The organism is Gemmatimonadota bacterium, assembly GCA_040882465.1.
In the GTDB taxonomy this organism is placed as follows: Bacteria; Gemmatimonadota; Gemmatimonadetes; order Longimicrobiales; family Gaopeijiaceae; genus JBBEBG01.
On record JBBEBG010000026.1, the window covers coordinates 46,518 to 102,491 of the forward strand.

60 protein-coding genes (1 of these 60 cut by a window edge) are annotated in these 55,974 nt (G+C 66.0%); 24 read left to right on the top strand and 36 right to left on the bottom strand.

The genetic code is table 11. From position 1 onward, the window contains the following. On the bottom strand, positions 1–237 hold a 237-nt coding region (gene aspA / locus WEG36_08125; protein ID MEX1257568.1), incomplete at its 3' end, for an aspartate ammonia-lyase. A 128-nt stretch (positions 238–365) separates the two neighbouring features. Between aspA and WEG36_08130 the strand changes: the two genes are divergently transcribed. Continuing rightward, the gene (locus WEG36_08130) at positions 366–1,088 is read left to right on the top strand and encodes an SDR family oxidoreductase (protein MEX1257569.1); all 723 of its coding nucleotides are present in this window, start codon (positions 366–368) and stop codon (positions 1,086–1,088) included. 3 nt (positions 1,089–1,091) lie between these two features. Here WEG36_08130 and trxB read toward each other — a convergent pair whose 3' ends face one another. The 7 genes from trxB to WEG36_08165 all read right to left on the bottom strand — a co-directional run bounded on the left by trxB (position 1,092) and on the right by WEG36_08165 (position 6,732). Then, positions 1,092–2,099, bottom strand: a complete 1,008-nt coding sequence (trxB, locus tag WEG36_08135) for a thioredoxin-disulfide reductase (GenBank protein ID MEX1257570.1) — start codon at positions 2,097–2,099, stop codon at positions 1,092–1,094. Then, complete coding sequence (locus tag WEG36_08140) at positions 2,099–3,109, bottom strand: NAD(P)/FAD-dependent oxidoreductase (protein MEX1257571.1); 1,011 nt, start codon at positions 3,107–3,109, stop codon at positions 2,099–2,101. Before WEG36_08140 ends, trxB begins: the two co-directional genes overlap by 1 nt. Further along, complete coding sequence (locus WEG36_08145; GenBank protein MEX1257572.1) at positions 3,106–3,576, bottom strand: NUDIX domain-containing protein; 471 nt, start codon at positions 3,574–3,576, stop codon at positions 3,106–3,108. Before WEG36_08145 ends, WEG36_08140 begins: the two co-directional genes overlap by 4 nt. A 110-nt stretch (positions 3,577–3,686) precedes the next feature. After that, positions 3,687–4,676, bottom strand: a complete 990-nt coding sequence (locus tag WEG36_08150; GenBank protein MEX1257573.1) for an MlaD family protein — start codon at positions 4,674–4,676, stop codon at positions 3,687–3,689. Continuing rightward, entirely contained in the window at positions 4,673–5,422 is a 750-nt protein-coding gene (locus WEG36_08155) for an ATP-binding cassette domain-containing protein (protein ID MEX1257574.1), read from the bottom strand. Before WEG36_08155 ends, WEG36_08150 begins: the two co-directional genes overlap by 4 nt. Before the next feature lie 19 nt (positions 5,423–5,441). Continuing rightward, positions 5,442–6,224 (bottom strand): ABC transporter permease, encoded by a 783-nt coding sequence (locus tag WEG36_08160; protein MEX1257575.1) that lies wholly within the window; start codon positions 6,222–6,224, stop codon positions 5,442–5,444. Positions 6,225–6,348: 124 nt separating this feature from the next. Next, complete coding sequence (locus WEG36_08165) at positions 6,349–6,732, bottom strand: hypothetical protein (GenBank protein MEX1257576.1); 384 nt, start codon at positions 6,730–6,732, stop codon at positions 6,349–6,351. Between the two features lie 450 nt (positions 6,733–7,182). Between WEG36_08165 and rho the strand changes: the two genes are divergently transcribed. Next, positions 7,183–8,445 (top strand): transcription termination factor Rho, encoded by a 1,263-nt coding sequence (gene rho, locus WEG36_08170; GenBank protein ID MEX1257577.1) that lies wholly within the window; start codon positions 7,183–7,185, stop codon positions 8,443–8,445. 64 nt (positions 8,446–8,509) lie between these two features. Continuing rightward, complete coding sequence (hemG, locus tag WEG36_08175) at positions 8,510–9,784, top strand: protoporphyrinogen oxidase (GenBank protein MEX1257578.1); 1,275 nt, start codon at positions 8,510–8,512, stop codon at positions 9,782–9,784. Here hemG and WEG36_08180 read toward each other — a convergent pair. Continuing rightward, positions 9,774–10,316 carry a phosphoribosyltransferase family protein gene (locus tag WEG36_08180; GenBank protein MEX1257579.1) on the bottom strand — a complete coding sequence of 181 codons (543 nt, stop codon included), beginning with the start codon at positions 10,314–10,316 and terminating at the stop codon, positions 9,774–9,776. The two genes, hemG and WEG36_08180, sit on opposite strands and share 11 nt — an antisense overlap. A 203-nt stretch (positions 10,317–10,519) precedes the next feature. Here WEG36_08180 and WEG36_08185 point away from each other — a divergent pair, with 203 nt between their 5' ends. Both WEG36_08185 and WEG36_08190 read left to right on the top strand, forming a co-directional pair. Further along, positions 10,520–10,999 carry a hypothetical protein gene (locus WEG36_08185; GenBank protein ID MEX1257580.1) on the top strand — a complete coding sequence of 160 codons (480 nt, stop codon included), beginning with the start codon at positions 10,520–10,522 and terminating at the stop codon, positions 10,997–10,999. Then, positions 10,996–11,283 (top strand): hypothetical protein, encoded by a 288-nt coding sequence (locus WEG36_08190; protein ID MEX1257581.1) that lies wholly within the window; start codon positions 10,996–10,998, stop codon positions 11,281–11,283. The genes WEG36_08185 and WEG36_08190 overlap by 4 nt, the downstream gene beginning before the upstream one ends. Before the next feature lie 17 nt (positions 11,284–11,300). Here WEG36_08190 and WEG36_08195 read toward each other — a convergent pair whose 3' ends face one another. The 10 genes from WEG36_08195 to thyX form a co-directional block, all read right to left on the bottom strand. Next, positions 11,301–12,134 carry a metallophosphoesterase family protein gene (locus WEG36_08195; protein ID MEX1257582.1) on the bottom strand — a complete coding sequence of 278 codons (834 nt, stop codon included), beginning with the start codon at positions 12,132–12,134 and terminating at the stop codon, positions 11,301–11,303. Continuing rightward, the gene (locus tag WEG36_08200) at positions 12,131–13,075 is read right to left on the bottom strand and encodes a radical SAM protein (protein MEX1257583.1); all 945 of its coding nucleotides are present in this window, start codon (positions 13,073–13,075) and stop codon (positions 12,131–12,133) included. Before WEG36_08200 ends, WEG36_08195 begins: the two co-directional genes overlap by 4 nt. Before the next feature lie 8 nt (positions 13,076–13,083). Continuing rightward, positions 13,084–13,785, bottom strand: coding sequence for a carbonic anhydrase (locus WEG36_08205; protein MEX1257584.1), 702 nt, complete (start codon positions 13,783–13,785; stop codon positions 13,084–13,086). 39 nt (positions 13,786–13,824) lie between these two features. After that, positions 13,825–15,216 (bottom strand): pitrilysin family protein, encoded by a 1,392-nt coding sequence (locus tag WEG36_08210; protein ID MEX1257585.1) that lies wholly within the window; start codon positions 15,214–15,216, stop codon positions 13,825–13,827. Beyond that, on the bottom strand, positions 15,213–16,646 hold the full coding sequence (locus WEG36_08215) for a pitrilysin family protein (GenBank protein MEX1257586.1): 1,434 nt from the start codon (positions 16,644–16,646) through the stop codon (positions 15,213–15,215). Before WEG36_08215 ends, WEG36_08210 begins: the two co-directional genes overlap by 4 nt. 171 nt (positions 16,647–16,817) lie before the next feature. Continuing rightward, positions 16,818–17,471 (bottom strand): methyltransferase domain-containing protein, encoded by a 654-nt coding sequence (locus WEG36_08220; protein MEX1257587.1) that lies wholly within the window; start codon positions 17,469–17,471, stop codon positions 16,818–16,820. A gap of 45 nt (positions 17,472–17,516) precedes the next feature. Further along, positions 17,517–18,482 carry a cysteine synthase A gene (gene cysK / locus WEG36_08225; protein MEX1257588.1) on the bottom strand — a complete coding sequence of 322 codons (966 nt, stop codon included), beginning with the start codon at positions 18,480–18,482 and terminating at the stop codon, positions 17,517–17,519. Between the two features lie 108 nt (positions 18,483–18,590). Next, on the bottom strand, positions 18,591–19,244 hold the full coding sequence (locus WEG36_08230; GenBank protein ID MEX1257589.1) for a response regulator transcription factor: 654 nt from the start codon (positions 19,242–19,244) through the stop codon (positions 18,591–18,593). Further along, positions 19,237–20,262 (bottom strand): PAS domain S-box protein, encoded by a 1,026-nt coding sequence (locus WEG36_08235; GenBank protein ID MEX1257590.1) that lies wholly within the window; start codon positions 20,260–20,262, stop codon positions 19,237–19,239. The genes WEG36_08230 and WEG36_08235 overlap by 8 nt, the downstream gene beginning before the upstream one ends. A gap of 32 nt (positions 20,263–20,294) precedes the next feature. Next, positions 20,295–21,350 (bottom strand): FAD-dependent thymidylate synthase, encoded by a 1,056-nt coding sequence (gene thyX, locus WEG36_08240; protein MEX1257591.1) that lies wholly within the window; start codon positions 21,348–21,350, stop codon positions 20,295–20,297. A gap of 90 nt (positions 21,351–21,440) precedes the next feature. Between thyX and hemE the strand changes: the two genes are divergently transcribed. The 9 genes from hemE (at position 21,441) to WEG36_08285 (ending at position 30,662) form a co-directional block, all read left to right on the top strand. Further along, complete coding sequence (gene hemE / locus WEG36_08245; GenBank protein ID MEX1257592.1) at positions 21,441–22,511, top strand: uroporphyrinogen decarboxylase; 1,071 nt, start codon at positions 21,441–21,443, stop codon at positions 22,509–22,511. Next, a complete protein-coding gene (hemH, locus tag WEG36_08250; protein ID MEX1257593.1) occupies positions 22,508–23,563 on the top strand; it encodes a ferrochelatase in 1,056 nt (351 codons plus the stop codon). Before hemE ends, hemH begins: the two co-directional genes overlap by 4 nt. A 102-nt stretch (positions 23,564–23,665) precedes the next feature. Further along, the gene (locus tag WEG36_08255; GenBank protein ID MEX1257594.1) at positions 23,666–25,318 is read left to right on the top strand and encodes an ABC transporter substrate-binding protein; all 1,653 of its coding nucleotides are present in this window, start codon (positions 23,666–23,668) and stop codon (positions 25,316–25,318) included. Positions 25,319–25,339: 21 nt separating this feature from the next. Then, positions 25,340–26,323, top strand: a complete 984-nt coding sequence (locus WEG36_08260) for an ABC transporter permease (protein MEX1257595.1) — start codon at positions 25,340–25,342, stop codon at positions 26,321–26,323. Between the two features lies 1 nt (position 26,324). Then, positions 26,325–27,455: an ABC transporter permease gene (locus WEG36_08265; GenBank protein MEX1257596.1), complete on the top strand. Its 1,131-nt coding sequence runs from the start codon at positions 26,325–26,327 to the stop codon at positions 27,453–27,455. Between the two features lie 12 nt (positions 27,456–27,467). After that, entirely contained in the window at positions 27,468–27,869 is a 402-nt protein-coding gene (locus tag WEG36_08270) for a hypothetical protein (protein ID MEX1257597.1), read from the top strand. Further along, a complete protein-coding gene (locus WEG36_08275; GenBank protein MEX1257598.1) occupies positions 27,862–29,691 on the top strand; it encodes a M1 family metallopeptidase in 1,830 nt (609 codons plus the stop codon). The genes WEG36_08270 and WEG36_08275 overlap by 8 nt, the downstream gene beginning before the upstream one ends. Before the next feature lie 162 nt (positions 29,692–29,853). Beyond that, positions 29,854–30,222, top strand: coding sequence for a metalloregulator ArsR/SmtB family transcription factor (locus WEG36_08280; GenBank protein ID MEX1257599.1), 369 nt, complete (start codon positions 29,854–29,856; stop codon positions 30,220–30,222). Next, entirely contained in the window at positions 30,219–30,662 is a 444-nt protein-coding gene (locus WEG36_08285) for an SRPBCC domain-containing protein (GenBank protein ID MEX1257600.1), read from the top strand. The genes WEG36_08280 and WEG36_08285 overlap by 4 nt, the downstream gene beginning before the upstream one ends. Before the next feature lie 17 nt (positions 30,663–30,679). On the opposite strand, the gene WEG36_08290 is transcribed toward WEG36_08285, so the two are convergent. Both WEG36_08290 and WEG36_08295 read right to left on the bottom strand, forming a co-directional pair. Further along, positions 30,680–31,876, bottom strand: coding sequence for a DUF3810 domain-containing protein (locus WEG36_08290; GenBank protein ID MEX1257601.1), 1,197 nt, complete (start codon positions 31,874–31,876; stop codon positions 30,680–30,682). Next, entirely contained in the window at positions 31,855–33,327 is a 1,473-nt protein-coding gene (locus tag WEG36_08295) for an aminopeptidase P family protein (GenBank protein MEX1257602.1), read from the bottom strand. The genes WEG36_08290 and WEG36_08295 overlap by 22 nt, the downstream gene beginning before the upstream one ends. A gap of 145 nt (positions 33,328–33,472) precedes the next feature. On the opposite strand from WEG36_08295, the gene WEG36_08300 reads away from it, so the two are divergent. Beyond that, the gene (locus WEG36_08300) at positions 33,473–34,516 is read left to right on the top strand and encodes a M28 family peptidase (GenBank protein ID MEX1257603.1); all 1,044 of its coding nucleotides are present in this window, start codon (positions 33,473–33,475) and stop codon (positions 34,514–34,516) included. Between the two features lie 70 nt (positions 34,517–34,586). Here the strand turns inward: WEG36_08300 and WEG36_08305 are convergent, their stop codons facing one another. Beyond that, positions 34,587–35,330: an enoyl-CoA hydratase gene (locus WEG36_08305; GenBank protein ID MEX1257604.1), complete on the bottom strand. Its 744-nt coding sequence runs from the start codon at positions 35,328–35,330 to the stop codon at positions 34,587–34,589. Between the two features lie 110 nt (positions 35,331–35,440). Between WEG36_08305 and WEG36_08310 the strand changes: the two genes are divergently transcribed. Continuing rightward, positions 35,441–36,718 (top strand): hypothetical protein, encoded by a 1,278-nt coding sequence (locus WEG36_08310; protein MEX1257605.1) that lies wholly within the window; start codon positions 35,441–35,443, stop codon positions 36,716–36,718. 31 nt (positions 36,719–36,749) lie between these two features. Here the strand turns inward: WEG36_08310 and gyrB are convergent, their stop codons facing one another. The 3 genes from gyrB to recF form a co-directional block, all read right to left on the bottom strand. Further along, complete coding sequence (gene gyrB, locus WEG36_08315; GenBank protein MEX1257606.1) at positions 36,750–38,696, bottom strand: DNA topoisomerase (ATP-hydrolyzing) subunit B; 1,947 nt, start codon at positions 38,694–38,696, stop codon at positions 36,750–36,752. Positions 38,697–38,864: 168 nt separating this feature from the next. Next, a complete protein-coding gene (locus tag WEG36_08320) occupies positions 38,865–39,248 on the bottom strand; it encodes a DUF721 domain-containing protein (GenBank protein ID MEX1257607.1) in 384 nt (127 codons plus the stop codon). Continuing rightward, positions 39,245–40,411, bottom strand: a complete 1,167-nt coding sequence (gene recF, locus WEG36_08325; GenBank protein ID MEX1257608.1) for a DNA replication and repair protein RecF — start codon at positions 40,409–40,411, stop codon at positions 39,245–39,247. Before recF ends, WEG36_08320 begins: the two co-directional genes overlap by 4 nt. Before the next feature lie 189 nt (positions 40,412–40,600). Between recF and ssb the strand changes: the two genes are divergently transcribed. Further along, entirely contained in the window at positions 40,601–41,041 is a 441-nt protein-coding gene (gene ssb / locus WEG36_08330) for a single-stranded DNA-binding protein (protein MEX1257609.1), read from the top strand. A 31-nt stretch (positions 41,042–41,072) separates the two neighbouring features. On the opposite strand, the gene WEG36_08335 is transcribed toward ssb, so the two are convergent. From WEG36_08335 to WEG36_08350, 4 genes are all read right to left on the bottom strand, one after another. Continuing rightward, positions 41,073–41,369 carry a hypothetical protein gene (locus WEG36_08335; GenBank protein ID MEX1257610.1) on the bottom strand — a complete coding sequence of 99 codons (297 nt, stop codon included), beginning with the start codon at positions 41,367–41,369 and terminating at the stop codon, positions 41,073–41,075. A 157-nt stretch (positions 41,370–41,526) separates the two neighbouring features. Then, positions 41,527–41,730 (bottom strand): hypothetical protein, encoded by a 204-nt coding sequence (locus tag WEG36_08340; GenBank protein MEX1257611.1) that lies wholly within the window; start codon positions 41,728–41,730, stop codon positions 41,527–41,529. Between the two features lie 401 nt (positions 41,731–42,131). Further along, on the bottom strand, positions 42,132–42,764 hold the full coding sequence (locus WEG36_08345) for a hypothetical protein (protein MEX1257612.1): 633 nt from the start codon (positions 42,762–42,764) through the stop codon (positions 42,132–42,134). Then, on the bottom strand, positions 42,764–43,663 hold the full coding sequence (locus WEG36_08350; GenBank protein MEX1257613.1) for a hypothetical protein: 900 nt from the start codon (positions 43,661–43,663) through the stop codon (positions 42,764–42,766). Before WEG36_08350 ends, WEG36_08345 begins: the two co-directional genes overlap by 1 nt. 352 nt (positions 43,664–44,015) lie before the next feature. Between WEG36_08350 and WEG36_08355 the strand changes: the two genes are divergently transcribed. From WEG36_08355 to rpsU, 5 genes are all read left to right on the top strand, one after another. Then, positions 44,016–44,696, top strand: a complete 681-nt coding sequence (locus WEG36_08355) for a hypothetical protein (GenBank protein MEX1257614.1) — start codon at positions 44,016–44,018, stop codon at positions 44,694–44,696. Between the two features lie 344 nt (positions 44,697–45,040). Continuing rightward, a complete protein-coding gene (locus WEG36_08360; GenBank protein MEX1257615.1) occupies positions 45,041–46,753 on the top strand; it encodes a hypothetical protein in 1,713 nt (570 codons plus the stop codon). A gap of 33 nt (positions 46,754–46,786) precedes the next feature. Further along, positions 46,787–47,731 carry a glycosyltransferase family 2 protein gene (locus tag WEG36_08365; GenBank protein ID MEX1257616.1) on the top strand — a complete coding sequence of 315 codons (945 nt, stop codon included), beginning with the start codon at positions 46,787–46,789 and terminating at the stop codon, positions 47,729–47,731. After that, on the top strand, positions 47,728–48,621 hold the full coding sequence (locus tag WEG36_08370) for a class I SAM-dependent methyltransferase (protein ID MEX1257617.1): 894 nt from the start codon (positions 47,728–47,730) through the stop codon (positions 48,619–48,621). Before WEG36_08365 ends, WEG36_08370 begins: the two co-directional genes overlap by 4 nt. A gap of 127 nt (positions 48,622–48,748) precedes the next feature. Further along, the gene (gene rpsU, locus WEG36_08375; GenBank protein ID MEX1257618.1) at positions 48,749–48,952 is read left to right on the top strand and encodes a 30S ribosomal protein S21; all 204 of its coding nucleotides are present in this window, start codon (positions 48,749–48,751) and stop codon (positions 48,950–48,952) included. Positions 48,953–48,962: 10 nt separating this feature from the next. Here the strand turns inward: rpsU and WEG36_08380 are convergent, their stop codons facing one another. The 4 genes from WEG36_08380 to WEG36_08395 form a co-directional block, all read right to left on the bottom strand. Further along, the gene (locus tag WEG36_08380; GenBank protein MEX1257619.1) at positions 48,963–49,247 is read right to left on the bottom strand and encodes a hypothetical protein; all 285 of its coding nucleotides are present in this window, start codon (positions 49,245–49,247) and stop codon (positions 48,963–48,965) included. A gap of 181 nt (positions 49,248–49,428) precedes the next feature. Beyond that, the gene (locus WEG36_08385; GenBank protein ID MEX1257620.1) at positions 49,429–50,106 is read right to left on the bottom strand and encodes a zinc ribbon domain-containing protein; all 678 of its coding nucleotides are present in this window, start codon (positions 50,104–50,106) and stop codon (positions 49,429–49,431) included. Positions 50,107–50,172: 66 nt separating this feature from the next. Beyond that, the gene (locus tag WEG36_08390) at positions 50,173–51,318 is read right to left on the bottom strand and encodes a tetratricopeptide repeat protein (GenBank protein ID MEX1257621.1); all 1,146 of its coding nucleotides are present in this window, start codon (positions 51,316–51,318) and stop codon (positions 50,173–50,175) included. A 134-nt stretch (positions 51,319–51,452) separates the two neighbouring features. Next, positions 51,453–51,746, bottom strand: a complete 294-nt coding sequence (locus WEG36_08395; GenBank protein ID MEX1257622.1) for a hypothetical protein — start codon at positions 51,744–51,746, stop codon at positions 51,453–51,455. A gap of 139 nt (positions 51,747–51,885) precedes the next feature. Between WEG36_08395 and WEG36_08400 the strand changes: the two genes are divergently transcribed. Both WEG36_08400 and WEG36_08405 read left to right on the top strand, forming a co-directional pair. After that, positions 51,886–53,484, top strand: a complete 1,599-nt coding sequence (locus tag WEG36_08400) for a hydantoinase B/oxoprolinase family protein (protein ID MEX1257623.1) — start codon at positions 51,886–51,888, stop codon at positions 53,482–53,484. Between the two features lie 21 nt (positions 53,485–53,505). Continuing rightward, the gene (locus WEG36_08405; GenBank protein ID MEX1257624.1) at positions 53,506–53,907 is read left to right on the top strand and encodes a hypothetical protein; all 402 of its coding nucleotides are present in this window, start codon (positions 53,506–53,508) and stop codon (positions 53,905–53,907) included. Here the strand turns inward: WEG36_08405 and WEG36_08410 are convergent. The 3 genes in view from WEG36_08410 to WEG36_08420 are tightly spaced (each overlapping or abutting the next) and all read right to left on the bottom strand, a layout consistent with a single transcriptional unit that may run on beyond the window. Further along, on the bottom strand, positions 53,885–54,646 hold the full coding sequence (locus WEG36_08410; GenBank protein ID MEX1257625.1) for a glycosyltransferase: 762 nt from the start codon (positions 54,644–54,646) through the stop codon (positions 53,885–53,887). The two genes, WEG36_08405 and WEG36_08410, sit on opposite strands and share 23 nt — an antisense overlap. Next, positions 54,643–55,635: a lysophospholipid acyltransferase family protein gene (locus tag WEG36_08415; GenBank protein MEX1257626.1), complete on the bottom strand. Its 993-nt coding sequence runs from the start codon at positions 55,633–55,635 to the stop codon at positions 54,643–54,645. Before WEG36_08415 ends, WEG36_08410 begins: the two co-directional genes overlap by 4 nt. Further along, positions 55,632–55,974 carry the 3' end of an ABC transporter ATP-binding protein gene (locus WEG36_08420; protein ID MEX1257627.1) on the bottom strand. 1,511 nt of this gene lie beyond the right edge of the window, so 343 of the gene's 1,854 nt are visible here — the last part of the coding sequence; its start codon lies beyond the right edge, outside the window — the gene reads right to left on this strand; the stop codon is at positions 55,632–55,634. Before WEG36_08420 ends, WEG36_08415 begins: the two co-directional genes overlap by 4 nt.

Here is a 55,974-nt window from a genome sequence, read left to right on the forward strand (position 1 = left end):
GGGGGGGGGGCCCCCCCCCCCCGCGACCGGCCCATCGAGGCTCCCCATCTCGCCGTTGGTTTCCGCCGCGGCCCACTTCACGATCCCGAGAGCCTCGATCATCCGCCTCCCGAACCTCTGTCCGCTGATGGGGAAGTTTTCCACAGCCCTCTGGGTCTGGGCTCCGTACAATGCGCGCTCCGGCACCTGCACTTCGCCGAGCGAATCTTTCTCGATCCGAAAGCCTTCCGGCGTCATTTCGATCTCCGTCATCGGTTCCGGGAGGACCACCCCATGGCCCCCGCCCTCCCATCACGAAGAGGGCACAAGTAACTTCCACCCTCCCGCGCGTTTCGCCAGTTCCCCGTCACGCCGAGCCGATCCTTTTGACCCCAGTCGCTTTGATCACGGGCGGAGCCGTCCGCGTGGGGCGGGCGATCACCCTCGGATTGGCCGAGGCCGGATACGACGTCGTGATCAACTATCACGCGTCCGAATCCGAAGCGAAGGTGGTGGCACGCAAGGTGGAGGAGGAGGGCCGCCGAGCCACCATCGCCGGGGGAGACGTATCGAACCCCCAGGAGGTGGAGATCATTGCGGCGCACGTCCGCGAAGAGCACGGACGGCTCGATCTCCTCGTGAACAGCGCCTCCCTCTTCAAAAGCACGCCCCTGCTCGAGATCGATGCGGGAGAGTGGGACCGGGTCATGGCGGTCAATCTCAAGGGCCCCTTCCTCATGGTGAAGGCGACGGCGGAGCTCCTCAGGGAATCGCGAGGACGGGTGGTGAATCTCGTAGACCTCTCGGCCTTCCAACCCTGGATCGAGCACCCGCACCACGCGGTCTCCAAGGCGGGGCTCCTCCACCTGACCCGGGTGATGGCCAAGGCCCTGGCACCGCACATCCGGGTGAACGCGATCGCTCCGGGAGCGGTCCTTCTTCCTGAAGGTTACGGGGAGGAGGAGCGAGAGAAGTCGAGAGAGCGGGCCGTGCTTGGGAAGCTCGGATCGCCGGAGGACGTCGTCCGCACCGTCCTCTTTCTCGAACGCTCTCCCTTCATCACCGGGGAGGTCATCGTCGTTGACGGAGGAAGATTGATCGGGGGATGAGCCTCAGGCGGTCTTGCCCACCGGGTGCGCCGGAAGGGGCAACTCCTCGCTCCCGTGTGCGAGCCAGCGCTCCGCTTCCAGGGCCGCCATGCACCCCGTTCCCGCCGCGGTGACGGCCTGACGGTAATACGGGTCCATCGCGTCGCCCGCCGCGAAGATCCCAGGCACGCTCGTCTCCGTCCTCCACCCCTTCGGCGTGACGACGTACCCGGCGGCGTCAAGCTCGACCACCCCTTTCAGGAAGACAGTGTTCGGCGTGTGCCCGATGGAGACGAAGAGCCCCCCCACGGGAAACTCGCGCTCCTCCCCACTCTCCGTGTTCCGGATGCGAATCCCCGTGATGAAGTCATCGCCCAGGACATCGGTCACGACGGAGTTCCACTCGACCCGGATCTTTTTATCGGCCAGCGCGCGCTCCGCCATGATCGGGGAAGCCCGGAAGGCGTCTCGCCGGTGCACGATCACCACCTCACGCGCGAATTTCGTGAGGTAGAGCGCCTCTTCCATCGCGGTGTCCCCCCCGCCCACGACCGCGAGCACCTGGTCCCGAAAGGCCGGAAGTGCACCGTCGCAGACCGCACAGGCCGAAACACCGCCGCCGAGCTGGGCCAGCCGCGTCTCGTTCGGGAGGCCGAGCCAATTCGCCCGCGCACCCGTCGCCACGATGACCGTCCGGGCGCGAACCTCCTCCCCTTCCGCGGAACGAAGGCGGAACGGACGCTCCTCAGTCTCGATGGCGACGACGTCATCCGTGACCAGGCGGGTACCGAACCGGATCGCCTGAGCCTTCATCTCCCCCATGAAGGTCTGCCCGTCGATTCCCTCCCTGAATCCGGGATAGTTCTCGATGTCGGTGGTGAACATGAGCTGCCCCCCGGGAATCATCTCGCGGGACGGGGCCCCCTCGAAGACGAGAGGTTCGAGCCGGGCGCGGGCGGCGTAAATCGCCGCGGTCCAAGCGGCGGGGCCCGATCCGACGATCACGACCTCTTCGACACGGTCCCCGGCCATCACTTGTCCTGGAAGATCTTAAGGCTGGTCGAGTGCCCGGGGTTCACCCGGGCGGAGGGATCCACGCGGTGCACGGCGTTGTTCACGGCAATCGCGGCCTCCCCAAATCCGGTGGCGATCAGATCGAGCTTTCCTTCGTAGTCCACGATGTCGCCGGCCGCATAAATTCCCGGCCGATTGGTCTCCATGAGCGTGTTCACGAGGATGCGGTTCTTCTTCAGCTCGAGTCCCCACCCCTGGATCGGACCCAGATCCGGCTTGAATCCAAGAAAAGTGAGGACGGCGTCACACTCCATCGTGAACTTCTCTTGCGTACGGTTGTCGTACAGCACCGCGGCTTCCACGCGCCCGTTCCCCCGGATCTCGGCGACTTCGTGGAAGAGCCGGAGCTCGATCTCTCCGCCCCGCTCCGCTTCCATCAGCTTCGTCACCGAGGCCTCGTGCGCCCGGAATGAGTCTCTCCGGTGCGCGACGACGAGGCGGGAGGTCTTTTCCTTGAGGATGAGCGCCCAGTCGAGAGCGGAGTCTCCGCCCCCCACGACGAGGACCTTCTTCCCCCGGTACATCTCAGGATCCTTGACCGCGTAATGGACTCCATGGCCGAGGAGATGTTCGTACCCGGGGCATTCGAGCCCTCGAGGTTCGAATGCGCCTTTCCCGCCGGCCACGATGAGCGTTCGCGTCAGGTAGGAACGCTCGCCACAATCCAACCGCAGAAGCCCTTCTCCCTCCTCGAGGACGGCGTGGACCTCCTCGTCGAGGCAGAGCTCGGGCTCGAACTGTATCGCCTGGGCGATGAGGTCGAGGGCGAGATCCTTCGCAAGGACTTTCGGAAATCCTCCCACGTCGAAAATGTACTTCTCCGGATAGAGGGCTGTGAGCTGCCCGCCGAGCTCCGGAAGGGAGTCCACGATGCGGGTCGAAGCGCCGCGCATTCCGGCATAAAAGGCGGCGAAGAGCCCGGTCGGTCCGCCCCCCACGATGGTGATGTCCCTCACTTCGGATGTCATTCGCTTGCCCCTCCACCCGCGGGAGCCCCTTCACCCCCACTCGAGATGCCGAGCTGCACGGCCGCCCGCTCGAGGATCACGCGGGCGTTTTCGTACGCCACGGTGCGCGCCGCCTCCGCCAGGGACAGCCACCGGCACTCCGTGATCCCCTCGGATTGCTCGGGGCGCGCTTCGCCGACCTGCGACGTCATCAGGTAGAAGCGGCAGAACTTATGGACCAGCCGGCGCTCCCTGCGGAAAGTCCAATCAATCTCCCCCAGGTCCACCCCGAGCTCCAGGTCTTCCAGCCCCGTTTCCTCGTTGACCTCTCGGAGCGCTGCCTCTTCCGTCCCCTCTCCCTCCTCGAGGTGGCCCTTCGGGAGCCCCCACTTTCCATAGGGGTCACGGATCAGGAGAACGCGCGGCTCGCCGTCCGTCGTGCGGACGACGACGCCTCCGGCGCTCTTCTCCTCGACACGCTTGGGCATGGACAACGGTCCCTCCATCCCCAGGCGCGCGGGCCGTGGTGCGGTTCTGCGGGGTTCCAAAGAACGGGCTCCGTATGCTGTCTCTGGCCTCGAGAGGCCCTGAAAGGTCGCTAAAATATAGAAAGACGCACGTACCGCCGAGGGTTCTCGCGAATGTCCACGAGGAGGGCCCTCAGGTCTCCCATCAACGCCTCCAACTCGTTCGACATCGCCGGATCCTGGAGGAGCCGGCCGAGCGAACCTTCGCCCGCGGCCGTCCGGTCCACGATCTCCTCGACCCGAACGAAGGTGGAATCCACCCGCGAGGCCACGCTCCGCACGCTCGCGTTCGTCCCCTGAAGCTCTCCCGAAAGCTCGCGAAGGTTTTCCGCGATGACCCCCAGGTCTTCGAGTGTGGAGGCGAGGTCACCGGTGGCCAGGGCTTCGTCGGCCCGGACGAAAGTGAGCCGTGCCTGCTCCGCCGCGGACCCGATCTCCTCCGCGGCCCGCTGGACCCCGTCCGTCACCTCGGTGAAGGATACGGCTTGCTGGGACACCATATCGGAGAGCCGCTGAGTCACTCCCTCCACGTTGTCGATCAGGGACGCGATGTTTTCGGCTGTCTCCTCGGAAAATGCGATCCCCACGCGCTCCGTCAGCATCGCGAGGTTTCCCGCGATCTGATCGGCCATATGCGTGAGCTGGGAGATATCCGGCAGCGCGTGCCCCGGGAGCACGTCCTCCCGGGTCGGTTCCGCGTATCCCACATCCGGATACCGCGTGCGGGGATGGATTTCCGCCTGCCAATCACCAAAAAGCGACTCGGGCGAAAGGATCACCACAGGATCGGGCGGGAGGACGATCCCTTCGTCGATCCGGAACCTGACTCTCACCGTATTTCCCGTCGAGTCCACCACGATTTCCCGAACGCTACCCACCTGAACGCCCCGCAGCTTCAAGTCGTTCCCGGCCCGGATGAGGCCCACCTCGAAAAACACCGCCTCGATGTCCCGCTGGTCCCGGCCGAAGGAAGCCCCCTGGAGCCAGAGCATCCCGATCACCGTGACAACGATGCTCGCGACGATCACGACGCCCACTAGTGCCTCGCGTGACTTGCTCACGATTCGCCCTCCAATAGTTCGGGTTCTCCCTCGACGAATCCTCTGACCACGGGATCGTCCGAAGCCCGAAGCTCCTCGGGAGTCCCCAGAAAGCGGCACTGGCCTTCATATAGCATGGCGATTCGGTCTCCGACCCGGTAGGCGCTCTCGAGATCGTGGGTCACGACCACCCCGGTGGCGCCGAGCTCCTCCTTCGTTCGCAGGATGAGACGGTCGATGACCGTTTTCGTAATCGGGTCGAGCCCCGTCGTCGGTTCGTCGTAGAGGATGTATTTCGGGCGTGCGGCGATCGCGCGTGCGATTCCAGCGCGCTTCTTCTGGCCTCCCGAAAGCTCCGAGGGAAACTTCTCCGCCACCCCTTCGAGACCCACGAGTCCCAGGCACTCCGCGACCCGGTCCTGGATCTCGGAAACGGACATTTCCCCGATCCGGCGCAGCCCCAGCCCCACGTTTTCCCCGATGCTCATGGAGTCGAAGAGCGCCGCGAACTGGAAGACGAATCCCACTTTCCGCCGGAGGGCGAAGAGCTCTTTGGTAGGAAGCTCGGAAACGACCTGCTCGTCCACGCGAACCACGCCTTCGTCCGGGGCGAGGAGTCCCACGATAAGCTTGAGGGCAACCGACTTCCCCGATCCGGACTGCCCCATCACCACGAGGGTCTCGCCCTCCCGAGCATCGACGGAAAACCCGCGAAGCACGCGGTTCGGGCCGAATGCCTTGTGGACGCCATCGAGCACGATGCTCATGAGGTCGGTCGCGCCGGCGTCAGAGGAGCACGAGCGCCCAGAAGGCGTCGAGGACGAGGATTACCATCGAGCTGGCCACGACCGCCCTCGTCGTCCCATTCCCCACTCCTTCTGCCCCTCCGGTCGTGTAATATCCGAAGAAACATCCCAGTGAGGTGACGACGAACCCGAAGCTCGTCGCTTTGATGATCGAATATGTGACGTCGAAGGGGAGGAAAAAGAGGGTGAGCCCCCGCACGAACTCCGCCGTGGACATATCGAGGAGTTGAAGGGAGGTGAGCCAGCCGAAGGTGATCCCGACCGCCGTCGCAAGCAAGGTGACCAGGGGGAACATGATGATCCCGGCGAGGACGCGCGGGAACACCAGGTAGGCGACCGGCGGGTAGGCCATCGTCTCGAGGGCGTCGATCTGTTCGGTCACCCTCATCGTCCCGATCTCCGCCGCGATGTTCGCTCCGACGCGCCCGGAAAGCGCGAGGCCGGTGAGCACGGGGCCGAGCTCGAGCATCATCGTTTTACCGACGAGGACGCCGACGAAATACATCGGGACCGCCCCCGTGAAGGTGTACGACGCCTGCAGGGCCAGGACGATCCCGGTGAAGGTGGCGATGAAGAGCGCGATGGGAACCGAATCCACCCCCACCCGGGCCATCTGCTGCAGTAAGAGACGCCCCCAGACGTCCACGTATCTCGCGGACTGTGCAGTTCGCGCCGTCAGGATCCCCCAGCGGCCGATCCCGGCCGCAAGTGCGGTCGCGCCTCTCCCCAGGGCGGCGAATGGAGCGAGAAGCCGTTCGGTCATGGAGGTGGGCTCGATCCGCCGGAGAGCACCCGGTCTCGGTCAGAATGGGAGGGGCGGCACGTGGCAGCCGGTGCGCGCGGTCCTGCTCGTGAACCGCTTCCCTGGCACCGCCGACGCGCGGATCTCAGCGACGCCTGGATCTCGCCGGCTTGCGGGGAGCGGGCCGAAGCCCGTTTTCGAAGGTGAAGGTCACCTGTTCCGTTTTTTTTCCGTCGCCGGCGGCGACGTCGCAGGTCACACTCACTCGACGCACCCCGTCCTGGTCCCCCCGCACCATGACTTCGACATCCACTCCCTGTTCGGGGCAGATGATCCGGGTGCGCACCTGATCACCGGGAAATTCGTCCCGATAGTCCGCGGGATTTCGGAAGAGCGTCATGGTGGACTGGCGTCCCGAGTGGAGGGAGCGAGAGATCTTCACGTGCCTGAGCCAGTCCGGCTGGTAGCTCACCTCGTAAGCGAAGCCAAGCTGGTCGCATCCCGTCCCCTCGCGATTGTGCCGTGCCACCCATTCCCCCAAGTCGAGTTCCGTCGCGCCCGGAATACGCTCCGGGTCGTCGCGTTCCGCGAATGTCCCGGGGCGGATCCCACGCTGTCAAGTCGTCCACCTCCGCCGTGCGGAGCCGCCGGTTCGCAGGGAGGTCCGGAGGCGGCGAGCATTCCACCGCGAGCCCTTGACCACTTCGCGGAGCCGGATTACTATGCCGAAAATTCCGCAGACGTGATGCCGGGACCGGACGAGATTCGTCTACGCCCCGCGCCGGCCCCTAGCGTTGACCCCGCCAAAACCTTCCGGCCTCCGGCCGTTACCCGACACAAAAAGTTGAGCCCCGGGCCTTTGCCCACCCGCCTTCGCCTCGAGCAAAGATGACCGCGCCAAAGTTGGACATGCCGCCGCCGGCGAAGCGCGGGCTGCCGCGGCGCTGAGCCCTCCCCACCCCCGCCGGACCAGTCCGAACTGGAGACCCCCGTGGACATCGCCGAGCTCAAGAAAAAAAACGTCCAGGAGCTGCACGATCTGGCCGAAGAGCTGAAGATTCAGAACTATTCCGGCCTCCGGAAGCAGGATCTCATCTTCCGCATCGAGCAGAACCTTCTCGACACCGAAGTCGTCCTGAGGGGCGAAGGCGTCCTGGAAGTCCTCCCCGAGGGTTACGGTTTCCTGCGCTCGCCCGACTGGAACTACCTCTACGGGCCCGACGACATCTACGTATCCCCTTCTCAGATAAAGCGCTTCGACCTCCGCACCGGTGACACGGTCCTGGGACAGGTTCGCCCACCGAAGGACGGCGAGCGCTACCTCGCACTCCTGAAGGTCGAGGAGGTCAATCTCGGAGACCCCGAGGGGGCGAAGCATCGAATCGCTTTCGACAATCTCCGCCCGCGTTATCCCGAAACGCGGATCCGGCTCGAAAACGAGTCGGGCGAAATCTCGATGCGCGTCATGGACCTGATCGCGCCGATCGGGATGGGGCAGCGCGGTCTCATCGTGTCTCCCCCGAAAGCCGGAAAGACGATCCTCCTCCAGAAGGTCGCGAACTCGATCCGCGAGAACTACAAGGATATCTACCTCATCGTCCTCCTGATTGACGAGCGCCCCGAAGAAGTGACGGACATGGAGGAGCACGTGGACGCCGAGGTGGTCTCCTCCACCTTCGATGAACCCGCGGAGCGGCACACGCAGGTTGCCGAGATGGTTTTGGAGAAGGCGAAGCGCCTGGTCGAGCACGGGAAGGACGTGGTGATCCTCCTCGACTCCATCACCCGTCTCGCGCGCGCGTACAACGTCACCGTTCCTCACTCCGGGAAGATCCTTTCGGGCGGCGTGGACGCCAACGCCCTCCACAAGCCGAAGCGCTTCTTCGGCGCCGCGCGAAACATTGACCAGGGAGGCTCGCTCACGATCATCGCCACGGCGCTGGTCGAAACCGGAAGCCGCATGGACGAGGTGATCTTCGAGGAGTTCAAGGGGACCGGAAACATGGAGCTCATCCTCGACCGCCACATCGCGGACAAGCGGATCTTTCCGGCCATCGACATCAATCGGTCCGGAACTCGGAAGGAAGAGCTCCTCCTGAGCGAGACGGAGCTGAACCGCGTCTACCTCCTCCGGAACTTCCTCTCCGACATGCCGTCCGCCGAAGCGATCGAGTTCCTCATGGACCGGATGAAGCGGACCGCCACGAACCAGGAGTTCCTCGACTCCATGCAGGCGAGCTGACCTCCAGGCGCCCACTCCTTTTCCACCCAGTCAGGCCGAACCCGCCCGCCCCGGTGCGACGCCCATGATCGGCATCGTCGGTGGCGGAATCTCGGGACTCTTCCTCCTCCATCTCCTGACGAAGCAGGGGGTCGAGGCGCTCCTCTTCGAAGCCGACGGCGAACCCGGCGGGGTCATTCGGAGCCGCCGGCTCACCGGTCCATCGGGAGAGGTGACCGCCGACCTCGGCCCCCAACGCGTGCGACTGACCCCGGGACTCGGCACGATCGTGGACGACCTCGGGCTCAGGCCGTCGCTCCTGCGGGCGCCTACCGGCGTCCCCTTCACCGTTTATTACCGGGGACACCTCCACCCGGCACCCCTCGGCGTGCGCGACGCCCTGCGGAGCAGCCTCATCTCCTGGGGCGGAAAGCTTCGAGCCCTTGGTGACCTCGTCACCGGTCCCCCTGCACCCGAGGAGTCGGTCGCCCACGCACTCCGGCGGAAGCTGGGTCCCGAGATCTTCGAGCGCCTCGCCGGGCCGATCCTCGGGGGGCTTTACGGCTCACATCCCGAAGAGATGGAGGCCCGCCATACGCTCCTTCCGATTCTGCGACGAACGGGCGGGGGAAGGAGCCTCCTCCTCGCACTCCTCCGCGCGTCGCGGGCCGCGGACCTCCCCGTCGTTTCCTTCGAGGAAGGGATGGGGGCGCTCCCCTGGGCGCTCGCGGAGCGATACCGCGACCGGGTTCGGCCAGCGACTCCAGTGCGCGAGATCCGGAGCGCCGGCGGAGGCTTCCACGAGATCGCCACGGACGGCGACACGATCCGGGTGCGCGACGTCGTCCTCGCGGTCCCGGCCCCTGAAGCCGGGCGCATTCTCGCGACGGCCGCCCCGGAGGCGGCCTCCCTCGTCGGCTCTCTCCGGTACAACCCGCTCGCAGTCGTTCCACTCGTCGCCTCCGATCTCGACCGCCTGCCGCCGGTCGGCACGGGATTCAAGATGACGCTGGATAGCCCGATGGCGACGCGGGGCGTCACCGCACACGGGACGTTATTCGGAAGGACCGGCCTTTTCTCGGCATTCCTGGGCGGGATGGGGGGAGAGGCGCTGATGGATCGGCCGGACGCGGAGATTCTCGCGATCGCCCAGGAGGAGTTCCGCGAAGTGACGGGCGTGGATGCCGCCCCCCTCCTCGTCCACCGCACGCACATGCCGGCCTGGGATCGGAGTTGGAGCGCGATGGACCGGCTCCGCCTCCCGTCCGGCCTCCACGTCTGCGCGGCCTACTCGGATCGCCCCGGCATCGGAGGCCGCCTTGAGGAGGCGCTCCGGGTGGCCGCCCGGCTCACCCGTTGATGACGCCCCGGTAGCGCGGATTCACGACCCACTCGTTTCCGCTGAAGATCTTCCGGTCCCACGGGAAGACCACCGTGGCATCCGTCTCCAGGGCGAAATAGTCCGGCGCGTACCCGCGCGGCCGGACGAAGACGGTCGCGGTCCGGATCTCGGAAGGCCCGACGTCGCGGACCGCGGCGAGGCCGAGGCGAAAGGTCTCTCCGGAGGTCGCAATTTCGTCCACCAGAATGACGCGCTTTCCACGCACCTGCGGGGGGGCGGCCGAGAGGATGGCGGGGCGCTCTCGCACCCGATCGTCGCCCTCCCAGCGGGAGATCTTCATCGAGTAGAAGTCGATGCGCAGGATGGAGGCGAGGACGGCGGCGGGAATGACCCCCGCGCGCGCGATTCCAACGACTGCCTCGGCCTGATAGTCCTGGCCCACGCGCATGGCGAGCGCCCGGCAAAGCTCTCCGAACATCTCCCAGGAGAGGTCCAGGAATTCGTCCCTTCTCACCAGCGGATCCGGCATCGGTCCTCCGAACGCGGTCAACACGCTGACCTCCTGCGCCTTTCGGCGAGACGGGATGGAAGACGTGCTCCGAAAGAGCGGGGTTTCCCGAAGCTAGCGGGGACTGCGGCCACGGGCCAACCGTGGAAGACATCGAAGACCCGGAACTTTTGTCCCGTTGACCGGGCGTGTGCCACCCGTCATCCTCCCTCACGAGAAGAGAACGGAATGACGCTGGAGCCCCGATGGATCCCGACACGCAGGCCGCCGACCGAAGGCTCGAAGAAGCGCTCGCGGCCACGGGCGCTCGCGATCCGCGTCCGGCCTGCCGGGAGGCGCTTCGCGAAATCCGCCGTCGCAGCGAAGACGAATATGCGGAGGCGGTGGGAGAGTACCGCGAATCGGTCATTCGCGGCATCACCCAAGAGGACGCCGATCCGGTTCTCACCTGGATCGAGTTCGGCGTGAGGCTGGCCGGTCGCCTCGCCCCGGGAAAGACGCTGGCCGTGGACGGGGACGGTCGCGCCCGCGACTATTCTCGGCCGCCGGCCGGCTCGGAGCTGATTGTCCACCTCCCGAACGACCGCGGGATTCGCGCGATCCCGGTGGCGCTCCCCAGCGTCCCCACCTTGGCTCAGAGGGCGACGGTCCAGCTTCTGGCACACGGGAGAGTGAAGCTCTCCGAGGCGATGGAGGACGAATCCCCAATGCAGGAGCGAACATGAAGACAAACGAATCGCGTGTATTGACTTCGAAAAACATGGCCTGGACGCCCCGGCCCGGGTGGGCGACCGTCCGGCTCGTGGGGACCTGCGCAGACCGCTCCCTGCGTCGCGGCCAGGTGGTTCAGCATTCGCCGTCGGACGAACACCCCATCCCCGGGCAAACCGGTGAGCTCGTGGCCGGCACGACGGTGATCGTCCTTTCGGAAGCAGCCCACCTCGTCGAGGACGATCTGCACCTGGTTCCGGAAGGCGCGGTGGTCGCGGTGGGAGAACCCCTCCCCTGACCTGGGGCAGCCCAAGCTCAGAAGCGGCCTCGGGCGCGCTCCTTCCCCGGTAAAATTTCGAGGCAGGTCGTCCACCATCCGGTTCGAATGGTCTCGATGAATTCGGCGGGGAGGTCCTCCACCGCCATCTCGTCCGCCAGCGCCCGATGATCGTACGCCAGGGGGACGAAGTGATGGACCACACTCCCCGCGGTCGCCTCCAGGAGGACATACCAGACCAATGGCGTCCCATCGTTCGCGGGCCGACCCAGTGCGCCCACGTTCACGTACCGGCGGACGCCCTGGAGCTGGCGACTCCAATGAAGTCCGGTGTGCGTGCCGAGGAGGAGATCCGCCCCCAGGTCGTCTGCCATCGCCTCGAGGAAGTGTGTAGGGGTCGTCGTCTCCCAGAGGAATTCGTTCATCCTGCGCGGACTTCCATGGAAGGCGAAGACGCGAGTCTCCCCGATCCGGAAACGTAGATCCCGAGGGAGCGACCCCATCCAGCTTCGGTGCTCGGGAGCGGTGCGGGAAAAAGTGTACGCGTAAGAAATGTGCGCGAAGTGATTGTCGCGCGAATCGGTATACCCGCATTGGCAGTCCTCGAGGCCGCGCGCGAGCGAATCGTCGTAATTCCCGCGCACGACCGGAATTCCACCTTCCAGGATCAGCTCGACCGATCGGTCCGGATTTGGACCGAAGGCCCCGAGGTCTCCCAGGCAGAGCAGGGCTTCGGCTCCCTTGGCCCGCGCGTCCTCGAGCAGGGCGCGAAGGGCCAGGTGGTTCGAATAGACGCCGCCGAAGACGGCGACTTTCCGGAAGCGAGGTTCCGCATCCTCCGACCAACGCCCGGGGCGCCAGGGGGAGCTCACCGGTCCCGTCCCAGCGTGGGCGAGACGTTCGAACAGATCGCCCCGCTGACGTAGCAGGTGAAACATGCGGACTCGGCGAGGAGAGCCTCGCGGGATACCGCCTCCCGGAGCGTCTCGCCGAGGCGTGCCGCCGGAGATTCAAGGAGGATGGGACAGGCGTATACACCGCGTGCGGTGACGAGGCGGGCGCGCGTGCAGAGGAGTTGGCTCAGGTCGTATCCGTGCAGCATCTCATGGGTGACATGCTCCGTCTCGTCGTATGCCCGCGTCCGCTTCGCCTCTTCTCCGATGCGAAGGGGAGGAAGTATCTTGATGCGTGGACGGTCGTATCCCACCGATGCGAGAAGGGTGCGGAAGCTCTCGAGGGTCGCTTCGGTCTCCCGGTCGGGCCAGCTCTGCATACACGACACGATCGGGAGGAAGCCCGCGGCGACGAGCTCCGTGACTCCCTCCATGCAGCGCTCGAAGGTCCCCTCGCCGCGGATCGGGTCGTTTGTCTCCGAAGAAAACCCGTCGAGAGAGACACGTAGCTCCAGCGTGTACCGGGAGCCCTTCGAGAGCTCCGCGAGGGCGCGCGCCCGGCGCGCCGGAATCAGGGTCGCGTTGGTGAGGACGGTCGCCGGGCCCAGGGCGAGAGCGTCCTCCAGGATCCCTTCGATCTCCCGATTCATGAAGGGCTCTCCGCCCGTGAAATAGTAGTCTTTCACCGCGAGCCCGCGGGACTCTTCCAGCGCCGCGCCGACTTCTTCCCGCGTCATAAACCAGGCCGAATGGTTCTCGGGAGCACACGAGATGAAGCAGTGCCGGCATCGGAGGTTGCAGATGGTCCCGGATACCTGGAACCAGAGCTCGTCGAGCGACTGGAGGGGGACGGACGGGGCGGCCGCGACCGCGCCGGGGGCCCCGCTCCCGTGCGCCACTGGAAGGTCCAGACGCCCCATGGGGAGGCCTATCGGCTCCGGCCTTCCGCGACTCCCGCCGGAAGGAACCCCTCCTCCCTCCACCGCGACGTCGGGAGGGGAAGCGCCTGGAGGCGGCCGGACTCGACCTCGAAGAGCCACCCGCGGAGGTGGAGGGGCGGACCCTCACCCTCGAGGCGGCGGCGGACGCTGGGATGGGTGAGCGCGTTTTCGAGCTGGGCGATGACATTGAGGGCTGAGAGTTGGTCCTCGCGCTCCTCGCGGTTCTCGATTCCGGCGAGCTCGTTCCGATGAAGCGCCGCGAGCTCGCGCACCGGAGTGAGCCAGGTGCCGAGCGCCCCCTCCTCCACCCCGTCCAGAGCGGCACCTACCCCACCACAGCGGGTGTGGCCGCACACGATCAGGTGGCGCACCTCCAGCGTGTGGACCGCGAACTCGAGCACTGCCGCCGCCGCGGGATCCCCGGGGACCACGAGGTTCGCGATGTTCCGATGGATGAAGAGGTCGCCGGGGGTCGCCCTCGTGATCGTGTCGAGGGGCTTTCGGGAGTCACAGCATCCGACGAAGAGAAAGGGGGGACGCTGAATCCGCGCGAGGCGGTCGAAGGCCCGTGGGTCTTCACGAACCCGCGCTTCGGCCCAGTCCCGATTCGCCTCCAGGAGCCGCTCCGCTTCGTCGGCTCCTTCGCCGCGCCCGACCCACCGGGGTGCATCCCGGTCATCCATCCGCATCGTTTCGCTCCAATCCTTCCTGGGCGGGATCGCTCCCGCTCAATACGAAGTGAAAAGCTCACTGTTCACGGCCTCCGGATCGCCGATCACGGCGATGTGGAGTCCCGTCAGATAGGTGCGGGCCACCCGTTGAATCTCCTCGGGCGTGACAGCCCGGATCCGCTCACCGAAGGCCTCGGCGCCCTCCCACCCCCCGCCGACGAGCTCGAAGGTCCCGAGCGTGGTCGCCTGAAGCATGTTGGTCTCCTGCCCCAGATAATACTGGGTGAGGTAGACGTTGGCGGACTGCCCGAGCCGCGCTGCCGAAAGCGGTTCGTTCTTGAGACGGTCTAGCTCCGCCAGGATCACCGCGAGCGTCGTGTCCGGTTCCACAGGAGTCACGTAGAGGATGCCGTAGTTGGAGCGACGTTGGGAGAGCCCAACGCCCACTGCATAACTCAGGTTACGCTTCGTCCGAACCTCCTCGAAAAGCCGGTCGTTCAGCAGCTCGATGGCGAGCCGCATGGCCGGATAGTCCGGATGCCCGGGATCGGGCGCCACGAACTGGCCTCGGATGTAGTTGGTCGGGAGCTCGCGTTCGGTCACCTGCACCGCGGCGGGAGAGGGGGCTAGCTGAGGAATCTCGCCCGCCGCTCCTCCCGACGCCGGGAGTTCCCCGAAGGCGCTCTCGATTTTCTCCGTCAGGTCGGCCTGGGTCACGTTTCCGACCGCCACGACGAGGAGATTTTCCTTCGTCAGGCGCTCCGCGTGCCAGGCGCGCAGGTCGTCCACTGTCATGGCCTGGACGGTTTCGAGCATTCCGAACGGGTCTATCGCGTAAGGATGCCCATCGTACAGGAGCGCGTTCGCCTGGACCGCGAGGTAGGCATCGGGATTGTCCACCCGGGCGCGGAGCTGGTTGAGGATCTGTCCCCTCACGAGCTCGACTTCCGCGTCGGGGAATGTGGGATACCGAACCGCTTGGGCGAAGAGGTCCCACGCCGCCTCCCAGTGCTCCGACACCGCCTGAACGCTGGTCACCGTGTAGTCGGGATTCACCTCCCCGCCGATGACGGTGCCGGTCGCGGCGGAGCGAGCCGCGAACTCGTCGCGTGAGTACCTCTGGGTCCCCCTCTCCGAAACGGCGGCGATGAAGTTTTCGATCCCAGCCGACTCCGGAGTGAGGTTCGCGCTACCCCCCTTCAGGTAGAGGCGCAGCGCGATCACCTCGTTCGCGTGAACGGGCTTGAGGACCACGGGAATTCCGGCGGCGGTGAACTCCACGATCTGTGACGTCCCCGCCGCCGAACCGGGATCCTCCACGCATGCTGCCAAAACGAACCAGAGCAACACCGCGACCGCAGCGCCCCGCCAATCCCACATGGACGCACGGCTCGGCACCCTCATGACTACGGCCCCTCCCGCGCCCTCGCCTCTCGCAGAGTCTTTCATGGGCCCACCTCCGTGAGGAGGAGGTCGCTTTCCCTGAGCCCGGCAGCCTGACGCGCCTCGGGGCTGATCAACACGCCGCTCACCCGCGGCTTTCCGATCAGGTAAATTCGAGCGAAGCCGGCGACCTCGTCGGTAGTGACCGTGAGGATGTCGTCCACATAGGTGCGGTAGTAGTCCAGGCCCGACACGGCCCACCAGAAGCCGACGGTGTGCGCCCATGCGCTTGCCTGCTCACGCGCGTAGAGCTCGCCGATCCGAACCTGGGCCTTCGCCGATTCGAGCTGCTCCGCGGTGATGGTTCCGGGATTCCCGAGCCTCTCCATTTCGCTCAGGAGGGCCCGGTGCAACTCGAGGGCCCGGTCGGGGGTGGTCTGTCCGGACACCGCGATCGGCCCCACATGTCTTTGGGTGAAGTAGGAAAATCCTGCCCCGAAAGCGAGCCCGCTCTCCACCAGCGCCTTCTGGAAGGCGCTGGTCGGATTGGAGAGAACCGTACCCAGGAGGTCCGCCACGTGGGTCGCACGCGGATCGTCGTCCACACTCGGTCCCTGCCACTGGATCTGGACGGTAACGGAGCCCACGGGTTGTTCCACGATCACGGCTCGGGAGGCCGTCAGCGGCGGCGGATCCGGAACGGGGGTCGCAAAGGGATCTTCCCCGCGGGGCCAATCCCCGAAGATCCGTTCCGCCAGCTCGAACCCCTCCTCCGCCGTCACCGCGCCCGCGAGGATGAGCGCGGTGTTGTTGGGCACGTAATACCGCTCCTGGATGATCCGCATCTGTTCGGGGAGCGTCGTCAGGATCACGTCGCGCGCCCCGATGGGGTTCTTTCGCGAATAATATTCCGGGCTCCAGAGGAGGCGGTCCATCTCGCGTCCCAGGTGGAAGGAGGGCGTCGATTCCGCCCGGTCGTATTCACCGATGACGACTTCCCTCTCGCGAACCAGCTCCTCTTCGAGAAAAAGCGGGTCGCGGATCGCGTCCTCCATGAACTGGATCCCGGCCGCGAGGCTGTCCACGCCGAGTGTGAGGAAATAGTTCACCCGCTCGGTCGAAGTGGTCCCGTTGAAGATCCCCCCGAGCTCATTCACCCGCTCCAGGTAACGCTCCTGGCTCGGGATCGAGCCATTCGCCTTGAAGAACATGTGTTCGTAAAGGTGGGACAGGCCGTCGAATTCGGGCGGCTCCGTATAGGAGCCGTTTTTCACGTCCAGCTCGACCGTGACGATCGGAACCAGGGGATTCTCGATCACGATCACTTCCAGACCGTTCTCCAGCGTTCGCGTGGCGAGGGGAAGCCCGTCCTGCGCGAGGAGTTGGGGAGCGAAAAGGGCGAAGGCGGTGATCGTCCAGGCCACGAAGGCGCCGGACCCTACAAAGCCGGCGGAACCGACCCGGGCGCCGAGTTTGACGGAGGACTTGTTGCGCATGCACGCGCCGGGGGCTTGGGGTCGAATCGGTTGCGCCAGGTTCATCGGAGGGCTTTCCACTTCCGGCGGGAGTTGGCGACTGAGAAGGACCTCGCACTCGGCGATCTGGACTCTCAACGTGCGGCTGGGGATCGTGATCCACAACAGTCCGGCCCCATGGCGGGACCGACTTCAGGCCTCGACGTTCCCCTCCCCTGCCGGGCTGTCTGCCTCGTCCTTCCTGAGCAGCGCCGCCTCGAGGAGGCCGCGGAAGGCCACCGGGGCACGCGACTCGATACGAAGGGGAAGCCCCGTGAGAAGGGGAGCGAGCCGCCGGCTCACCGAGGTCGCAAGCGTCTCGGAGACCGGGTTGAGGAGCCGCCTCCAGAGGGGAATCGTTCCTTGCTCGGGCGCGAATTTATCGAGGATCGAGATCCTCCCCCCGGGACGGACGACCCGCGCCGCCTCGGACAAGCAGGCTCTCGGATCGGGGACGATCGCCACGACGAGATGGAGGAGGACCGCATCGAAGGTCGCGTCGGCGAAAGGGAGGTGGTGTGCGTCGAGCTCTCTCACTTCGACCTCGCGCCCGGAGCGCTCGACCCGTGTCCGGAGGCGGCGGAGCATCCCCGGCGAGATGTCCCCCGCGGTCACCCTTACCTCCGCGGGAAGGAGATCGAGGTCCTGACCCGTTCCCGCGCCGACGACGAGGACCCGCTCGCCGGGACGCAGCCCGAGGAGCCCGATCGCGCGCGCTCTCGCCCGATCGAGCCGGACGAGTCGGTCGTAGATGGGGGCGTAAAGCGTGTACCTGAGGCGATTCCACCGCGTCGTATTGAGCGCCATCGGTGGTGGGGCGGTTCGGGAAGTGGGGGCGCCGTCTCAGCCCTCTCATCCCATCCCCGGCGCCCCTTCGCCGTCCACGCTGTCGTGGAAGAGCGGCGTGCTCAGATACCGGGCTCCCGAGTCCGGGGAGATCGCCGCGACCCGGTGGCCCGGTCCCAGCTCCCGTGCGATCTGGACCGCGGTTAGGATGATGGCGCCCGAGCTCATTCCAAGGAAGAGGCCCTCTTCCCTGGCGAGGCGCCGTGCGAAGGGGAAGGCTTCCTCTTCCCACTGGCTGCGGACGTCGTCGAGGAGGCTCAGATCGAGATTGTCCGGGATGAATCCGGGGCCCATCCCCTGGAACTGGTGGTGCCCGCGCTCCTTTCCGGAGATCACGGCGGAACGTCCCGGCTCGACTGCGACCACACGCACGCCGGCATCCTGCTCCTTGAGGTATCGCCCCACCCCCGTGATCGTCCCCCCCGTTCCCGAGCCGTAGACGAAGACGTCCAGGTCTCCTTCCATGTCTCGCCAGAGCTCGGGTCCGGTCGTCTCGTAGTGGACGCGAGGATTGGCGGGATTCGAGAACTGGTTGGGATAATAGGCCCCGAGCTCCTTCTCGAGCTCCTCGGCCTTCTCGATCGCCGCGAGCATCCGGCGCTCGGGGTCGGTCAGGACGAGCTCCGCCCCATAGGACTGGAGGGTGAGGACCCTCTCCTCGCTCATCGAGGAGGGCAGGCAGAGGATGAGCCGGTACCCGCGCGCCGCGGCGATTTGGGCGAGCCCGATCCCGGTGTTCCCCGAGGTGGGCTCGACGATCGTCCCTCCGGGGCGGAGGAGCCCCCGCACCTCACCGTCGTCCACGAGGGCGCGCGCCGTCCGGTCTTTGATCGAGCCCGCCGGGTTCAACCCCTCGAGCTTCACCCAAACTTCCGCCATCCCCGGCTCCAACACACGGGTGAGCCGGACCACGGGGGTGTGACCGATGTGGTCGTCCACGCGGGGTGCGGCCGGCGTGGTTTTGCGGGTCATTCGGGGAGCTCTCACGGTGATGAAGATTCGGGCGCGGCGGTGCGCTTACCCGCCCAGTACCCCTGGAGAAGACAGATCCTTCCCGTCCGGCGCAAGCGCGGGCGCGGATCAGAGCTCCCGCAGGAGACCGACCTTCAGGGCGAAACGCACCAGCTCGGAACGGTGGTTGAGTCCCAACTTCTCCATGATCCTCGCCCGGTAGGTATCCACCGTCTTCGACGAGATGAAGAGCTTCTTGCCGATCTCGGAGGAGGAATACCCTTCCGCGGTGAGGGCCAGCACCTCCCGCTCCCGCGGGCTCAGCTCCGAGAGCCCCGGTTGATCGGCGCCCCCCGAGTTCCGCATCTCCCTGAGAAGGAGGGTCGCGGCTTGAGCCGGAAGGTACACTTCCCCTCTGGCCACCGTGCGAATGGCCTCGAGGAGATCGCGGTCCGCGCGCGCCTTGGTCAGGTAACCGCTCGCCCCGGCCTCCACCACCGGAACGAGGTACTCCTCCTCGGCGTGCGCCGTGAGAACGAGGACATGCACGCCGATCCCGAGGGCGGCGATCCGGCGGGTCGCGTCGAGGCCGTGCGTGTCCGGCATGGAGAGATCCATCAGGACCACATCCGGGCGGAGCTCCAGCGCTCTCTCGACGGCTTCGTTCCCGGAGCCGGCCTCTCCCACGACATCGATCCCCCCCTCCGTTTCGAGGAGGGCACGAAGCCCGGCGCGAAACATCGCGTGATCGTCGGCGAGAAGGACCCGGATCGAATCAGCCATCCCTCCTCCTCATGGCGATGGGGAGGAGAACCTTCACACGCGTTCCCTTCCCCGGATGGGAGGAGAGCTCGAATCGCCCGCCGGCAATCTGTGCGCGCTCGTCCATGCCGACGAGACCGAGCCCGGTCCCGCTCTCGGCGACCTGCTTGGGGTCGAATCCCCTCCCAGTGTCGGAGATCTCCAACTCGGCGCTTTCCCCGCTCTCCGTCTCCCGGACCCGCACCTCCACGGTCTCGGCACCCCCGTGGCGAATGGCGTTGGTGATGGCCTCCTGTGCAATCCGATACGCGGCCAGCGTCTGGTCGGGGGAGAGCCGCTTTTCCGAGCCGTCGAGTTGGAGAACGACCCTCACATGGGGAAATCTGGCCCGAACGTCCGAGCGAAGCGCCGCCGCGAGTCCGATCTCCTCGAGATCCGGAGGACGGAGCCCACGGGCCATCCGCCGGACTCCCTCCATGGCCGCGTTGAGCCCTTCTCTGAGCTCCGCGACCTTCGCAATCTCTTTCGGCTCCGATAAGCTCATCTCCAGCACTTTCATCCGGAGAAGCAGGGCCGCGAGCGACTGCGCCGTTTCATCGTGCAGCTCGTGGGCGATCCGCTGCCGCTCCGCCTCCTGGGCCTTGAGCGCCGCCGCGCCGAATCCCTTGAGCCTCCGGTGTTCGGTCAGATCCCGCACGATGACCACGACGCGCGTTCCCCCAGTGGAGACGAGAGGGCTCAACGAAATTTCCACTGGAATGAGCACGCCATCGTTGCGAACGCCGGCGAGCTCCATCCCGATTCCCATCGGGCGTGGGCGCGGGTGGGCGAGATACCCATCCCGGCGCTCGCGGTGCTTGTCCCGCGCGGCCGCGGGGACGAGGGTCTCGATCGGCGCGCCGACAAGTTGGGACTCCGCGTACCCGAAGAGACGGAGCGCTTCGGGGTTGGCCTCCACGATCGTGCCGGCGGCATCCACGAGGAGGATCCCATCCGGCGCCGCCCGAAAAACTTCACGGTAGTGTTCGGCCGAAGGCATTCGACGTCCACGGGAACTGTGGGGATCCGCCCCTATTCGAACCCACCCGGGACGGCTTCTTCCATCTCTTCGGCGACGGACTCCGCCGAGCGCATCGCTGAAAGATCGAGATCGAATTCCGGGAGGGTGAGGGGGCGCAGCTTGTCCCGAAGCTCCTGGATTTCCCGAGCGGAGAGTCCGAGGGCGGCGAGGGCAGGGCCATCGAGGCCTCGCGCTCCCGGCCGGACCTCGACCGCATCCTCTCCCCGCGGCTGGAGAAGTCGTCCGAGCGCCTCCAGTTCCCCGCGGCTCACGCTCGCACCTCCCAGGTCGTAGTCCAGCCATGCCTCGAAGGAGAGGGGAGCGACCCGCTTCACGATTCCCGCCATCACGCGCGCGTACTCCCGGATCTCCCACTGTGCGTGTGGATCGGCTCTCAGCGAGAGGAAGTGAAGGATGTTGTGGAGGTCGATCTTCCAATACCACTGCGTGAAGGTCGAAAGCGGAAGGTCTATGCGGGCCAGCTCCCGGGCCAGATCCTCCTCGAGGAGCCAGGCGTAGGTTGCGGAGCTTTCCGCGCGGAGGCGGTCCCACCGCGCGACCGCGGTATCCCACAGCTCGCGCGGGGCCACTTCGTCCCGCCCCTGCCGGTTCGACCGGCTCTGTAGCGCGAAATGCTCCCGCTCCGGCCGGTAAAAGAGAAGCGGCATCAACGAATAACGGCCGCTGTATTCGTTCACCGAGGCCGTGCGATGTCGTATCCACTGGCGGGCGATGAACATCGGCATCGCGCAGTGGAACTTGAGCTCCACCATTTCGGAAGGGGTCGTGTGCCGGTGCCGGCGCAGGTACCGGATGAGCCCCCGCGTCGCGGATTGCTTCCGGGTCCCGTAGCCGTAGCTGACGCGGGCCGCCCTTTCAACGTCCTCGTCGGAACCCATATAGTCCACGAGAGAGACGAAGCCGTGGTCGAGCACGGGAAAGTAGCCGCCCAGGATCTCTTCGGCGGCGGGGACGGTCGGGCGGCGGGTTTGCATGAAGGAGAATAGAGAAAAGATCGGCGCCTCCGGCAACCGGGTGACCCCCTCTCCGGATGCTGATAGATTCACTTCCGCCTTGCTCCCGGCGCCCTCCCGCAAGCCGGCAGGGACGTTCCAGGGAGGCGGCCGCCCCGATCCGCCTCACTCACATCCGGACCGATGAACGACCGCTTCATTCGCGCGCTCCGCCGGGAACCCCTCGACCGGACCCCGGTCTGGTTCATGCGGCAAGCGGGTCGATCGCTTCCGCGTTACGCCCAGCTCAAGGGCGAACGCGATCTCCTGGAGGTCACCCGGGACCCCGAGTTAACCGCCCGAATCACCGCCCTACCCCTCGAATACTTCCCCGTGGACGCGGCCGTCCTCTTTGCCGACATCTCGACGATTTTTCTCGGCGCGGGGCTCAGGGTATCCATCGAGAGGGGCGCGGGGCCCGTGCTTCCCCACCCGTACGACACGGCGGCGCGGATACGGTCTCTCCAGCCCTTCGACCCGCGCGATACCCTGGACTTCGTCCTCGAGACGGTGCGCCTCCTCAAGGAGCGCCTCGATGTTCCCGTGATCGGCTTCGTGGGCGCGCCCTTCACCCTCATGACCTACCTGGTCGAGTCGCCGCGCTCGAAGGAGCGGCAGGGGACCAAGCGGTTCATGTGGGCCGAACCCGCTCTGTGGGACGAGCTGATGTCCTATTGGGCCGAGCACCTCCTCTCCTTCGCGCGGGCCCAGGCCGAGGCGGGCGCCGCCGGGATCCAACTCTTCGACTCCTGGGCGGGCTGTCTCTCGCCCGAGGACTACCGCCGCCACGCCCTTCCTTACTCCCGCCGCATCTTGCGGGGGCTTGCGGATGCCGGGGTGCTCTCGATCCATTTCGCGACCGGAAATCCCGAGCTCCTCCCACTTCTCGCGGAAGCCGGCGGGGACGCGATCGGGCTCGATTGGCGGGTCGCCATCAACAAGGCCTGGGAGCTCGTCGGACACGACCGGGCCGTCCAGGGGAACCTCGATCCGGCCTGTCTCCTGGCCGGCCGTGACTTCGCGATCGCCCGCACCGACGAGATTCTGAAGAGGGTCGGCGGGCGCCCGGGTCACATCTTCAACGTCGGCCATGGTCTTCTTCCCGAGACCGACCCCGAAGTCGTGCGGGCCGTCGTCGAGCACGTGCACTCCGTAGACCTCGATGCGCTTCGGCGCGGAAGAGTTGCGTCCCTTAGGGGAAAGGGCGGACCATGAAGCTCGGCATTCTCGTCCTCAACTTCGGCGAGCCGGCCGAAGCGACTCCCGGGCAGGTCATCCCCTTCCTCGAGAGGATCTTCCTGGCGAATGCCGGACTCGAGGATCCCTCCGATCCCGACGCCGGGCGCAGACGGAGCCGCGAGCTCGCCGAGCGGCGGGCGCCGGGGCTCATCGAGGAATACCGGGAGATCGGCTCCTCCCCCATGAACGCGCAGGCGTTGGCGCAGGCGGAGGCACTCGAGGCGGAGCTCCTCCGCCGGGGACACGCTCCAGTCGTCCTCCACGCCTTTCAGTTCACCGATCCGCTCGTTGCGGAAGGCGTGGCGCGGGCTCGCGAGGCCGGCGTCACCACCCTGGTGGGACTCCCGGTTTACCCGCTGTGCGGCCCCTCCACGACCGTCGCCGCGCTGAACGACGTGCAGAAGGCGCTCGATGCGCTGGGATGGGCGGTGGACTTCCGCGGCATCTCCGGCTGGCACCGCCACCCCCTCTACCTCGACCTTCGCGCGGACGCGATCCGGGACGCTGCCGCCCGGGACGGGGTGAGCCTGGCCGAAGCGGGCTCACGCCTCGTGTTTTCCGCCCACGGGACCCCGAAGAAGTACCTGGGTGAAGGGAGCCGGTACGTCGAATACGTGGAGGAGTTTTGCCGCGAGACCGCATCGCGGCTTGGGATCGAGGGATACGATCTCGGTTATCAGAATCACACGAATCGAAAGATCGAGTGGACTCAGCCCGACATCACGGAAGTGGTCCGATCGGTCCGCGCCACGCGAATCGTGGTGGATCCGATCTCCTTCATGCACGAACAATCCGAAACCCTCGCCGAGCTCGATATCGAGCTTCGGGAGGAGGCGGAGAAGGCTGGTCTCGCATTCCATCGCGTCCCGGTCCCCCATGACGACGCGCGATTCGCGGTCGTGCTGGCGGATCTCGTGGAGGCTATCCTCTCCGAGGATCGCGCCGCCTCCGGGGTGAGCCTCCGCCCCTGCCGTTGTCGGGCCACCGGTGACACCTTCTGCCTCAACGCGCCATCCCAGAAGGCTTGAGCGGGTGAGAGGGGAGGGCCCTCCGCCGGGCCTTCCGGGTACAATCGCGGTCGGTCACGGCCGATCTTGCCCGTCCACCCCGGAGCCCGGTACTCTTCGAAAATGAGATCCATCGCGCCTCGCCTCGCCCTCGTTCACCTTCTCGTCCTCTCGGCCTGCTCGGGAGGCTCCGGCTCGGGAGGGACCACTCAGGGAAGCTCGGTCACGATCATCGAGATCGCGGACATCTCGAAGCCGCATCCGCTGATCTCGGAGACTTCGCTCGACAACGGTGTCTCGGCCATCCTCTATCGCCCGATTCTCGGCCCGCGTTGGGAAAACGGCGAGCTGCAGTACCTCACGGCCGAAGACGACGTGACGGCGCTCGCCCGGAGCTACGAGTATTTCGGGCCCGATTCGGCCTCGATTCGATATCATCTCCGCAGTGACGCCCGATGGTCCGACGGCCGTCCCGTGACCGCGCATGACGCTGTTTGGACGATGGAGACGCGCGGCGATCCCCGCACCGCGTCTCCTCGCCAGGAATACAACCGCCAGATCCGTGAAATCGTCGCGGAGGACGATTCCACTCTCGTCGTCCACTTCACCCGCCGTTACCCGGAGATGCTCTTCCACACGGGTGGAGCCGTGGCGCCCAGGCACCTCTATGAGGACACGGATCCCGCCCAGTTGCGGAGCCATCCCGCGGTCAACAACCCCGGCGGCGGCAACCTCGTGGTGAGCGGACCTTACATGATCGGCGAGTGGCTCAGGGGCCAGCGCCTCGTCCTGGTGCCGAATCCGGAATTCCAGCCGCAGCCGAACATCCAGCGGGTCGTTTTTCTCCCGATCCCGGAGGAAACGACCCGGATGATCGAGCTCCAGACGGGGAATGCGGACATGATGCAGCTCCCCTTCGACAAGCTGGAGCTCATCCGCACGCAGTCACCGGAAATTCGCTTCGAGGTTGAGCGGGGGCGGTTCTACGACTACATCGCATACAACCCCAACGCACACCCGTTTCTGGCGGACCCCGAGATCCGGCGCGCCCTGGGACTCGCCATTGACCGGCCCGCGCTGATCGCGGCGCTCCAGATCCAGGACTACGCCGCACCTGCGGGCGGACCGTACGCGCCCATCTTCCGGCTCCTCTACGACCCCGTCGCTCACGCCGCTCTTCCCTACGACACGCTCCAGGCGAAACAAATCCTCGACGCCAAGGGGTGGATCCCGGGTCCGGACGGTACTCGAGTGCGGAGCGGGACTCGCTTCGCATTTACCCTGGCGACGAACGCCGGGAACCAGCGCCGGGCCGACGCGTCACAGATCATCCAGCAGGCCTGGCGGAGGATCGGCGTGGACGTGCAGCTCCAGACGCTCGAATCGAACACCTTCTTCGACAGGCTAAACCAGAGGAACTTCGAAGCCGCCCTGGCCGGTTGGGGGGTGGGACTCGCAGCCGACATGTCCGACATGTGGCAGGGCGACAATCCGTTCAACCAGACCGCTTTCGAAAACGCGGAGGTGAACCGCCTCTTCGACACCGCCCTCAGTCAGCCCACCGAGGAGCTGGCGGCGCCCTATTGGCGGGAAGCCGCAACTCTCATCGTGGCCGAGCAGCCGTACAGCTGGCTCTATTACATGGACCAGGTCTGGGGGGTCAACGACCGCATCCGAAACACGCGCATCGATACCCTCGGGAGCTACCAGAACATCCACGAGTGGACGATCGTGGGCGAGGAGGGGGGCGCGGCCGAAGGCGGCTCCCCCTCGTAGAGCGAGCCGGTCAGGACTGCAGTGTTCGCCTTCCTCGGCCGGCGGCTCCTCGGGGCAATCCCCCTGATCCTGGGGATCCTCACCCTCATCTTTTTTTTGATGCATCTGGCACCGGGTGATCCGACGACCCGGTACTTCGATCCGAACATCAGTCCCGAGGTGATCGCGCAGATGCGCGCCAACCTCGGCCTCGACCAGCCCCTCCCCATTCAGTATCTAAGGTGGATGGGCGCCTTCGTGCGCGGGGACTTCGGCTATTCCTTCGGCCAGATGCGGCCGATCGCCGACATTCTCCCCGAAGTGATGTGGAACACCCTCCAGCTCACTCTCGTCTCCCTCGTGATCATCTTCGTCCTGGGGATGCTCATCGGGATTTACCAGGCGGTGCGCCAGTACTCAACCGGGGACAACGTCCTCACCTTTCTGGCCCTCTTTTTTTATTCGATGCCGGGGTTCTGGTTTGCCCTCATGCTCATCCTGATCTTCGCGCTCAAGGCGAGCCAGGGGGACTGGTGGATCCAATTCCCGGCGTCCCAGATGACGAGCCTGAATTACGGTACGATGAACCCGGGTGCGCAGATCGGGGATCGCATCATGCATCTCATCCTGCCCTCGATCGCGCTCGGGGTGGGTTCGGCCGCGGGGGTCGCCCGCTACATGCGTGGCTCGATGCTCGAGGTGATCCGACAGGATTACATCCGCACGGCCCGTGCGAAGGGGCTCAGCGAGGGGAAGGTGGTTTTTAAGCACGCCCTGCGGAACGCCCTTCTCCCGATCATCACGCTCATGGGTCTCACCCTTCCCTACCTCTTCGGGGGATCGGTGCTCGTCGAGACGATCTTCGCCTGGCCGGGAATGGGACGGCTCATCGTGGACGCAGTCTTCCAGCGGGACTATCCGCTCATCATGGCGACGAGCTTCGTCATCTCCGTGATGGTGATCCTGGGGAACCTCGTCGCCGACGCGCTTTACGCGGTGGCCGATCCGCGGATCCGAGTGAAGTAGGATGACGCGCCCCCTCGATCTCGCCTTCGCCGCTCTCCTCCCCGGAGCGAATCATCTCCGCCGGGGACGGCTCGGCCTGGGCACGACGCTCCTGGCGACCTGGGGCGCGTCCTTGGCCCTCGGCGTGGTGAGGTGGAACCGCGTCATTGCGATCGTTCAGGCGCCGGTCCTCCGGCTGGACGGCTTGCTCGCGTTAGGGACCCTCCTTCTCCTCCTGGCGCTGACCTGGGGCGTGGCCCTCCGCGACCTCCGAGAGCGCGAGCCCTCCCGAGAGGCACGCGGCGGCGTCTCCCAGTGGGCGATCGCCGCGCAGAGCTTCAGGAAGAACCGGATGGCGATGGCAGGACTGGGGGTCATGATCGTCCTGTACGTCGTGACCCTCCTCACCCCCCTCATCGCCCCCTTCGACCCGGCCGTCCAGGGCGACATCGTCGCGACGCGGTACCTTAGCCCTTCCCTCGAAAACTTCATGGGAACCGACCGCTTCGGCCGGGACATCTTCACGCGTACCCTTTATGGGGCGCGGATCTCGCTCTCCATCGGCTTCATCGCGATGGCGATCGGTGTGACCATCGGCACGCTGCTGGGCGCGGTAGGAGGATACTTCGGCGGATTCGTGGACTCGGGACTGATGCGCCTCACCGACCTGATGCTCGCCTTCCCCCGGCTCATCCTCCTCATCGTCATCATCGCGATGTTCGAGCCGTCGATTTTCATGGTGGTGGCCATCCTCGGATTCACGGGGTGGATGGGAATCGCGCGGATCGTCCGGAGCGAAGTGCTCTCGCTCCGCGAACGAGAGTTCGTGCAGGCGGCCCGTGCCCTGGGGATGAGCGATCTCCGTATCGTGCTTCGACACGTAATCCCCAATACCCTCGCTCCGGTGATCGTCTTCTCGACCCTCCTGATCGGGAACACGATCCTCGTCGAGGCCGGCCTCTCCTTCCTCGGGCTCGGCGTGCAGGCACCCACCCCTAGCTGGGGAAACATGATCTCGGAGGGGCGGGACGCCCTCCTCACGGCCTGGTGGATCGCCACCTTTCCAGGGCTCGCCATCGTCTTTACCGTGGTGGCATTCAACCTTCTCGGCGACGGCCTCCGGGACGCCCTGGATCCGCGCCTCCGCACCTGACGGGCTCATTCCATGTTTCTTTCGCTCCTCCTCGCGACGCTCCTCATCTCCCTCGCCGTCTCCCTCGCGGTGGGAGCCACATTTCGCGTGCCAATCGGCCGGATCCTCGAGAGATTGGTCGGTGTGGAGCTGGCACCCGCATGGCGACGCTACGTCTTTTTCGCCGTCGTGATCGTGGGCGTATCCGGAGGGGTGCGCATTTACCAGATGGAGCGCTATCTCTCCACAGAGGCTCCGGGAGGCACCCAACTCGTTCTGGATCGAGACCGCTGGGTGCTCGAGGTTTACGGCACGATCATGGGATCTCTCCAGAGCATGGCCTGGATGCTCCTCGTCTTTTTCCTCGTCTCCCTCGTTGCTTACGTGCTCGTCCGCGGATTCGAGATGCGGCGAGAGCGGAAGGCGGATGGCTAACCGGAGCGGGCCCGCGCGCTTCAACCGCCGCGGCGCACCGCCGGGCGCGGTCGTCCTCTTCTTCTGGAGTTTCCTGTCGCTCGCTGCGGCGGGGTGTTCGTACATGCCCTGGTTCCGGGGCCCGGAGACGCCGCTCGCTCCACTCTGGGATTCGGTTTCCCCGCCGCCACTCGCCTACGCGGATTCACTCGTCGAACCCGAGCCGATCGCAATCGGAGTTCCGCCGCCCTCCGGGGGCACCACCCGGAACATGAACGTCCTCCACTACGACGTGGAGCTCGTCCTCCCTCCCGAGAACGACCGCGTTTCCACTCGGACGACGATCCGGTACCTCCGGGATGGCGTCGGCCCGCACCTCGTGGAGCTCGACTTCACGGGGCTTCCCGTCGTGCTCGTCACCCACAGGGGCCGGGCCCTCGACTTCGTCCAGGACGAGGGGCTCCTCCGGTTTCAAAGCCCGGGCCGCCCCGGGATTTACGACACCCTCCAGGTCGAAGTGATGGCGCGCGGCGTCCCCGACGATGGCCTCATCCTGCGGGACAACGTGCATGGCGCACCGTCCGCGTTTGCGGACAACTGGCCCGATCGGGCGCGGTATTGGTTTCCCGCCAACGATCACCCATCCGACAAGGCAACCGTTTCCTTCACCGTTCACGCCCCCGAGGGAAAGCGCGTCATCGCGAACGGAGTTCAGGTGGGAGCGCCGGTGCCCGCGGACTCTTCCCGCACGGGGGGGATCGGGGGGCTCGTCACCTGGCGATGGGAATCCCGCGTCTCGATCCCGACCTACCTGATGGTCGTCGGCGTCGCCGAGATGGAGGTTCTCGACCAGGGGCTCGCGGCGTGCGGCAGGGCCCCCGCATCCCCTCGTCCCGACGGATGCGTCGAGGTCACGGGGTGGGCTTTCCCGGCCGACCTCGAGCACGCCGCCCAGGTCTTCGCGCGGGCGCCGCAGATGGTGGACCTCTACGCGGGCCTCCTTGGACCGTATCCCTTCGAGAAGCTTGCCAACGTTCAGTCCTCGACCCGCTTCGGAGGAATGGAGAACGCGTCGGCCATCTTCTATTCGGAACAGGCGATCGCGCAGCGCCGCGACATCGAAGGAACCGTCGCCCATGAGATCGCCCATCAGTGGTTCGGAAACTCGGTGACCCCGGCCGAGTGGTCGCACCTCTGGCTCTCGGAGGGGTTCGCCAGCTACCTGGGTCCCTATTTCTGGGAACACGCCGAAAGCGACGCCGCATTCAAGAGCCGGATAACACGGGCGCGCGCCGAGTACCTCGATTCCGACGTTGTCGGACGCCCTGTGGTGGACGAGTCCGTCTCGAATCTTCTCGACCTCCTGAACGAAAATTCCTACGAAAAGGGCGCCCTCGTCCTGCACATGCTCCGCTGGGTGATGGGCGATCGCGCCTTCTTCGCCGGGCTTCAGCGGTATTACCTCCGCCACGCGGGCGGCAACGTGGTTACCGCGGACTTCCAGCGCGCGATGGAAGACGAGTACGGCCAGTCGCTCGAGTGGTTCTTTCAACCCTGGCTCTATCGCCCGGGCTACCCGGTCTTCCGCACCGCCTGGAGCTGGGACGAGGGCGCCCACCGCGCCCGAGTCAACATCACGCAGATCCAGGACCTGTCCTGGCCCGTTTATCGCCTCCCCATCGAGCTCGAGTTCCAGCTCGACGGAGGAGTCCATCGCGTCACCCAATGGATCGAGGCCCGGGAGTGGGTCATGGAAGTTGCGATCCCCGAGCGCCCCGCCGCGATGCGACTCGACCCGGACGGCTGGATCCTCATGCGGGAGGAACGTACGAGCGGACCCTGACTCTTATCGCCCTCGGACGACCGCCGAACCGGTACCGGCCCCGCGCCCGCCTCCCCCTTTTTTTTGGCATCACTTCGCTCCTCCACCTTCGCTTCGGCCGCCTCCGGAAGTTCCCCACCACATCTCTTGCGCCGGCCTCTTCGTCCCTCTATAGTTCACCTAATGGTTAACTATTCTGAACGCAGGTACGACGCCCTTTTTCTGGCCCTCGCCGACGCCACGCGCCGCGCCATGGTGCGACGACTGAGCCGAGGACCCGCCACCATCGGCGAGCTCGGACGCCCCTTCGCGATGACAAAGCCGGCCGTTACGAAGCATGTGAAGAAGCTCGAAGAAGCCGGGCTCATCCGGCGCGAAAGGCGCGGTCGCACCCACACCTGCGTCCTCGATCCTGCCGCCATGCTTCGCGGGGAGGAATGGATGGAACGCCACAGGAAGTTCTGGGAGTCGTGCCTCGACCGGCTCGTGAGGGTCGTCGAGGCGACCGCCGTAGAAGTTCCCGATCACCCAGCGAAGGGAGCCGAAGAATGACCCCGAAGACGAAGGCGCACGAGATCGAGCTGGAGCGCACGCTGCATGCCCCGGCAGGCAAAGTGTGGGACGCACTGACCAAGCGCTCCGAGCTCTCCCGATGGTACGCCCCCACGGACGATTTCCGGACCGAGGTCCTCGAATGGGACCTCCGAGTCGGGGGGACTTTCCGCATCGCCATGCATGCGCCCGATGGGAAGACTCACACCTGTTTCGGTGTCTTCCGAGAAATCACCCCCGGTAGACGACTGTCGTATACCTGGAGCTGGGAGGGGCAGGACCCGATGGACTCCATCGTGGCCTTCGACCTCTCCGAGAAAGGCGGCCAGACCATCCTCCGCCTTACTCACACCGGACTTCCCTCGGAAGAGGCTCGGGCGCACCACGAACGGGGTTGGGTGGGAATCGCCGGGCGGCTCGAGGCGCTCTGGGCCGCGTAGCGCCGGGGATACGCCCCTCAGATTTTCGGCGCCTGGGACACCGCGGGCGCGGGGGGAGGGGGAAAGAGGACCTCCTCTCCTCGCGCTCGTGCGAGGGCGATGAGAACCCAGACGCTCCCCTGATAACTCGAAACCCCCTCGGGAATCCCGTGGGACCTGAGCATGACGTCGTTGGCGCGCGTCGCCGCGGCGCGGGCGACACCCTGCGTGGGCTCCCAATACGCCCGTAGGTCCTCGAGGTCTCGCGTGACCCCGGGATCCCGGCTTCTAGCGAGCTCCCGCGCCTCCGACGGGGAGACACTCTGGAGCGCGGAGAGGAGCTGTCGCTGGAGAAAGACGTAGGCTCCATAACGGGCGACGGGATCGTCGGATGCCCGGGCGACGAGGAAACCGAGCACATTTGCTTCGTCCTCCCTGGCGAATCCCCGCTGGTGCGCCATTTCGTGCCCTAAATCGATTCCCTGGATGACGGCGGGAAGGTCCCCGAGGACGAGGGCTTCTCCGGTGAATGGGAAGTGCATCCCCGCGATCCCGAAGGGCTTCACCATGCGTGAAGCGAGGAACGCCTTGGGCGCACCAAAATCCTTCGCGACCAGCGGATGGAATCGGAATTCTTGCTGAACCCGTGCCCAGGCCTCGTCGAGGGCTCGGCTCGCCGATGAAATCGGCTGCGCGGAGGTCGGTTCGCCCGCGTCCTCGGAGCCGTGAATCTCGCGGTAGAGGAGATTCGAGGTCTCCACCGCTCTGAGCGCAAGCCGGTGCAGCTCGGCCGAGCTCACCTCTCCCGCGGTCTCGATCTCCAAGCGGGCCTCGAGTCCGGGGCGCGCGTACTGGGCTCCCCAAAGGAGGTAGAAGAGGAAGAGGACGATCCCGGCGTCCTGCGCGAGGCGCAGCGTTCCGGCCCCCACGGAACGGGCGAACCCGATTTCACCCGAGAGGAGCCTCCGAAGCCCCTTCGCGCCACCGACGAGCTGGCGGACGAGAACCGCCGCGACGAAGAGCTCGGCGAGCGAAAACGCGATGATCCCGGAAAGGAGCGAGAGCCCCCGCCGGAGCTCGGGAATCGGTCCCGTGCCAGCGAACAGCTCGGCGAGAGCGGGAGAATAGCTGAGGGCGAGGAAGCCCACCCACCCCAGGACACCGAGCGCGATCCCCGCGAATCGCCGGATAAGGGGGATGGGCGGCGCCGCCTTCACCTCCACTCGCGATACCACTCCACCCAGTCCGCGTTGCGCCCCTCCGGCGCGGTCCAGGGCCGGGCCATTCCCGCTTCGATCTCCTCGATCTCCCTCGGACCCGGAGAGATCCACTCCACCCCGCCTTCGGTGATCAGGTAATCGTCCTCGATCCGGACCCCGATGTTCACGTACCGCTGGAAAGCCGGGGCGACGGCGTCCCGTAGGGCGCGATTTCGCGGCGTATCGGGAAGCACTTCGGTGAAGAGGTTGGGGCGGACATAAATCCCGGGTTCGATCGTGAAGGGAACACCCGCCTCCAAAGTGGAGGGCCAGGGATCGTGTACATCCAGGCCGATCCCATGTCCCAGGGCGTGCATATAATAGAGGAAGTACTGGGGAACCTGCTGCCCGCCCGCCTCATCGTAGGTCGCGTTGGGCCCCTCGATCAGGCCGAGCCCGGTCAGGCCGCGGGCGAGAACGCTCGTGGCCACCTGCGACATCTGCGCCTGGGTGACACCGGGACGCGCGATCGCCTCGGCCGCCGCCTGAGCGTCCCGGACGAGCTGGTAGATCTCCCGCTGAGCGTCGGTAAAACGCCCGCGCACGGGGAAGGTTCTCGTGACGTCGGCGGCATACCCCCCGTAACTCGCGCCGATGTCCACGACGACGACGTCTCCCGTTTCCATGTATCGGTCGTTCGCGTTGTAGTGGAGGACGGTCGAATTGCGCCCCGAGCCCACGATGGAGGAAAAGGCCGGCCGCTCTGCCCCGTAGCGGCGGAAGGTGTACTCGAGAAGGGCCTGGATCTCGAACTCGTTCATGCCCGGCCCGAGGGCGCCCATGATTTCATCATGCGCCTGGATGGTGATCGCGGTCGCGCGGAGGAGGAGTGCGATCTCCGCCTCGGACTTCACTCCGCGGAGTTGACTTACCGCCCCGGAAACCGATTGGACCTCGACCCCGTTCCGACCTCCGAGGAGCCCCTGGACCCGTTGCGTCACGTCGTTTTTGATCTCCGCGGACGGCGCGTATGGTCCGGCCACGCTCACCGACGACCACCCCGATGCGAGGAGAGAATCCAGGACTTCCGTGAGCTCGTCCACGCTCCGGCCGGCGATTCCCGTGGCCGCCCGCGCGCCCTCGGGTCCCACGCGGTATCCCTCCCAGGTCTCGTCGGCGGGCGCCCGGGGGTTCACGAAAAGAATCTCGCGTTCGATCTGCCCGTTTCGCACGAGCATGACCAGGGCCGCGTTCGGCTCGGTGAACCCGGTGAGATACCGGAAAGGAGAGTTCTGGAAAAAGGAGATGTAGTCCTGTGGCGGTTCCGCGCTCCCCATCCCCAGAACGAGACCGTTCTGCACGACCTCGGCGAGTGATTCCCGCCTCCCGGCATATTCCTCCGGAGCGATCTGTGCCGCCGCGGGGAGGGGAAAAATAAACCAGAGAAGGAAAAGGGCGTTCGAAATCGGCTGCGTCAGTCGCTTCACGGTGTGTTCTCCGAGTGAGGATCGCCTACGATACGATACGCCGCCACGGACCCGGCGAACACCACCCCCCGTGGAGTGTAATGGTACGATCTAGAGGGGCCAGGGATCCCCACCCCACGCCGTTCTCCGCCAGAGCGACTCTGCCATGCGGCTCCTCTCACCTCCCTTCCGATCAACCATCGCGGTCACCCTCGCGCTTTCCGGTTCGTGCGTGGGTGGCGTTTCCCCGGAAGGTGAGCTCGCCGGCCGGGAAAGTGCCCTCGCCTCGCCCGGCGGGGAGGTTTTCCGTCCGGCCCCCACCGCCTCGGACTCGCTCACGGCCGTCGAGCGGGATCGCCTCCTTGCCGACGTCGCCATCCTCGCCCACGACTCGATGGAGGGGCGGCGGGCCGGAAGCGAGGGGATCCAGCGCGCCCGCCGCTACCTCGTCGCCGAGCTCGCGGCTCGCGGGATCGCTCCGATGGATGGGAGATTCGAACGTTCGTTCCGCTTCCCGACCGGCGGCGGGGAGGTCGAGGCGGTCAACCTCCTCGGGGTGGTGCGCGGGACCGAGCATCCAGACGAGTTCATCGTCGTCACGGCGCACTACGATCACCTCGGGATCCGGGAAGGAGAGATTTTCAACGGCGCGGACGACAACGCCTCCGGGACGGCCGCGCTCCTCGCCCTCGCGGCGCGCTTCGCGGCCGAGCCCCCGCGTCACTCCTTCCTCTTCGCCCTCCTCGACGCCGAGGAAATGGGGCTTCGGGGTGCCCGCGAGTTCATCGCCGATCCGCCGACCCCGCTCGCCACGGTCCTCCTGAACGTCAATCTCGACATGGTGAGCCGGAGCGAGCTGGGGGAGTTGTACGCGGCCGGTACCCACCACTATCCCTTCCTCGCCCCGCTCGTGGCGGACGTGGCCGGCACTTCCGGGGCGCGCGTCCTCCTCGGGCACGACACACCGGATCTCCCTTCGGGGGACGACTGGACCCTCGCCTCCGACCATGGGCCGTTTCACGAGGCGGGAATCCCCTTCCTCTACTTCGGGGTCGAGGACCACGCCGGGTATCATGCCCCGTCGGACGACTTCGAGGGGATCACTCCCGCCTTCTTCGTCCAAGCTGTGGAGACGATACTCGATTTCGTCCGGCTCGCGGACGCGCGGGGCTCGGAGATCCGGGCCGCTTCGGGGAGGGCCCGCCCCTGAGGGGCGACGGTGAGTCGTTCCGGCGCCGGCCCCGCGCGTCGCCGGGGGGCGACGCGATAGCCTTCCCCGCTTACTTCTTCTGGAAGAAGGCCTCCATGGCCCGACGCGCTTCCTCGGAGCGGAGCCGCTCTCCGAAGACGCGCGCCTCCAGCCGCATCCGGTGGCGGACCACATCGCGCCCGGAGCGCAAAAGGGCCCTCGTCTCCCGCACCGCCTCCGGTGGGAGGGCGGCGAGCCGTTCGGCGAGTCGTCGCGCCTCTTCCAGGAGTGAAGCCGCTGGAAATACGCGTGTGACCAGCCCCGCGTCCAGGGCCGCTTCGGCCGTGAGAGGCTCCGCCAGAAGGAGCATCTCCGCCGCCCGTGCGGGCCCGATTCGCTCCGGAAGGAGGAGGCTCGATCCCGCTTCCGGCACGAGCCCCAGGGGGACGAAGGGAAGGTGGAATCGGGTCTCCTCGGCGGCGTACACAAGATCGCAGTGGAGAAGCAGTGTCGTCCCGATCCCGACCGCGAATCCATGAACGGCGGCGACGATCGGTTTCGTCCCGGTCGCCAGCGACTCGAGGAAGCGATTCGTGGGGGCGCTTTCGGGGTGGGGCGGGCGCGCGAGGAAGTCCTTGAGGTCGTTCCCGGCGCTGAACGCGGGCCCTTCCCCGGAGAGGAGAACCACCCTCAGCTCCGGATCCCGCTCCGCCCCTTCGAGGGCGTCAGCCAGAGCCGCGTACATTTCGACGGTCAACGCGTTCCGCTTTTCGGGCCGATTGAGACGGACATCGAGGACCGCACCCTGGCGCTCCACAAGGACCTGGTCGCTCATCCGATCTCTCCCGGGTTCGGGCGTGGAGGGCGGAACCCTGAACATTTCGGGGGTCTAGCGCGTCCCAGCCCCATGTGATGGTTACTTCAACCCTTCAAGCTAAGAGAGCGATGCGGAGAGTCCACGTCAGCCATCTCGTCCTCGTCGCGATCGTGATCGCCGCCGGGCACTCCCTCGATGCGCAGGAGCCGAACGGCGCGGCGCGCCCCCGCGTCTTTTTCGACTGCCAGGGACCGCAGTGCGATCTCACTTATTACCGAACGGAGATCGTCTGGGTGGACTGGGTCCGCGACGCCCAGGACTCGAACGTCCATGTCATCATGACGAGCCAGACGACCGGCGCCGGAGGACGAGAATACATCCTCGACTTCATCGGGCGGGGCCCCGCCGATGGATATGCCGCCCAAAGCCGCTACCGGGCCAACGCGACGGACACGCAACGGGAGGAGCTCGACGCCATCGCCTATACCCTCGCGCTCGCGCTCGCCCAGTTCGGAAACTCCGAGGGCTTCGGGGGAATGCTCCAGATCGAGCCCCTGAACGGCGGTCTCGTTGGGGGAGTGCCGGACCGCGTCCTCACCGCTGCCGAGGTGGACGATCCTTGGAACCTCTGGACCTTTCGGTTGAACGGGAGCGGGAACTTCAGCGGGGAAGAGACCCGAACGAGTATCCAGCTAAACACCGGGCTGAACGCTTCCCGGGTGACCCCGACCTGGAAGACGAGCTTTCAGGGAAGCTGGAATCTGAACCGCCAGGAGATCGACCGCACCGACGGCTCCGTCCTCGTGGACGAACGCATCAATTGGAGCCTCAACACGACCGTCGTTTATTCCCTCGCGGAGCACTGGTCCATCGGGTTCACGGGGGGCCCAGGGCGGATGACGAACCGCAATCAACGACTTCGGATGCAGATCAATCCCGCCATCGAATACAGCGTCTTCCCGTACGAAGAGGCGACCCGGCGCGCCTTCACCTTCTTCTACGAGATCGGGCCGGTCTATCGCGATTACTTCGAAGAGACGATTCATGGGAAAAACGACGAGGTACTTCTCGAGCAGGCCTTCCGGGTGGGGTTTTCGCAGCGCCAGCCCTGGGGAAACGCCTCCATCAACGCGGTCGCCTCGAGTTACATCCCCAAGACCCACCGCTACAATCTCTCCCTGAACGGGAACCTAAGCTACCGGCTGACCCGGGGGCTCGACCTGAACCTGAACGGGAATGTCTCTTCGGTGCGCGACCAGATCTATTTGTCGGGGAGGGGACTGACGGAGGAGGAGCGGCTCCTCAGAATCCGGCAGGAAGCGACCGACTACACCTACGGGGGCTCCGTCGGGATCTCTTACCAGTTCGGTTCCATCTTCAACAACGTGGTGAACAACCGCTTCTGAGGGCGCCTCTTGAGGGCCGCAACGCGTCGGCTCAGACGTCCAGGTTCTTCACATAGCGAGCGTTTTTTTCGATGAACTCGCGGCGGGGCTCTACCTCGTCGCCCATGAGGCGGGAGAAGATGAGGTCCGCAGCCGCGGCGCTTTCCATCGTGACCTGGAAGATCGTACGCGACGAAGGATCCATCGTGGTATTCCAGAGCTGGTCGGGGTTCATTTCACCCAGCCCCTTGTAGCGCTGGACATTCAAACCCTTCGCCTCGTCCCCTTTTCCGTTGGTGAGGCGCTTGACGACCTCTTCGCGCTGCTCCTCGGAGTATGCGTACAGCGCCTCCTTCCCTTTTGCGACCCGGTAGAGGGGCGGTTGGGCGATGTACACGTACCCGGCCTCGATCAGCTCTCTCATCTGGCGGAAGAAAAAAGTCAGGAGGAGAGTGCGGATGTGGGCACCGTCCACGTCCGCGTCGGTCATGATGATGATCTTGTGGTAACGTGCGCCTTCGAGGTCGAAGTCGTCCCGTATGCCGGTCCCGATCGCGGTGATCATCGCCCGGATCTCTTCGTTCCCCAGGACCCTGTCGATCCGCGCGCGCTCGACGTTCAGGATCTTCCCCTTGATGGGGAGGATGGCCTGGAAGGATCGGTCGCGCCCCTGCTTTGCGCTCCCGCCGGCGCTGTCTCCCTCGACGATGAAGATCTCCGTCATCGAGGCGTCGCTGAGCGAGCAGTCGGCGAGTTTTCCAGGGAGGATTCCCCCCTCGAGCGCATTTTTTTTTCGCGCTAGGTCGCGGGCCTTCCGTGCCGCCTCGCGGGCGCGGGCCGCCTGGAGCGACTTTTCGATGATGGAGCGCGCCGACTTGGGATTCTCGTCCAGCCAGATCGCGAGTTGCTCGTTGACCGCCGCCTCGACCGCGCCCCGGACTTCGGAATTCCCGAGCTTCGTTTTCGTCTGCCCCTCGAACTGCGGTTCCATCACCCGCACAGAGAGGACGCAGGTAAGCCCCTCACGGACATCGTCGCCGGAAAGCGACTCGTCGGCCTTCTTCAGGAGATTGTTCTTCTTCGCGTAGTCGTTGATCGTGCGGGTGAGCGCCGCCTTGAGACCGGTGAGGTGAGTCCCCCCTTCGTGGGTATTGATGTTGTTCACGAAGGTGTGCGTGTTTTCTGAGAAGCCCGTGTCGTATTGGAGGGCTAGCTCGATCTCGGCCTCCGGCCGGGAGGTCTCGAAATAGAATACCTTGTCGTGGACCGGGGTTCGGGTGGAACGAAGATATTCCACGTACTCGGAGAGACCGCCTTCGAATCGGTACTCTTCTTCTCTGGGATCGTTAGCGCGCTCGTCCCTGATGACGATCCTGAGGCCGCGGTTCAGGAAGCCGAGCTCCCTGAGCCGGGAAGAGAGCGTTTCGAAGTTGTAGACGAGCTCCGTGAAGATTTCGGTGTCGGGCTTGAAGGTGACCTTCGTCCCGCTCCCCTTCGAGCTTCCGATTTTATTGAGCTCGGTCTGTTTCACGCCGCGTGCGAAGGACTGCGTCCAGCGGCCCCCGTCGCGCCAGACTTCGACGTCGAGGCGTTCGGAGAGGGCGTTCACGACGCTCACGCCCACGCCGTGGAGCCCGCCGGACACCTTGTAGCTCTCCTTATCGAACTTCCCGCCCGCGTGGAGGATCGTCATCGCGAGCTCCACCCCCGAGATATTTTCGGTGGGATGGATGTCCACGGGGATCCCGCGGCCGTCGTCCACGACGGTGACTGAATTGTCCTCATGGATGGTGACTTCGACCTTCGTGCAAAAGCCGGCCATGGCCTCGTCGATCGAGTTGTCCACGACCTCGTACACGAGGTGGTGCAGGCCCCGCCCCGAGGTGGATCCGATGTACATGCCGGGACGTTTCCGGACCGCCTCCAGCCCCTTCAGGACCTGGATTTTCCCGGATGTGTACTCGGAGTCTTTCGCCTTTTTTTCTGCTTTGTCGGCCATCGAGACGCGGGCATCCTCAGGGGATGGGAACCCAGCCGGCACGCGGAGAAACCGGTCCGGCGTCACACCGTCATAAGACAGTGAAATCTAACGGATTTCGGGGACTCCGGCCATTGCCGGACGGGCCCCTCGCGGGAGAGGAGGACACCCCTCGTCGTGGGCCCCGCCTCACCCTCGATCGCCCTCCCCAGGGGAGGGGGCCGGTGGCTTCTCCCAAAGGGTGAAGACGACTCGTTCGACCCGGCCTTCCGACTGGCCTGCATTGAGGCGCCGGAGGATTTCATGGCGCATCAGGTTCAGCTCGGACATCCAGGCGCTCGACGCCACCCGGACGAAGAGCGTCTCGCCCGAGACGCCGGTGGCCTCTGTGACGGCGGCGATCCGCTCGCCGACCACCGTGTCCCATCGGCGCACGGCGTCCTGGCGGGCGACCCCCTCGGCCAGGCCGAGCCGCCGAAGGAGTCCGCCGAGGACGTCCCCGACCCGGTGCGAGGTGACCTCCGGGCCCGTACGTTTCGGACCTTCCCCCTCCCTCGCGTTGCGATCACTCACTCCGACACGACCCCCTCCCGCATGGACCAGCGGGGGAGGAGGTCGCTCCGGAAGGAAACGTCACGCTCCTTCGGGGCCGTAAGGATGACCTGTCCGGGAGAGAGCCGGTCGAAGAGCTGGAGAAGGCGCCTGGAGCGATCCTCATCGAGCTCCGCGAAGACATCGTCCAGAAGGAGAATGGGCTCGCCCCCCCGGCTCCGGCGGGCCGTGTCGGCCTCCACGAGGCGAAGGGCGAGCGCGACCGTCCGCTGCTGGCCGCCGGACCCGTAGTCCCGTGCGTCGCTCCCCGCTCCCTCCCCTTCGATCGTGAAACGAAGCTCGTCCCGGTGGGGTCCGACGAGCGTGGTCCGGTGGCGACGCTCTTGTTCGGCGGCGCCCTGGAGCGTGCGCGAGTACCGCTCCGTCAGCTCGTGCTCCCCCGCCCCGTCACACGCGCCGGGAATGCTCGATTCGTAACGCATGGTGCTTCCTACTCCTCCCGACACCTCGGCCGAGTACGCGCGAAACCCGGGGTTGGAGGCCAGGATCCACGCGGACCTTCCCGCCGTGACGCGACTCCCCGACTCGACCAGCGCGCCGTTCCAGGCCGCCACCGCTCCCGGGTTCTCACCGCGCCGAAGCGCGGCACTCCGTTGGGCCAGCGCCTGGCGGAAGCGTTGTAGCGCGGCGAGGTAGCTCCGATCATTCAACGATAGGACGATGTCGAGGAAACGCCGCCGCCCGGCCGGACCGTCGCTCACCAGACGGACGTCGTCGGGGGTGAAGAGGACGCTCCCGAGCCCCCCGATCGCGCCGGCGATCCGAGGAACGATCTCCCCATCCACACGCACCCGTTTCTCCCGCGTGCTCGCGCGAAACGCGGCGCTGAGGGTCGCCACGACCCCAGGATGGATCTCCGGCTCGGGGGAGGGCGCGACCGGGGCCCTCCACCCCTTCCCGCCGACCGTCCCCTCGACTCTGAAGGTGTCCTCGCCGAAACGGACGAGTTGTTCGTCGCGGGCCCCGCGGAAGGATCGAAAGGTCTCGAGATAATGGATCGCTTCGAGGAGATTCGTCTTACCCTGCGCGTTCGCGCCGACGATCGCCACCCCTCCGGGAGGGAACTCGAGCCGCTGGTCGCGGAGGTTTCGGTAGCCTGTGAGCTCCAGTCGGATCAGACGCATGCGAGAAGCTACCGGGCACCCGCGGCGGCTGCCACCCGACGTGGGGGTCATCGCGGGCATGGCCCCGCCCCACCATCTCCCTTTACCTTCATCGCTTCGAGTCGGCCCGCATTCACACCGATGCCGGGCGCCCACGGATAGAGTCCAGAACCTTCGCCACCCACCCCGGAAACGGAGTCAGCTCAGGTCATGGCGCGATCCCTCAACAAGGTCATGCTCATCGGAAACCTCGGCGCGGACCCAGAAGTCCGCACCACCCCGTCGGGTGCGAAGGTCGCCAAGCTCTCCCTCGCCACCAATCGCACCTTTCAGGATCGGTCGGGACAACAGCAGGAGAAGACGGAGTGGCACCGGGTGACCTTCTTCGGCAAGCTCGCAGACATCGTGGAGCAATACACCTCGAAGGGTGATCGGCTTTACATCGAGGGACGGCTCGAATACAGCCAGACAGGAGAGGGCGACGACAAGAAGTACTGGACGGATATCGTCGCGCAGGAGATGGTGATGCTCGGATCGGGTGGTGCCGAAGGGGGAAGCGGAGCGAGCACAGGGCGAGGTGGATTCCGCGCTTCACCACCCGCCGACTCCGGAAGCAACCTCTCCGAGCCGGACGACGACCTCCCGTTTTAGGCGATCGGGAAAACTAGTGTCCCGCGGGACACTAGCGGTCGGTCGCCCCCAGGTCCGTCTCCCAGAGCCCCAGCAACTCCTTCTCGAAGCTCTCAGGATTGGCGCGGTATTCCGTCGCCCACTGATGGAAGTCGGGAAGTGCGAGTTTTCTCGAGATCCGGTCGGTCGCGAGCCTGACGATGTCGGTGTAGGAAAGTGGCTCGTTCCCCTGGCCTTCGAGCTCCCCCGCCGCATCCCGCGCGAGCACGTACATCTCGTCCGCGGTGAGACGCAGGAGGAGATCCGCGACGCGCGCCGAGCAATAATCCAGATATTTCGCCCGGAGCACCGGTTCAGAGGGCTCCTGTAGCGGGACTTCCGGATCGGTTTTTCCTGGTTGTGTCAACGTCGCCTCCCCCGGGGGAACACCCCCACAATTACCCCGAACCTTCCCTCCTGTGCCGAAAAGCGTCAAGTGTTTCGGCGAGGGCCGGGGTGCTCAGGGGTCAGACGACGCTCGAACTGCCCTCGGAGAGCGGGTCCGATTCGGGGGAGGTGTCTCGAAGGTGGCGGTAAATGGAACGGCGGGTGAGACCGTAGAGGAGGACGCGGCTGAGGAACTCAGGATCCGATTGCGCCACTTCCTCGACCTGCGCTGCGACGTCCCTGGGAAGGTGAACTTTAAGCTCGACGGGGCAGGTTTCCCACATAAGTGCTGTGTCCATCGGTGCTGAAGGGTGGACCCCGAGTCTGGGAGGCGAGCCGGCCGCTGTGTGGACCCTCGAAGGGACGCTCGACGGGTCGGCCCACCCCAAAAGTCGAACGGATGATACGAATGGAATTCGGCCGACGCAAGGCTTTTCCGTAACTCGTTGTCACACAACAGCAATTCTGTAACTATAGCGTCTTCAACGGGTTACGGAGGCGTTGAAAATGACAACTTCACCTGTTCCGCGTCCTTGCCTCCGTTCGTTTTTTTCGAATTATTGATGAGAATGTCAAGGAGCGGCGGCACTTCCAGAGGAGAACTTTTCGCGAAGGCCCCATCCGAATGTCGCGGAATTTTTTCGAAAAAAGAGAAACGCCGAGAGGACTTGCTCGCACCGATTCGTCAGGGAAGCGCCGAGCGGAGGAAGGCAAAGAGGGTGTGGTCGTCGAACGCTTCGAAGCGGATGCGGATCTCACTCGCGTCTTCGCTCCGAAACAGGTCGGCGGTGCGGCAGCTTTGGACTCCCTCGGAGCGGTGGAACTGGATGAACCCGTTCCACCCCGACGGAGCTCCGGTCAGGCAGAGGGCCGCGTACCATCCGTCCCCGAAATCGCGCACCGCAACGGTGACGGGGTCCTCACGCCGAGGCGCGGAGAGGATCTCGAGCTCTTCCAGGTACGCAGCGCGATTCGCCAGATAAAGGGGGATCCATTCCTCGTACGGAGGAAGCGGGAGGATCGCGCGTGCATATCTACGCGCAATCGCGAGGGGATCCCTTCCGTCCGCATCTCCCTCTGCCTCGGCCCACGCCGCCGCCCGACGGTAAAAGGGACGGAGCGCGTTGCGGGTCATCAAGGAGAGGAGCCCCATCGCCTCCCGCTCGCAGTAACGCTCGTACAGCCCGCGTAAGCTCTCCGGAACTGGGAAGGTCCCGCCACGGTAACGGAGCATCCGGCGCGGAGTTCCCGGTGGTGCCCCCGGGGTGCGGGTAGCCAGGTCCTCCCGCTGGGCGCGCAAGTCGGTGGAATCCACCATCAATGCACGCTCCCCGACCCGATGGGCGCCCCGCGCGGTGTAGGCACGACGACCTTCTCGAGCGACGGCACCTCCGGGAGATCACCCAGACTTCGAAGTGAGTCCCGTTCTCCGAACGTCGTCATCAACTCACGGAGGGAGCCGAGCCGCTCCGGCTCGAACCGCCCGAGGAGACGGACCATTCCCTTCCGCAGATTGCCGAGCAGCACACGCGTCTCCGAAAGCGTGCGCGGAATATCGAGCGGGATCTGATAAAGCTGCGCCCCCAGCGCGTCCCTCATGGGACCTCTGAGGAGATCCCGGCCCGGGAAGGCTTCCGCCAGTCCCGCCTCCAGCTCCGGACTGGGCGTGGATCTCGCGGTACGCACGACGAGGGTGACGGCGTCGTAATCCAGGTGCGCTCGTACGACTCCCCCTGCGGGAAGGAGGAGGCGCACGGCCGTCCCTTCATGGAGGTCGAGGTCCTGGCAGAGATCACGGAATCCAATCCGAAGGACGGTCGCTCGCGTCAGCGGTCCGAATCCCGCACCGCGCAGCGCACGAAGCGCCATGTTGAAGGTGAAGGCGCGCGCCCTCTCGATCCCGTTGGCATCGGAGTCCGCCACCACGCGGCAGAGGCTCCGCAAGCCGGACGGGTAGAGCCACCCCATCACCACGAGGGGCCCGGAGAGGTCCACGACCCGATATTCGGCACTCCCGAGATCGATCACGTCCGCACGCACTGGATCGCTCCCGTCCACGACGACGCCGAATCCGATGTCCTGGATTCGCCCCCCGGGTGGACTCCGGTCCGCGCCGTCGCGAAAGGGCAGGACCGCTCGAGTGAGCGAGACTTCGAAGGTCCCCGTGAGCGCGGACTCGGACTCGGCGCCGGACTGTGTGTTCAGGTGTGGCTGCATCAGCGCGTCTCTCGAACCCGGGCCGAGGTTGATTCTCGCGGAAGGCCTGCCACCGTGGCTCCGCCGACTTCCTCCAGATCCCGCGTCACCTGCGCGCCAGGAGGGGGGATCCACGTTAACGATTCCTTTTGACCGATGGCAAGGGAATTCGCCGTCCTTGAGGCGCTGGTTGAACCAAGGACTCGTCTCGCTCGCCACACCTTGCAACGAGCGTGCCGCGGACTCGAGAAGGTCGCCCGTCCGCCCGGCTTTTTGGCTTGCTCGCCTATGACGCACCCGGCATCTTCCGACATCGTGTCCTCGCGGCGTCATGTTTTCGCGCCGCACCGACACTCACGCCTCTGGAGGGTTCGTGCGGCTCGATCGCGTTCACCGACGTTCGATGGGATTTCTGGACCGCGAAGACGAGTGCTGGTCGTGTTTCTTAGTGACCTACGAGAGCGACGGCGGTCGGTGGCGCGGCTATTTCTCCTTCCGGCCGCGCGACGCCACCGGAGAAGAAGCGGACATCCGGACCGCGGACATCTTCCTGGAGGATTCGGAAGGCCAGATCGACCGAAAGGCCCGGGGACTCGGGCGTCCTCTCCTCTCAGGACTTCTCTCCTCGGCGCTGCATGCCGCCGAGGGGAGCGTCGAGGCGCTGCCCCGGCTCAGGAAGTGGTTTCGCGCCGTGCTCCAGGAAAATGCGCGGGAGCTCGCCGGAGAGTGGGAGGCGGACCCCCACCCCGCCGGGGGCCGCACGATCGCGGACCTGCGGTCCATTTATGCCTCGTACCGGCTCGACCAGGTCGCCCACTTCATCACTCTCGTGCGATCCGAAGACTTCCAGGAGGCCGTCCGCCGGATTCTCGAGGGGAAGACCTTCGACTTTGGCGCGAAGGACCGCCTTCAATTCGCGATGATGGTGATCGAGTTCATCGAACGGCACCTTCCCCTCCCGCCCTTCGAAATCTGGGCGGAGGACTACCTGGCTCATCCCGATGCCTACCGGCTCTACGCACACACTCTTCACCGCACGGGAAGGTTGCCCTGAGGAACCTCTCGCCGCCGCCGCATTTTTGAGTGACGCGGCCCCTTGCCACTACGACAGGGTGATCGGCATTCTCACCCGCGGCTCCTCGGGGTTCCGCCGCGACAGTCTTCCCAGCTTGAGGTGAGCGCCGGCCGGGACCTCCGGGTGGGCCGGACCGGGTGTGCGTGCCATCCTTTCTGTGATGGGGAATTCCTCCCAACTGCGAGGCCTCGAGGCCGGCATGATCGACGTGGCTCTGACCACCGGGCTCTCGGTACCCTCTCTTTGGCTTGTCCCGCGGAGCTCCGCACGGAGCATGTTCCAGCTCCCCATGCCGTGGCCCGGACGAGCCGGAGGAAGCCGGGATGGATGACCGGCTGTCCCGGAGGACGACCGTTCTGGTCGCTTCCTTCTTGGCTCTCGCGTTCGTGGCCTCCAGGGTGACGGCGCTCGCGCATCGCATCATCCTGGCGGACAACGACAGCGCCGGATATCTGACTCAGGCTCAACACCTCGTGAGCCAGGGGTGGGCCGCGTACTTGGGGCTCTTGCCCGATGCCACCCCGGCCTATCCCTTCTCCATTGCTCTGATCACCGCGGCGACCGGGATCACGCCGGCGCTGGCCGGGCGGATGATTTCCCTGGGGGCCTCCGCCCTCATCGCGACTCTCGTGTTCAGCACCGCGACCCTTCTCTTCTCCCGAAGGACAGGTCTCATCGCGTTGGCGCTCGTGGTCGTGAGTGCTCCGCTCACCTACTGGGCCGTAAGCATCCTGACGGAGCCCCTCTTCGTCGCGCTCGTGCATCTGGGGCTTTATTTGTTCCTTGCGCACTACCTGGTCGGGAGGAAGGCGGAGGTCGGAGGGGAAGCTGGGGAGTCCCTGGCCCCGGGGTCCCCCGCCTTGCGTTGGGGCGCCGCGCTCGGGGCGATCTTCGCGATCGCCTTCCTGACCCGCTTCGAGGGAGTGATCTACCTGGCGCTGGTTCCGTTCTGGGCGGGCCTTCTCCTCGTGGCGAACGGCTCCATCCGGACAGGGTGGCGGCGGTGGCTTGCATGGTCCGCCGCCTTCGGCATCACCTTCGCGATTCTCAGCGCGCCCCAAGTGTTGAAGGTCAGTACCCAGGCGGGAACCTTCATGCTCAATGGCCGACAGGTGTGGTCCGCGGTTCTCAACGCGCCTGGTCCGGAGAGCTACGAGGAGCGGATCTACGGATTGGACTACGCGGATGACCAAGTCAACATCGATTACCTCCAGCTGCACCCGGACGTGTTGTCGAACGAACCGCTCGACATCGTGGGCACCCTAGCCCTCTTGTCGGCGAATTCCGAAGAGGCGTTGGACGGACGCCTTCCGGAACTTTTCGGACTCTTCACGATAGTCCTCGCGGCCTTCGGCCTCATGGCATTGATGCGGAGGCCGCACAGAAGATTCACCGTGCCCGTCATCCTGACCTTTTTCATCCTATCCACGGTTCCATCTCTGCTGCACAACGTGACCCTCCGCCACCTGATGATTCTCGTTCCGCTGGGACTCGTTCTTGCGGCTGAGGGCGTGTTGGAGACCGCGCGCGCGATCGGTGTGGGGAAACGATGGGAACGGGCCTGGATCGGGGCCGGCGTGCTCCTCGTCCTGCTTCCGGCGGTTCCGAATCTCGTGCGCATCCATGCCCGCCCTTACGCAACGCCCACCTGGGCCCCGGCGGCATACGATCCCCGCACCTACGAGCCCCTGATCGTGGACCTCCACGCCGTCACTGACGATCCGCAGTCCGTCGTGGTAGCGACGCGGCAGGGGTTCTTCACACACCACGCCTCGTCGCGGCGCGTTCCGGTTCCGTACGCCGACTATCCGTCGCTCGTGCGCTTTCTCGAGCGCGTGGATGCGGACTATCTCCTGATGGAGTCCAACCTCGGCCACTTCCCCTTCGCGAGCGAGTTCGAGACGGCTCCCCCCCCCGATTTTGAACGATTCTCTCCGGATGAAGGACCAGACGCGGGAGGCCCGGTCCTCTATCGCTTCCGTCCCGGCGCGGGTGTAGCGGCCCCCGAAAGCGGTTCCGGGGCTCCGGGGGACTGAGGTGCCGATGGCGCCCGGGGACGGAGTCAGGTCATGACAGGCATTCCAACGGTTTCGGTCGTGGTGCCGGTCCACAACGAGGAGAGGAATCTCGGTCCCCTGCTTGAGGCGGTAGCCGACTCCCTCGGGCCTCTGGGGCTCACGTACGAGGTCGTCTTCGTGGACGACGGGAGCGCGGACGGCTCTCTCGCGCGGATTCGCGCGCTGATCGAAAGGGAACCGAGGGTAGTTCTGGTGAAGCTCAGCCGAAACTTCGGACACCAGCGGGCGCTCAGCGCCGGGATGAGGTATGCGCGCGGGGAGTGCGTGATCACGATGGACGCCGACCTGCAGCATCCGCCGGAGCTCCTCCCGACCCTGATCGAACGGTGGCGTGAGGGCTACGACGTCGTGTACACGGTCCGGAAAGACCCGAAGGAGACCCCCTGGATCAAACGGGCCACCTCCGCTGGCTTCTATCGCATTCTCAACGCGATCGCGCGGATGCACATTCCGGCGGGTGCCGCCGATTTCCGGTTGTTGGATCGGAAGATCGTGGACCTGCTCGAGGAGTTTCCCGAGCGAAACCTGTTTTTTCGCGGCCTGACGAGCTGGATGGGTTTCCGTCAGATGGCCGTGCCCTACACGGCCCGCCCGCGGCTGACGGGAGAAAGCCAGTATTCGTTCACGAAGATGCTGCGACTCGCCGCGGACGGAATCACCTCCTACACGTCGTTCCCGCTCCAGTTGGCTACCATGGCGGGGATTGCGGTGGCCGGATTGAGCTTCCTCTATGGGACCTACGCGGTCTCGGCCTGGCTCTTCACGGAACAGACCGTTCCAGGTTGGACTTCCGTGCTTGTGTCCGTCCTCTTTCTGGGTGGGATCCAACTGATCAGCATCGGGATCGTCGGCGCGTATGTCGGACAGATCTTTCAGGAAGCTAAGGGACGTCCCCGGTACCTCGTGGAAAGCGTCGAGAACGCCCGAGAGAGATGAGCCTGGGTCTTACGTGCCTCGTTTGCACCAAGAACGAGTTACGGAAGTTTCACTCCGACCTGTTACGGTGCGGTAACTGCGGCTTCGTCACCGCCGAGAACACCCCGAGTCCGGCCGACCTGAGGGAGCTTTACAGCGGCCAATATTTCCGCGGCGGGGAGTACGCGGACTATCTCCGCGACCGAGTCGCGATTCAGAAGAACCTCGGTCGCCGCCTTCGGACGGTGCGGAAATACGTGAAGGCCGGGTTCCTGGTGGAAGTCGGTTCCGCCTATGGCTTCTTCCTCGACCTCGCGCGACGTCACTTCGAGGTTCTCGGATTCGAGCTGTCGGGGGAAGCGGCCGCATACGCGAGGGACACTTTACAGGTTCCCACGCGGACCCGTGACTTCGCCGAGGGGCCGTGGGAGGGACCGCGGCCGGATGTCATCGTGATGCGGGACGTGATCGAACACCTCGTTCGGCCCGACGCATTCATCGAACGTGCCTCGCGCATCCTTGCTCCCGGTGGTGTCCTCTGCCTGACGACGGGGGACATCGGGAGTGCAAATGCCCGCCTTCGCGGCGCGCGGTGGCGGATGATTCACCCGCCGACCCACCTGCGTTATTTCTCGGTGGACTCTCTCTCTCGGCTCCTGGCCCGGTACTCGTTCGAGATCGACGAGGTATCGCGTCCCGGGTTCACCCGAAGCATGGATCAGATCCTCTATGGGGCGCTCGCTCTTAGGGGCGGCGGCGGCGCGCGACTCTATCGGTCGGTGGAATGGGCTGTGCCTCGGGGCCTGACCATCTACCTGAATCTCTTCGACATCATGTGCGTGGTGGCGCGACGGGCGCCGTCGTCGGAAGCCGGCGCGCGACTTCGCTTGGACGACCCGCCCAACGAGTAGCCGGCGTCGTTGCCTCTCGAGCCGAACCATTACCTCCCTGTCTCCACTCATTGATGGTGCAGGAAGTTCCCCCTATATTTAGGATTCCTGTCCGTAGGGCATCACAGTTCTGAGGAGAGTGGTTCGTTTGGAAGTCATCGTTCAGGAGGGCGAGAACCTCGAACGCGCACTCCGCAAGTTCAAGCGGAAGGTGCAGCGCTCCGGCCTTTATTCGGAGCTTCGCAAGCGCCGGTTTTACGAGAAGCCCAGCGCGCAGCGAAAGAGAAAGCGCGAAGCGGCGATCCGGCGCGAGCGCCGGCGTCAGCGACGGGACCCACGCCCGCGCATTTAGGGCCCTTGCCTCAAGGCGCCGTCACCCGGATTTCCCCCGCCACCGGCGCCCCGTTTCCTTCGATTCGAAAGTGATACGACCCTTGGGGGGCCCCCTCGAAGGTCAACACGAGCCTCGCGCCTCTCTCCACCAGGGGGGGCGGCCGGTCTTGCGACGTCTCCCGTAGGAATTCCAGCCTGGGTCCCGCGATCCGGTCCTCCGCGAATCGGAGGAGATGCACCCGGTTGTCCAGCACCACGAACTGGACGACATCGCCGGGTCGCGCTTCGGTCACGGCCGGAAGTACGCGGGTCAACTCTCCTCGCCCACTCAGGTCCACCCGATGGATTGCCACATCGTCGGGAATTCCGAGCTCCGCACGGAGTTCGGGATCGGAGGGAGGCGGCGGGGGCGGCCCCTCGCAGGCCCAGCCCACACACGCGACGGCGACCGCCGCGAGCCGGACGCGACGCGCGCGGGTCGACCTCCGGGCCCCCTCAGCCCTGGGCAGGCTCGCCACAGGAGACACAATAGAGCCAGCCTCGCTCCAGTGGCTCGCCGCAGTGGCGGCACGGAACGACGAAGAGGTTGGCCCCGCATCGGGGGCAGAAGCGCAGATTTTCCCGGTCAGGAAGGGCTCCGTCGCATTCGGGACAATGGTCCACCGCCGGCCCACCTCTTGGGCCTTCCCTCTTCGCCGGGGGGACGGATTCCTTCTCTGTCTCGGCGGTGGAAGTCTCCCGCGGCATGGTCTCAGAGGAACCTTCGCCCGTGTCCAGCGTCGCCTGAATGCCGCGCTCGCGATCCTCGTCGACGGCCCGGGGGGAGATCGAGGCCAGCCGCGCCGGATTGAGCCGCACTCCGACCGCCGCGAACTCCCGATAGATCCCGGTGTTCGGGTTCGATTGATCGAGCTCCCTCCGGATCTTGGCGCAAGCCGGATCTGACTCGAGGATCAGGAAGTCACCTTGACCGGCGAGGAGGCGGAGGAGGGCGTCCTCGTAATCCCCGTTCATGCGGACGCCGAGACGATCCCGGTGGGTCCGATACGGAACGAGCGACTGGTAGATCTCCGCGACGGTGAAGGATCCCTCGAGGTACTCGGGCGCACCCCGGTGGATCTCCTCGACGAGAATCCGGTGGAATCTTTCGACGAGCTTGGTGTCGGTCTGCATTGGGATGGTCGAGAAGGAGGGAACGGCGGCGAAGCGCGGGCTCCGGTAAGGTCAAAGGCCGCCGGGTCATTCGCCGGCGGGAGCCGGGTCACCAGAGTTGGCCTGCAAGTCGTTCAAGTGAAGGAGGCCCGCGTCTGCGGCCGTGCGAACGAAGGCCTCCGGATCCCCGTATGGTACCTCCACTCCATGCTGTTCGAGCCAACGCTCAGCCATTCTCCGCATGAACGGAACCAGTGCCTCGTGCGAAAAGCCGAGGTGATCCCGGAACTGGCGGACGACATCGGAAAAAGGCCCGCGGAGAATCTGCCCGCCGGCGAGCCTCACCTGCACATAGTCCGCGGCGGCGCCCGGTCCCGATCCGAGGCCGAAGAGTTCGAGTTGGTTTTCGTCGTGGAGCGCCCATGGATGAGAACCCGATACGCGGGCCTCGACCTCCGCGAGGATCTCCTCCACGGGATCCCACTCAAGGGTCTCCAGCTGCGTGAGACGCTCGCTCCAGGGGCGGAGGCGCGCGTCGCCTTCGGGCACCCCCGTGACGGAGCGCTTGAGGTCGAGGACACGCCACACCGCGAGGGAATCCCAGTGCTCCGCCGGCGGCACCCGTTCGAATTCCCGAAGGGAACCTTCCCAGTCTCCCCTGTCGTAGAGGAGGTGCCCTAGATAGGTCCGTGCCTCGTGGAGATCGGGGTCGAGACGCAACGCGCGGCGGAGATGACGACACGCCGCGACCTCGTCGCCCAACCGATGAACCGTGTACCCCATCGAGGCGACGGCCTCGGCCGAATCGGGACGCGCGGCGGCGAGCCGTGCGAACGCCTGCTTGGCCTGCGCGAAAAGTCCTTCGCGGTAAAGGGCCCGGCCCATCGTGAGCATGAGCTCGACATCGTCTTCGTAACCGAGGGCCTCGACCCTGCGGAAGAGATCGAGCCCCTCGCTCGACCGGCCGAGTCGCAGGAGGACCTCGCCCATCCCGACCATGGCGTCTTCGTGCCCGGCATCAAGGATGAGCGCGCGCTCGAAGGCGAGCCGAGCCCAAGCGAACTCCTCGCGGGCAAGTCGGGCGTGACCCAGCCCGACGTAAAGGTCCACGGCATTCGGATATAGAGCGAGGCCCTCTTTCAACGTCTCGAGGGCCCCGTCCACGTCACCTTCGTTGTAGAGACTGTGAGCTCGCTCGTCGTATTCTTCCGAGCTCCAGAACCGATCCACCATATCCGAGTCTCTCCCGGGCGGAGGTGGCGGGTGGACGTACGGCGCGCCGCGGGTATGGCGACCCGGGGAGCCGACCATCCCGAATGTAAAGGGATGCGGATGGACCGGCCACTCCCGCGCAGGGCCGCGCCTCGTTAAGCCGGCGATCCCTCCTCGGCGCTCGCCGCGACGGCTTCCTTCTCCGTGCCCCGCCCGTTCGGGCTCCCCCGGCCGTGGGCGATGGCGGGGCGGCAAAACCGGAGTCCCACGGTGTAAAGCTCGCGGAGATCGGCTTCCGCCAGATCCGGATACCGCTCTCCCAGATAACCCATCGTCTCCTCCAGCCACTCCTCTTGATCCTTGTCGGCCGCTTGCAGGACGCCGCATCGGTTGATGTGGCTGAAAAGCTCGTCCCGCGCGCGGTCCTTCAGCTTGCTCCTATCGGTCATGAAGCCTCCACCCTATGGTCAAATGATGCTCGATTCGTCGAGGAAGGGCACGTGGAAGGTCCCGGAAACGGGGCCCCCGACCCAAAAACATGCTAAGGTAACGGAACTTCGAGGGCGCATTCAAGCGACGAACCCCCCCGTGCATCCTCCCGCGACGACTCTCGGATCCATCGAAATCGAGGTGTTCCGGCACCTCTTCACCGCCCTGGCTGAAGAGATGGGTGCTACGCTCCGGCGGGCCGGATCCTCCCCGAACATCAAGGAAAGGAGGGATTACTCCTGCGCGCTTTTTTCGCCGGGCGGGACCCTCGTCGCGCAGGGCGACCACATGCCCGTGCACCTCGGGGCACTCCCCATGAGTGTAGCCGCGACACTTCGGGCCCTCGGTCCCCTCGCCCCGGGGGACGTCGCGATCCTGAACGACCCCTACGAAGGAGGGACGCACCTGCCCGACATCACCATGGTGGCGCCCGCGATCCATCCCGCTAGCGGTACCCGTCTCGGTTATGTGGCGGCGCGCGCCCACCACGCGGACGTCGGGGGAATGACGCCCGGCTCCATGCCGATCGCCCGTGAGATCTTCCAGGAGGGCCTTCGAATTCCCCCGGTCCATCTGATCCGGGAGGGCCGGAGGGTCCCGGAGACCTGGAGACTCCTCCTGGCGAACGTGCGCACGCCGGCGGAGAGGGAGGGGGATCTCGATGCGCAACTCGGGGCCCTCGAGGTCGGGATCCGGCGACTTGGCGAGATGGCCGACCGGAGGGGCGCCGAGAGCATACTCTCCGCCCAGAGTGAGCTGGTTGCATATGGCGACCGACTCGTCCACGAAGGGATTCGGCGGATCCCGGCGGGGCGATGGACCGCGGACGACCAACTCGACTCCGACGGAATGGGCACCGAGTCCATTCCGATCCGCGTGGAGCTCTCGACGGACGGCGAACGGATCCGTCTCGACTTCACGGGGAGTGGGGAGCAAGCCGCGGGCGGGGTGAACGCCGTGGCCGCGGTCACGAGCTCCGCCGCCCGCTACGTCCTGCGATGTGTCGTCGAGGACCTCCTCGGGACCGATCTCCCCGCGGGCGGGGGGTCCATGAGCGCAATGGAACTCGTCCTGCCCGAAGGAAGCATCGTGAACGCGAGTCCCCCCGCCGCCGTCGCGGCCGGAAACGTAGAGACGAGCCAGAGAATCACCGACGTCCTCTTCCAGGCCTTCGCTCTCGCGCTCCCCGATCGGATACCGGCCCTCTCTCAGGGAACGATGAACAACATGACGATCGGTGGGCTCGACCCGCGGACCGGACGGCACTTCGCGTATTACGAGACGGTCGGAGGTGGAATGGGAGCGGGGCCGCGCGCCTCGGGACTCTCCGGCGTGCATACCCACATGTCCAATACGATGAACACTCCGATCGAGGCGCTGGAACACACATACCCGGTTCGGGTTCTGCGCTACGCCATCCGCCGGGGATCGGGGGGAAAGGGCCTCCACCGGGGCGGAGACGGCCTCCGGAGGGACGTCCAGCTCCTCGCCCCCGCGGAGGTAACGCTCCTCAGCGAGCGGCGCCGCCAGGGGCCCAGAGGGGCGCGCGGAGGGGAGGACGGCGCGGTAGGCGAAAACGTGCTCATTCGGGGGACGCGCGCTACGGCGCTCGCCGACAAAGTGACCTTCAGGTGTGAGGCCGGGGACGTCGTGAGCATCCGGTCGCCGGGGGGCGGCGGCTGGGGCGTGGGGCGCTGACCGGAAGAGACGGCCGACACAATGCACGTGCAACTCGCGTTCGTTTGCGACGACGCCACGATGAATCCGGACGGGAAGATGGACGTGCGGGGCGTCTTCAACGATCTCGCGGCCCCGGCCTTCCCGGCGAAACAGGATCACATGGTCCTGGTGACCACCATCGAGTGGGAGCCCGGGGACGAAGGGCGGAACGCCTTTCGGGTGGACCTTCTTGGACCGGATGGCCGCCCTTCCCTCACCGTGGACGGCCACACCGAAGTGGAGCGCCGCGCCCCCGACCGGCCGCCGCCCCGGACCCGTCTGATCCTACCGCTCGAGGGGGTCGTCTTTCCCCGCCCGGGGCGTTACACCTTCGAGATTCGGGTCAAGGGAAGGAAACTCCGGGGCCCTTCCCTCTTCCTCATGGAAGCGGCGGCGAGGTAGCGGCTGGAGCGGGCCAGACGGTTCGGCGAAGTCCCAGGAGCGACCGGAGCCCGGCGACCGGACGGAACCGGGAGGCCCGCTCCCGATGCGCGAAACCTACGCGGAAGGGGCATTCCTCGATCCGGCGCGCATGCGGGGCAACCTTCGAGAGAAGCTCGAGGTTCGCACCCCACCCCTTGCTCCAGAGGAGCCGCTCCCCCTCGGGGAGCTCGCGAACCGCCTTTTTTACGACGATCACCCGGTACGCCCGGAAGCCCGAAAGGGGGTCGGCCACCGGCGCGCGCGTGAGGGCCCTTCCGAGGAGGACCCGGGCGAGCCGGCGCGAAACGCGTACGGGCTTCGGCAAGCCGGTTCCCTCCTCCGCCACCCGCCCCGCCACGAGGTCCGCGCCCCCCTCGATTGCCTTGACCATGTCCACCAGGTCTTCGGGATTCTCCGTGAAGTCGCCCTGAAGGGTCACGACGACGTCCCGCTTGGGGTAAGCGCTCCGGTCCACGATGTCGCGGAGGAGTCGCTCGACGGCCGCCCCGTATCCGAGCCGCTGTTCGGCGCGGACGGTCCTAAGCGGGAGCGCCCTCGCGTACCGAGCTAGGACCTCCGCAGTGCCGTCGTCCGACGCGTCATCCAGCACGACGATCTCGAAATCCCGACCGAACTCCGCCATCACCTTGCGGATCTTCCAGAGGAGGACGCCGAGCGTTCCGGCCTCGTTGTGCGCGGGAATAGCGATGTAGATCACTCCGAGTCCTCCGCGGTCCGATTCTCGGGCCCGGACTCCATGGCCCGACCCTCCTCGGGGCCCACTGGTACCACGCCCTCCGACCCCGGTTCCTCTTCATCGGGCCTCGTCTTCCACCGTTTGTGAAACCAGAAGTACTGTTCGGGAGACTCCCGGATCGCCGCCTCCAACGCGGCGTGGTAGGCACGGGTCAGGGCGAGGAGGTCCCCCGCCGGGTCCCCGGCAGTCTCGAAGTCGAGCGGCTCGATCGCGAGATGGTAGCGGGCCCGGTGTCCATCGAGGCGGCGCACGAGGGCCGTGAGGACCTCGGCACCCGTTCGCGCCGCCAGTAGCCCGGGGCCCCGAGCGGTGGCCGCCGGCGTCCCGAAAAAGTCCACGAAGAGGCCCCCGACCGGTGCGTTCTGATCCGCGACCAGCGCTACGGCCCGGGGCTCCCGAAGGGATCGGAGGAGGTGCCGTGTCGCCTCGTGACGATAGACCACTCGCATCCCCAACTCCTCCCGCATCCGTCGCAACCGGGCCTCGAATAGGCGGTTTCGCTGAATCCGGGCCACTACGTCAATGGGAACGCCGTTTGCGGCCACGGCGGCGCCCCCGATCTCCCAATTTCCCAGGTGTCCGGTGAGGAGGAGAACGCCCCGCCCCTGCGCGAGCGCCGCATGAACTCGGTCGAGTCCGGACACGCCGCACCGTTCCCGGATCTCGGCGGGGGTCATCCCTTCGAGCAGGAGGAGCGCCGCGGCCTCCCGGCCCAGGTGCCGGTAACAGGCGGACGCCACCTTTCGGCGCCAGGAGGGAGTTCTTTCGGGGAAGGCGCGCTCGAGGTTCTCCGCGACGACCCGGCGCCGGATGCGCAGCACGGATCCCGCGATCCATCCGCACGCAGCACCGAGACCCAGTGCCACCGGTTCCGGAAGCCGCCGCACCACGGCGGACACGGAGAGTAAAAGTAGCTGCTCCGCCCGGTGGGAAATCCGGGGCTCGGTCACGCGCTTCCGGCGGGAATCCCGATCGGCAGGTCCGGGCTCCGAAACTGCAGGTCGTGGAGGCGTCGGTAGAGCCCGCCTTCGTGGAGCAGCGCCTCGTGGGTCCCGTGCTGGACGATCCGGCCCCCTTCCATGACGAGGATCTGATCGGCGCGCTGAATCGTCGAGAGGCGGTGCGCGACGACGAAGACGGTGCGGCCGGCGAGGAGACGCCCGAGCGCTTCCTGCACGAGGCGCTCCGACTCCGAATCGAGGGCGGAGGTGGCCTCGTCGAGGATGAGGATCGGGGGGTCCCGAAGCACCGCGCGGGCGATCGCGATCCTCTGCCGTTCGCCGCCGGAG

Excerpts from the sequence above, each read along its gene's own strand:
- recF (MEX1257608.1), bottom strand. The coding sequence starts at position 40,411 with ATGCGTCTGATCCGACTGGAGCTCACAGGCTACCGAAACCTCCGCGAC.
- WEG36_08190 (MEX1257581.1), top strand. The coding sequence starts at position 10,996 with ATGAAGACAAACGAATCGCGTGTATTGACTTCGAAAAACATGGCCTGG.
- WEG36_08305 (MEX1257604.1), bottom strand. The coding sequence starts at position 35,330 with ATGAGCGACCAGGTCCTTGTGGAGCGCCAGGGTGCGGTCCTCGATGTC.
- WEG36_08185 (MEX1257580.1), top strand. The coding sequence starts at position 10,520 with ATGGATCCCGACACGCAGGCCGCCGACCGAAGGCTCGAAGAAGCGCTC.
- hemE (MEX1257592.1), top strand. The coding sequence starts at position 21,441 with ATGAACGACCGCTTCATTCGCGCGCTCCGCCGGGAACCCCTCGACCGG.
- WEG36_08285 (MEX1257600.1), top strand. The coding sequence starts at position 30,219 with ATGACCCCGAAGACGAAGGCGCACGAGATCGAGCTGGAGCGCACGCTG.
- gyrB (MEX1257606.1), bottom strand. The coding sequence starts at position 38,696 with ATGGCCGACAAAGCAGAAAAAAAGGCGAAAGACTCCGAGTACACATCC.
- WEG36_08390 (MEX1257621.1), bottom strand. The coding sequence starts at position 51,318 with ATGGTGGATCGGTTCTGGAGCTCGGAAGAATACGACGAGCGAGCTCAC.
- WEG36_08230 (MEX1257589.1), bottom strand. The coding sequence starts at position 19,244 with ATGGCTGATTCGATCCGGGTCCTTCTCGCCGACGATCACGCGATGTTT.
- WEG36_08395 (MEX1257622.1), bottom strand. The coding sequence starts at position 51,746 with ATGACCGATAGGAGCAAGCTGAAGGACCGCGCGCGGGACGAGCTTTTC.
- WEG36_08280 (MEX1257599.1), top strand. The coding sequence starts at position 29,854 with ATGGTTAACTATTCTGAACGCAGGTACGACGCCCTTTTTCTGGCCCTC.
- ssb (MEX1257609.1), top strand. The coding sequence starts at position 40,601 with ATGGCGCGATCCCTCAACAAGGTCATGCTCATCGGAAACCTCGGCGCG.
- hemH (MEX1257593.1), top strand. The coding sequence starts at position 22,508 with ATGAAGCTCGGCATTCTCGTCCTCAACTTCGGCGAGCCGGCCGAAGCG.
- WEG36_08155 (MEX1257574.1), bottom strand. The coding sequence starts at position 5,422 with ATGAGCATCGTGCTCGATGGCGTCCACAAGGCATTCGGCCCGAACCGC.
- WEG36_08140 (MEX1257571.1), bottom strand. The coding sequence starts at position 3,109 with ATGACATCCGAAGTGAGGGACATCACCATCGTGGGGGGCGGACCGACC.
- WEG36_08210 (MEX1257585.1), bottom strand. The coding sequence starts at position 15,216 with ATGAAAGACTCTGCGAGAGGCGAGGGCGCGGGAGGGGCCGTAGTCATG.
- WEG36_08205 (MEX1257584.1), bottom strand. The coding sequence starts at position 13,785 with ATGCGGATGGATGACCGGGATGCACCCCGGTGGGTCGGGCGCGGCGAA.
- WEG36_08145 (MEX1257572.1), bottom strand. The coding sequence starts at position 3,576 with ATGCCCAAGCGTGTCGAGGAGAAGAGCGCCGGAGGCGTCGTCGTCCGC.
- WEG36_08270 (MEX1257597.1), top strand. The coding sequence starts at position 27,468 with ATGTTTCTTTCGCTCCTCCTCGCGACGCTCCTCATCTCCCTCGCCGTC.
- WEG36_08160 (MEX1257575.1), bottom strand. The coding sequence starts at position 6,224 with ATGACCGAACGGCTTCTCGCTCCATTCGCCGCCCTGGGGAGAGGCGCG.
- WEG36_08350 (MEX1257613.1), bottom strand. The coding sequence starts at position 43,663 with ATGCAGCCACACCTGAACACACAGTCCGGCGCCGAGTCCGAGTCCGCG.
- WEG36_08365 (MEX1257616.1), top strand. The coding sequence starts at position 46,787 with ATGACAGGCATTCCAACGGTTTCGGTCGTGGTGCCGGTCCACAACGAG.
- WEG36_08340 (MEX1257611.1), bottom strand. The coding sequence starts at position 41,730 with ATGTGGGAAACCTGCCCCGTCGAGCTTAAAGTTCACCTTCCCAGGGAC.
- WEG36_08215 (MEX1257586.1), bottom strand. The coding sequence starts at position 16,646 with ATGCGCAACAAGTCCTCCGTCAAACTCGGCGCCCGGGTCGGTTCCGCC.
- WEG36_08360 (MEX1257615.1), top strand. The coding sequence starts at position 45,041 with ATGGATGACCGGCTGTCCCGGAGGACGACCGTTCTGGTCGCTTCCTTC.
- WEG36_08235 (MEX1257590.1), bottom strand. The coding sequence starts at position 20,262 with ATGCCTTCGGCCGAACACTACCGTGAAGTTTTTCGGGCGGCGCCGGAT.
- WEG36_08405 (MEX1257624.1), top strand. The coding sequence starts at position 53,506 with ATGCACGTGCAACTCGCGTTCGTTTGCGACGACGCCACGATGAATCCG.
- WEG36_08255 (MEX1257594.1), top strand. The coding sequence starts at position 23,666 with ATGAGATCCATCGCGCCTCGCCTCGCCCTCGTTCACCTTCTCGTCCTC.
- WEG36_08200 (MEX1257583.1), bottom strand. The coding sequence starts at position 13,075 with ATGGGGCGTCTGGACCTTCCAGTGGCGCACGGGAGCGGGGCCCCCGGC.
- WEG36_08310 (MEX1257605.1), top strand. The coding sequence starts at position 35,441 with ATGCGGAGAGTCCACGTCAGCCATCTCGTCCTCGTCGCGATCGTGATC.
- WEG36_08275 (MEX1257598.1), top strand. The coding sequence starts at position 27,862 with ATGGCTAACCGGAGCGGGCCCGCGCGCTTCAACCGCCGCGGCGCACCG.
- WEG36_08370 (MEX1257617.1), top strand. The coding sequence starts at position 47,728 with ATGAGCCTGGGTCTTACGTGCCTCGTTTGCACCAAGAACGAGTTACGG.
- WEG36_08345 (MEX1257612.1), bottom strand. The coding sequence starts at position 42,764 with ATGGTGGATTCCACCGACTTGCGCGCCCAGCGGGAGGACCTGGCTACC.
- WEG36_08300 (MEX1257603.1), top strand. The coding sequence starts at position 33,473 with ATGCGGCTCCTCTCACCTCCCTTCCGATCAACCATCGCGGTCACCCTC.
- cysK (MEX1257588.1), bottom strand. The coding sequence starts at position 18,482 with ATGACCCGCAAAACCACGCCGGCCGCACCCCGCGTGGACGACCACATC.
- WEG36_08385 (MEX1257620.1), bottom strand. The coding sequence starts at position 50,106 with ATGCAGACCGACACCAAGCTCGTCGAAAGATTCCACCGGATTCTCGTC.
- trxB (MEX1257570.1), bottom strand. The coding sequence starts at position 2,099 with ATGGCCGGGGACCGTGTCGAAGAGGTCGTGATCGTCGGATCGGGCCCC.
- hemG (MEX1257578.1), top strand. The coding sequence starts at position 8,510 with ATGATCGGCATCGTCGGTGGCGGAATCTCGGGACTCTTCCTCCTCCAT.
- WEG36_08265 (MEX1257596.1), top strand. The coding sequence starts at position 26,325 with ATGACGCGCCCCCTCGATCTCGCCTTCGCCGCTCTCCTCCCCGGAGCG.
- WEG36_08220 (MEX1257587.1), bottom strand. The coding sequence starts at position 17,471 with ATGGCGCTCAATACGACGCGGTGGAATCGCCTCAGGTACACGCTTTAC.